At 61.6% G+C, this 55,801-nt stretch carries 51 protein-coding genes and 2 pseudogenes (1 of these 53 only partly in view); 28 read left to right on the forward strand and 25 right to left on the reverse strand.

The features are described from left to right. Positions 1 to 71: 71 nt before the first annotated feature. Positions 72 to 683, reverse strand: coding sequence for a DUF2796 domain-containing protein (locus tag HBO24_RS03680; protein ID WP_170059319.1), 612 nt, complete (start codon positions 681 to 683; stop codon positions 72 to 74). A gap of 135 nt (positions 684 to 818) precedes the next feature. Between HBO24_RS03680 and HBO24_RS03685 the strand changes: the two genes are divergently transcribed. After that, complete coding sequence (locus HBO24_RS03685) at positions 819 to 1,169, forward strand: hypothetical protein (RefSeq protein ID WP_115129107.1); 351 nt, start codon at positions 819 to 821, stop codon at positions 1,167 to 1,169. Here the strand turns inward: HBO24_RS03685 and trxA are convergent. The 4 genes from trxA to HBO24_RS03705 form a co-directional block, all read right to left on the reverse strand. Then, complete coding sequence (trxA, locus tag HBO24_RS03690) at positions 1,166 to 2,038, reverse strand: thioredoxin (RefSeq protein ID WP_057960749.1); 873 nt, start codon at positions 2,036 to 2,038, stop codon at positions 1,166 to 1,168. The two genes, HBO24_RS03685 and trxA, sit on opposite strands and share 4 nt — an antisense overlap. 72 nt (positions 2,039 to 2,110) lie before the next feature. Next, positions 2,111 to 3,112: an Abi family protein gene (locus HBO24_RS03695; protein WP_057960748.1), complete on the reverse strand. Its 1,002-nt coding sequence runs from the start codon at positions 3,110 to 3,112 to the stop codon at positions 2,111 to 2,113. 263 nt (positions 3,113 to 3,375) lie between these two features. Beyond that, positions 3,376 to 4,029: a 50S ribosomal protein L11 methyltransferase gene (locus HBO24_RS03700; protein ID WP_057960747.1), complete on the reverse strand. Its 654-nt coding sequence runs from the start codon at positions 4,027 to 4,029 to the stop codon at positions 3,376 to 3,378. Then, entirely contained in the window at positions 4,026 to 4,481 is a 456-nt protein-coding gene (locus HBO24_RS03705; protein WP_057438965.1) for a YbaY family lipoprotein, read from the reverse strand. The genes HBO24_RS03700 and HBO24_RS03705 overlap by 4 nt, the downstream gene beginning before the upstream one ends. Before the next feature lie 139 nt (positions 4,482 to 4,620). Between HBO24_RS03705 and nrdR the strand changes: the two genes are divergently transcribed. The 11 genes from nrdR to HBO24_RS03760 all read left to right on the forward strand — a co-directional run bounded on the left by nrdR (position 4,621) and on the right by HBO24_RS03760 (position 12,838). Continuing rightward, a complete protein-coding gene (gene nrdR, locus HBO24_RS03710) occupies positions 4,621 to 5,085 on the forward strand; it encodes a transcriptional regulator NrdR (RefSeq protein ID WP_057439031.1) in 465 nt (154 codons plus the stop codon). Beyond that, positions 5,082 to 6,218 carry a bifunctional diaminohydroxyphosphoribosylaminopyrimidine deaminase/5-amino-6-(5-phosphoribosylamino)uracil reductase RibD gene (ribD, locus tag HBO24_RS03715; protein WP_057438966.1) on the forward strand — a complete coding sequence of 379 codons (1,137 nt, stop codon included), beginning with the start codon at positions 5,082 to 5,084 and terminating at the stop codon, positions 6,216 to 6,218. Before nrdR ends, ribD begins: the two co-directional genes overlap by 4 nt. A gap of 47 nt (positions 6,219 to 6,265) precedes the next feature. After that, the gene (locus HBO24_RS03720) at positions 6,266 to 6,928 is read left to right on the forward strand and encodes a riboflavin synthase (protein ID WP_120734218.1); all 663 of its coding nucleotides are present in this window, start codon (positions 6,266 to 6,268) and stop codon (positions 6,926 to 6,928) included. 15 nt (positions 6,929 to 6,943) lie between these two features. Beyond that, positions 6,944 to 8,035 (forward strand): bifunctional 3,4-dihydroxy-2-butanone-4-phosphate synthase/GTP cyclohydrolase II, encoded by a 1,092-nt coding sequence (gene ribBA / locus HBO24_RS03725; protein ID WP_057438968.1) that lies wholly within the window; start codon positions 6,944 to 6,946, stop codon positions 8,033 to 8,035. Between the two features lie 90 nt (positions 8,036 to 8,125). Then, entirely contained in the window at positions 8,126 to 8,602 is a 477-nt protein-coding gene (ribE, locus tag HBO24_RS03730) for a 6,7-dimethyl-8-ribityllumazine synthase (protein WP_003176356.1), read from the forward strand. Further along, complete coding sequence (gene nusB / locus HBO24_RS03735) at positions 8,599 to 9,099, forward strand: transcription antitermination factor NusB (RefSeq protein ID WP_057438970.1); 501 nt, start codon at positions 8,599 to 8,601, stop codon at positions 9,097 to 9,099. The genes ribE and nusB overlap by 4 nt, the downstream gene beginning before the upstream one ends. An 18-nt stretch (positions 9,100 to 9,117) precedes the next feature. Further along, positions 9,118 to 10,083: a thiamine-phosphate kinase gene (thiL, locus tag HBO24_RS03740; protein ID WP_057438971.1), complete on the forward strand. Its 966-nt coding sequence runs from the start codon at positions 9,118 to 9,120 to the stop codon at positions 10,081 to 10,083. A 66-nt stretch (positions 10,084 to 10,149) separates the two neighbouring features. Beyond that, entirely contained in the window at positions 10,150 to 10,878 is a 729-nt protein-coding gene (locus HBO24_RS03745) for a transporter substrate-binding domain-containing protein (RefSeq protein ID WP_057438972.1), read from the forward strand. Between the two features lie 129 nt (positions 10,879 to 11,007). Next, positions 11,008 to 11,625 (forward strand): GTP cyclohydrolase II, encoded by a 618-nt coding sequence (ribA, locus tag HBO24_RS03750; protein WP_057438973.1) that lies wholly within the window; start codon positions 11,008 to 11,010, stop codon positions 11,623 to 11,625. Next, on the forward strand, positions 11,622 to 12,041 hold the full coding sequence (locus tag HBO24_RS03755) for a nuclear FMR1 interacting 1 family protein (RefSeq protein WP_057960742.1): 420 nt from the start codon (positions 11,622 to 11,624) through the stop codon (positions 12,039 to 12,041). The genes ribA and HBO24_RS03755 overlap by 4 nt, the downstream gene beginning before the upstream one ends. After that, complete coding sequence (locus tag HBO24_RS03760) at positions 12,041 to 12,838, forward strand: cobalamin-binding protein (protein WP_120734217.1); 798 nt, start codon at positions 12,041 to 12,043, stop codon at positions 12,836 to 12,838. Before HBO24_RS03755 ends, HBO24_RS03760 begins: the two co-directional genes overlap by 1 nt. Before the next feature lie 146 nt (positions 12,839 to 12,984). Here HBO24_RS03760 and HBO24_RS03765 read toward each other — a convergent pair whose 3' ends face one another. From HBO24_RS03765 to HBO24_RS03780, 4 genes are all read right to left on the reverse strand, one after another. Beyond that, entirely contained in the window at positions 12,985 to 14,880 is a 1,896-nt protein-coding gene (locus HBO24_RS03765; RefSeq protein WP_170059320.1) for a TonB-dependent receptor, read from the reverse strand. A 134-nt stretch (positions 14,881 to 15,014) separates the two neighbouring features. Next, positions 15,015 to 16,913 carry a 1-deoxy-D-xylulose-5-phosphate synthase gene (gene dxs, locus HBO24_RS03770; protein WP_057438974.1) on the reverse strand — a complete coding sequence of 633 codons (1,899 nt, stop codon included), beginning with the start codon at positions 16,911 to 16,913 and terminating at the stop codon, positions 15,015 to 15,017. Between the two features lie 110 nt (positions 16,914 to 17,023). Continuing rightward, the gene (gene ispA / locus HBO24_RS03775; RefSeq protein WP_057444863.1) at positions 17,024 to 17,911 is read right to left on the reverse strand and encodes a (2E,6E)-farnesyl diphosphate synthase; all 888 of its coding nucleotides are present in this window, start codon (positions 17,909 to 17,911) and stop codon (positions 17,024 to 17,026) included. Then, complete coding sequence (locus tag HBO24_RS03780) at positions 17,908 to 18,150, reverse strand: exodeoxyribonuclease VII small subunit (protein WP_170059321.1); 243 nt, start codon at positions 18,148 to 18,150, stop codon at positions 17,908 to 17,910. Before HBO24_RS03780 ends, ispA begins: the two co-directional genes overlap by 4 nt. Positions 18,151 to 18,298: 148 nt before the next feature. Here HBO24_RS03780 and HBO24_RS03785 point away from each other — a divergent pair, with 148 nt between their 5' ends. Beyond that, positions 18,299 to 18,472, forward strand: a complete 174-nt coding sequence (locus tag HBO24_RS03785) for a hypothetical protein (RefSeq protein WP_170043991.1) — start codon at positions 18,299 to 18,301, stop codon at positions 18,470 to 18,472. On the opposite strand, the gene HBO24_RS03790 is transcribed toward HBO24_RS03785, so the two are convergent. From HBO24_RS03790 to HBO24_RS03800, 3 genes and pseudogenes are all read right to left on the reverse strand, one after another. Beyond that, a complete protein-coding gene (locus HBO24_RS03790; RefSeq protein WP_057438975.1) occupies positions 18,469 to 18,867 on the reverse strand; it encodes a MerR family transcriptional regulator in 399 nt (132 codons plus the stop codon). The two genes, HBO24_RS03785 and HBO24_RS03790, sit on opposite strands and share 4 nt — an antisense overlap. Beyond that, positions 18,854 to 19,449, reverse strand: a pseudogene (locus HBO24_RS03795) (NAD(P)H-dependent oxidoreductase). Before HBO24_RS03795 ends, HBO24_RS03790 begins: the two are co-directional and overlap by 14 nt. Positions 19,450 to 19,633: 184 nt before the next feature. Continuing rightward, positions 19,634 to 20,653: an AraC family transcriptional regulator gene (locus HBO24_RS03800; protein ID WP_057960739.1), complete on the reverse strand. Its 1,020-nt coding sequence runs from the start codon at positions 20,651 to 20,653 to the stop codon at positions 19,634 to 19,636. Positions 20,654 to 20,881: 228 nt separating this feature from the next. On the opposite strand from HBO24_RS03800, the gene HBO24_RS03805 reads away from it, so the two are divergent. From HBO24_RS03805 to HBO24_RS03830, 6 genes are all read left to right on the forward strand, one after another. Further along, positions 20,882 to 22,477: an FAD-binding oxidoreductase gene (locus HBO24_RS03805; RefSeq protein ID WP_120734210.1), complete on the forward strand. Its 1,596-nt coding sequence runs from the start codon at positions 20,882 to 20,884 to the stop codon at positions 22,475 to 22,477. A gap of 4 nt (positions 22,478 to 22,481) precedes the next feature. Further along, entirely contained in the window at positions 22,482 to 24,071 is a 1,590-nt protein-coding gene (locus HBO24_RS03810; RefSeq protein ID WP_170059322.1) for a glycerol-3-phosphate dehydrogenase/oxidase, read from the forward strand. 10 nt (positions 24,072 to 24,081) lie between these two features. Beyond that, a complete protein-coding gene (locus HBO24_RS03815) occupies positions 24,082 to 25,671 on the forward strand; it encodes an FGGY-family carbohydrate kinase (protein ID WP_057438979.1) in 1,590 nt (529 codons plus the stop codon). Between the two features lie 107 nt (positions 25,672 to 25,778). After that, positions 25,779 to 27,089, forward strand: coding sequence for a phospholipase (locus tag HBO24_RS03820; RefSeq protein WP_128593456.1), 1,311 nt, complete (start codon positions 25,779 to 25,781; stop codon positions 27,087 to 27,089). Positions 27,090 to 27,143: 54 nt separating this feature from the next. Next, positions 27,144 to 29,129, forward strand: a complete 1,986-nt coding sequence (locus tag HBO24_RS03825; protein WP_081044311.1) for a DUF1302 domain-containing protein — start codon at positions 27,144 to 27,146, stop codon at positions 29,127 to 29,129. A gap of 60 nt (positions 29,130 to 29,189) precedes the next feature. Then, positions 29,190 to 30,563 carry a DUF1329 domain-containing protein gene (locus tag HBO24_RS03830; RefSeq protein WP_115129093.1) on the forward strand — a complete coding sequence of 458 codons (1,374 nt, stop codon included), beginning with the start codon at positions 29,190 to 29,192 and terminating at the stop codon, positions 30,561 to 30,563. 66 nt (positions 30,564 to 30,629) lie between these two features. Here HBO24_RS03830 and HBO24_RS03835 read toward each other — a convergent pair whose 3' ends face one another. Next, positions 30,630 to 31,517, reverse strand: coding sequence for a GntR family transcriptional regulator (locus HBO24_RS03835; RefSeq protein ID WP_170059323.1), 888 nt, complete (start codon positions 31,515 to 31,517; stop codon positions 30,630 to 30,632). Positions 31,518 to 31,724: 207 nt separating this feature from the next. On the opposite strand from HBO24_RS03835, the gene HBO24_RS03840 reads away from it, so the two are divergent. The 3 genes and pseudogenes from HBO24_RS03840 to HBO24_RS03850 all read left to right on the forward strand — a co-directional run bounded on the left by HBO24_RS03840 (position 31,725) and on the right by HBO24_RS03850 (position 36,304). Next, positions 31,725 to 34,331 (forward strand): aconitate hydratase, encoded by a 2,607-nt coding sequence (locus HBO24_RS03840; RefSeq protein ID WP_120734206.1) that lies wholly within the window; start codon positions 31,725 to 31,727, stop codon positions 34,329 to 34,331. Positions 34,332 to 34,362: 31 nt separating this feature from the next. Then, positions 34,363 to 35,499, forward strand: a pseudogene (gene prpF / locus HBO24_RS03845) (2-methylaconitate cis-trans isomerase PrpF); the annotation flags it as partial. 67 nt (positions 35,500 to 35,566) lie between these two features. Next, entirely contained in the window at positions 35,567 to 36,304 is a 738-nt protein-coding gene (locus tag HBO24_RS03850) for a transporter substrate-binding domain-containing protein (RefSeq protein ID WP_170059325.1), read from the forward strand. A 330-nt stretch (positions 36,305 to 36,634) separates the two neighbouring features. Here HBO24_RS03850 and HBO24_RS03855 read toward each other — a convergent pair whose 3' ends face one another. The 9 genes from HBO24_RS03855 to HBO24_RS03895 all read right to left on the reverse strand — a co-directional run bounded on the left by HBO24_RS03855 (position 36,635) and on the right by HBO24_RS03895 (position 45,975). Further along, positions 36,635 to 37,393 carry an XRE family transcriptional regulator gene (locus tag HBO24_RS03855; RefSeq protein ID WP_057960717.1) on the reverse strand — a complete coding sequence of 253 codons (759 nt, stop codon included), beginning with the start codon at positions 37,391 to 37,393 and terminating at the stop codon, positions 36,635 to 36,637. A 224-nt stretch (positions 37,394 to 37,617) separates the two neighbouring features. Next, entirely contained in the window at positions 37,618 to 38,145 is a 528-nt protein-coding gene (ppa, locus tag HBO24_RS03860; RefSeq protein ID WP_003176323.1) for an inorganic diphosphatase, read from the reverse strand. 111 nt (positions 38,146 to 38,256) lie between these two features. Further along, positions 38,257 to 39,069, reverse strand: coding sequence for a zinc-dependent peptidase (locus HBO24_RS03865; RefSeq protein WP_057438989.1), 813 nt, complete (start codon positions 39,067 to 39,069; stop codon positions 38,257 to 38,259). A 6-nt stretch (positions 39,070 to 39,075) separates the two neighbouring features. Then, positions 39,076 to 39,732, reverse strand: coding sequence for a DedA family protein (locus HBO24_RS03870; protein WP_038443607.1), 657 nt, complete (start codon positions 39,730 to 39,732; stop codon positions 39,076 to 39,078). Positions 39,733 to 40,031: 299 nt separating this feature from the next. Further along, positions 40,032 to 40,490, reverse strand: coding sequence for a GNAT family N-acetyltransferase (locus HBO24_RS03875; protein ID WP_057438990.1), 459 nt, complete (start codon positions 40,488 to 40,490; stop codon positions 40,032 to 40,034). Positions 40,491 to 40,595: 105 nt separating this feature from the next. Next, positions 40,596 to 41,435: an ethanolamine ammonia-lyase subunit EutC gene (gene eutC / locus HBO24_RS03880; protein WP_057438991.1), complete on the reverse strand. Its 840-nt coding sequence runs from the start codon at positions 41,433 to 41,435 to the stop codon at positions 40,596 to 40,598. Further along, complete coding sequence (locus HBO24_RS03885) at positions 41,432 to 42,826, reverse strand: ethanolamine ammonia-lyase subunit EutB (RefSeq protein ID WP_057960716.1); 1,395 nt, start codon at positions 42,824 to 42,826, stop codon at positions 41,432 to 41,434. Before HBO24_RS03885 ends, eutC begins: the two co-directional genes overlap by 4 nt. A 51-nt stretch (positions 42,827 to 42,877) precedes the next feature. Next, a complete protein-coding gene (gene eat, locus HBO24_RS03890; protein WP_170059326.1) occupies positions 42,878 to 44,311 on the reverse strand; it encodes an ethanolamine permease in 1,434 nt (477 codons plus the stop codon). A 143-nt stretch (positions 44,312 to 44,454) separates the two neighbouring features. After that, positions 44,455 to 45,975: an aldehyde dehydrogenase family protein gene (locus HBO24_RS03895; protein ID WP_169959817.1), complete on the reverse strand. Its 1,521-nt coding sequence runs from the start codon at positions 45,973 to 45,975 to the stop codon at positions 44,455 to 44,457. A gap of 291 nt (positions 45,976 to 46,266) precedes the next feature. Between HBO24_RS03895 and HBO24_RS03900 the strand changes: the two genes are divergently transcribed. The 5 genes from HBO24_RS03900 (at position 46,267) to HBO24_RS03920 (ending at position 52,225) form a co-directional block, all read left to right on the forward strand. After that, the gene (locus tag HBO24_RS03900) at positions 46,267 to 48,180 is read left to right on the forward strand and encodes a sigma-54-dependent Fis family transcriptional regulator (RefSeq protein WP_170059327.1); all 1,914 of its coding nucleotides are present in this window, start codon (positions 46,267 to 46,269) and stop codon (positions 48,178 to 48,180) included. 402 nt (positions 48,181 to 48,582) lie between these two features. Beyond that, a complete protein-coding gene (locus tag HBO24_RS03905) occupies positions 48,583 to 49,704 on the forward strand; it encodes a hypothetical protein (RefSeq protein ID WP_170059328.1) in 1,122 nt (373 codons plus the stop codon). A gap of 268 nt (positions 49,705 to 49,972) precedes the next feature. Then, on the forward strand, positions 49,973 to 51,322 hold the full coding sequence (gene mpl / locus HBO24_RS03910) for a UDP-N-acetylmuramate:L-alanyl-gamma-D-glutamyl-meso-diaminopimelate ligase (RefSeq protein ID WP_057960713.1): 1,350 nt from the start codon (positions 49,973 to 49,975) through the stop codon (positions 51,320 to 51,322). Then, entirely contained in the window at positions 51,319 to 51,948 is a 630-nt protein-coding gene (gene ubiX / locus HBO24_RS03915; RefSeq protein ID WP_038443595.1) for a flavin prenyltransferase UbiX, read from the forward strand. The genes mpl and ubiX overlap by 4 nt, the downstream gene beginning before the upstream one ends. Next, positions 51,941 to 52,225: a YceK/YidQ family lipoprotein gene (locus HBO24_RS03920; protein ID WP_170059329.1), complete on the forward strand. Its 285-nt coding sequence runs from the start codon at positions 51,941 to 51,943 to the stop codon at positions 52,223 to 52,225. Before ubiX ends, HBO24_RS03920 begins: the two co-directional genes overlap by 8 nt. 127 nt (positions 52,226 to 52,352) lie before the next feature. Here HBO24_RS03920 and HBO24_RS03925 read toward each other — a convergent pair whose 3' ends face one another. From HBO24_RS03925 to HBO24_RS03935, 3 genes are all read right to left on the reverse strand, one after another. Next, the gene (locus HBO24_RS03925) at positions 52,353 to 52,994 is read right to left on the reverse strand and encodes an oxidoreductase (protein WP_170059330.1); all 642 of its coding nucleotides are present in this window, start codon (positions 52,992 to 52,994) and stop codon (positions 52,353 to 52,355) included. 29 nt (positions 52,995 to 53,023) lie between these two features. After that, the gene (locus HBO24_RS03930; RefSeq protein WP_170059331.1) at positions 53,024 to 54,742 is read right to left on the reverse strand and encodes a C13 family peptidase; all 1,719 of its coding nucleotides are present in this window, start codon (positions 54,740 to 54,742) and stop codon (positions 53,024 to 53,026) included. Between the two features lie 138 nt (positions 54,743 to 54,880). Further along, positions 54,881 to 55,336 carry a MaoC family dehydratase gene (locus tag HBO24_RS03935; RefSeq protein WP_029292272.1) on the reverse strand — a complete coding sequence of 152 codons (456 nt, stop codon included), beginning with the start codon at positions 55,334 to 55,336 and terminating at the stop codon, positions 54,881 to 54,883. A 207-nt stretch (positions 55,337 to 55,543) separates the two neighbouring features. On the opposite strand from HBO24_RS03935, the gene HBO24_RS03940 reads away from it, so the two are divergent. Continuing rightward, on the forward strand, positions 55,544 to 55,801 hold the 5' portion of the coding sequence (locus HBO24_RS03940; protein ID WP_057438999.1) for a CidA/LrgA family protein. It continues 105 nt past the right edge of the window; 258 of the gene's 363 nt are visible here — the first part of the coding sequence; its start codon is at positions 55,544 to 55,546; its stop codon lies off the right edge, out of view.

Here is a 55,801-nt window from a genome sequence, read left to right on the forward strand (position 1 = left end):
GACGCGGTGTCACTGATCCACCGCGTCGTCTGCATCGCAGGCAAGCCCGCTCCTACATCAACCGTGTGGAGTCAGAATTTCAGGGTCGCGGCCTGAGGCGTCGCTTCAACACCCTGCTGGCCGCTCGGGCCGATCAGTTGTACCTGAATTTTCTGGGTGGCGGGGAAGGTCTTGAAGATGTTCGCCAGATCGAGGTTTTTCAGCGCCGCGGGGCTGGCGCAGGTGAACTGGTAGTGGGCGTGGATTTCGCTGTGATCATGGTCATGGTCATGGTCATGGTCATGGGCGGCCGCGCCTTTGCCATCAGTGGCGTGGTCATGATCATCGTCTGGCTTGTCGCCAAACAGCGGGCTTTCCAACTCCTGGCTACTGACCACGCAACCGGCGGCCTTGGGCAGGCTGAACAGCACTAGTGGTTGTTCCAACTGCTTGCGGGCGGCGGCGAGCTTGGCTTTGTCGGCGTCGGTGGTGGCCAGGTGCTCGAAGCCCACCAGATTCATCGCCGGGCTTTCCAGCTCCAGTTCCAGCGCCTTGCCGTCCAGCACCGCGTTCAGGCGGCCAACACCGTGCTCGTGGGCGTCCAGGCTGCCATGTTCATGGTCATGATCGTGGTTATGTTCGTCAGCGGCCTGGGCGGCCAGTGGCAACAGGGCAAACGGCAAAGCGAGCAACAGGCGGCGCATAGCGAGACTCCAGGGCGTGAATGAAGATTTTGTTATGTGATCTTATAACAAAAGAGTCGAGAGTTTGACCGCCTGCTTGGCGTTGCGCAAGGCACATGGGAGCATGCTCGTCAGAAAAGTGCTGGAGGACGAGCAATGATGCGAATTCGTGGAACCATCGGCGAGCTGCCTGTGGATTTGACCCTGGAACTGGACGACAGCGATTGGGCGCGGCTGGGCATGCACCTGCAGACGGCCACGCCGGTGACGGGCGAAGTACCGGCTGCCCCGGCGCCGGTCAACCAGGACGAGAGCCTGTGGCAGGCCGCCCAGGACCTGCTGCGTGAGGCCGGGCAACTCAGCGGGTTGGAGTTGTCGGATCGCCTCGAAGGGCTGGCCGGCAGCGCCCCGGCGGGCAAGCGCCTGTTGGTGCGCCTGCGCCATAGCGCCAAGGTGAAGGTGTCCAGCGGCGGGGATACGCCGCAGTACAGTTGGATCGCTGATTAGTACAGCGCGGCGAACAACTTGCGGCGATACACCGTGACCAGCGGGTGGTCGTTGCCCAGCAACTCGAACACTTGCAGCAGCGTCTTGTGCGGCAGGCCTTCGTTGTAGCTGCGGTTGCGGATAAACAACTTGAGCAAGCCTTCCAGCGCCGCGTCGTATTGCTGGCGAGCCAATTGCTGCACGGCCAGTTGATACGCCGCTTCATCGTCCTGCGGGTTTTGCGCCAGGCGGGCCTTGAGGTCAGCGGTATCCGGCAGGTCGGCAGCCTGGCGCAGGAACGTGATCTGCGCCTTGGCGCCGGCGAGGGCGGCCTTGTGAGCATCGCTCTTGACCGCATCCAGCACGGCCTGCGCCTCGCCCAGTTCACCGCGTTCGGCCAGGCAGCGGGCGTAGAGGATCAGCGCGGCGGCGTTGGTGTTGTCTTCACCGAGCAAGGCCACCAGCACCGCCTCGGCCTCACTGATGCGGCCTTCGGCAAACAGCGCCTGGGCCTGTTCCAGCGGGTCCGCCTCAGCCGGTGGCGGCATCTGCACATGGGGCTCCAGCAGCGCGCGAATCTCAGACTCCGGCTTCGCCCCGGCAAACCCATCCACCGGCTGGCCGTCCTTGAACAGCACCACGGTCGGCAGGCTGCGAATGCCAAAGCGCGCGACAACATCCTGCTCGGCTTCGCAATCGACCTTGGCCAGCAGCAACTCGCCCTGATAACTCTCGGCAATCTGCGCCAGCAGCGGCATCAACGCCTTGCACGGCGCACACCACTCGGCCCAGAAATCCACCAGCACGGGTTTGTGGAACGAATTTTCGATGACAGCCTGATCGAAGGTGGCGGTGGTGACATCGAAAATGTACGGCGTGGGCTCACTCATGGAGGTTCTCAATGACGCGTGGGATGGGGCAACTATAAAGACTGGCGGGCTCTATCGGAAGCAGCGCAAGGATCAAGCACGAGATACGTGCCAAAAAGGGTCCTGATACCAGTCACGAGGGAACCCCATCGCTTTTAGGTTGAGGTGGGGGAAGTCGCTGATCAGGTGATAAAGGTGCTGGTCCCAGTGAGTGTGGGGGCTTATCTGATGCATCAAATGGTTAAGCATGCAAAGTGTCGAAAAAATGCGGGTATGGGGCCCTGGCTGGAGCAGATGGTTTGGCCACGGGAAGTTGGCTTTCCTGGGTAATTCAGGACGAATACCCAGTTGCCGATTCCACATTCTTGAGTGATGGGCGCACATGTTTCGCACAGTGGTCAAGGTGTGAAGCCAGGACTGCAGCAGTGGCGCGGGGAGCCCCAGTCGCCTGGCAACGGCTTTTTTATCCGCGTCCTTGGCCAGGCCCTTGTAGAGATGGGAGAGGTCGCCCAGCGTCAACTCTTCCAGCATGGCCCAACCCGGCATGAGAGAGGGGTGGTCATAGGTATTTGGATAGTGGCGCGCGTAGCTTTCTTTGGCTCTTTGACGCTTGAGATGGTCTTTTCGATTGTCGTCTGTGTGTAGTCGGTCGACGCGCAAACATTCGCGTTCATAGTCACGGGTCGCCACAGACTGTCTGGTGTGTAGCGTTGCAAGCAGGCGCTGGTGGTCAAATGTCGGGTGAAAAGCCTGGCTGTCGATGTACCAATGGCTGCCGTAGGTGGGGCCCATGTGATTACTGATGACTGCACGGGAGGCGATCTCGACCCGCTCAATGGCATCCATGGTCAATAGGCGCAGGCGACGGTCAAAATCGTAGAGTCGTGCCAACTGGTGAAAATGGGTGCCGGCATGGAAGTGGTGGTCGATATCTTCCGACTGTTGGAAAGGCCGCATATAGGGGCTTAATCGAAAGAAACTGACCGATTGCAGGAAGCGCCGGGCGCCTGTTTCATCTTCAATGATCAAGCCCCGAGACTTGAGCAGCTCCAACTGGGCCGGGACATCAAGGGCTGGTTTGTCGAACGCCCTCATGCTGGAAAACCAGCAGGCATAAAAAACCCGCACAATTTGTGCTTGGTTGCTGGCGCAACCAGAGGCATGGCGGGTGTATTGCCAAGCAGATTATGCAACTGCCCAGGTTTTTGCAACGCCCTTGGAGGGGCGCTGAGCGGCGAAAAAACGGGGAAATGCATGCAGGTCGATCGTCCAGGCCGCGTGCGGGAGAACGCTATTTTCCATGTCCTGCCGGGCGCTGTCTTAGCCACTCTATTGCTGAAAATTTGTAACTGAGAGGCCTAGCGTCGTGAATGGTACAGACTCACCCTGCGAAACTCCCAAGGCTCCGCCAGGTCCGGCAGGGTCAGCGCCTCGAGGATGCCCAGCCGCTGATAATCCGCATGCTGGAAATCCCGTACCCGCGAGTCGGCGACCAGCGCTTCGCGCCCGCGGGTGAGGAATTGATCCAGCAGCGGCAGGTTCGCCCGGTCGTACAGCACGTCGGCCACCAGGATCAGGTCGAAACGATCGGCTTCGGCAAAGAAGTCCGCCGAATAGCCCAAGGTCACGCCATTGAGTTCAGCATTCGCACGGCAGGCGCCGAGCGCCAGTGGGTCCAGGTCACAGGCCACCACTTCCAGGGCACCGGCTTTCACTGCGGCAATTCCCGCCACGCCGGAGCCGGCGCCAAAATCCAGGACGCGCTTGCCCGCCACCCACTCGGGGTTGGCGGCCAGGTAGCGGGCCAATGCCAGGCCGCTGGCCCAGCAGAAGCTCCAGTAGGGCGGCTCATGCAGGATGCGCCGGGTTTCCTCGGGGCTGAAGGCGCGGTCCATGTTGTCGGCGTCCAGCAGCCACAACGACAGGTCGGTGCCGGGCAACGGGCAGGGCAGCAGTTGCGCGTCGCCGATCAGTTCGCTCAAGGCCCGTTGCAGGTGCAGCGGTGGCGTCATGGGGCGCGCACGAGTTGCAGGGGCCCGGTGGTCTGGGTGATAGCTTGCTCGATACGCACCGCCGGCAGGTGCAGGATCAACTGCCCGGACTGGCTGGCGCGGCCACGCAGTTCAACGCGGGCGCCGGCGGGAAACGCTTGCGGGTTGAAGCGCAGGCGGAAGGCCAATGGTTTGTTGTTGCCAATCAGCACGCTGCTGGCCAGCAGTTGTTGCGGGCGGCTGCGCTCGTCGATCACCAGCAGTGCCAGCTCCACTTCAGCGCCGGCGGGCACACCCGTGAGGGTGCCGCTCACTTCACGCTGGTAGGCCGGCAATGGCCCCAGCGGTTCCTGGCCGGGGATTTTTTTCTCTTGCTGCGGCGTGGGTTGCGGGGCGGCTGGTTTTGGCGCTTCGCTGCTGCAGGCGACCAGAAAACTGAACATTGTGAGTAAAACCAGCGGTCGTAACGGCATGTACGGCTCCAAAAAGGGCAAAAATCCGTGAACTGAACATAAGAAACATAATAGTCAGCCTATATACCGTAAAGGCTATGGCTTGTCTTGCCACGGGGATGCGCTACCATGGCCCTCCCTTTTTTTGTTGCCTGCCACCATGCACTGTCCCTTCTGCGGTGCCAACGACACCAAGGTCATCGACTCGCGTCTGGTCGCCGAGGGCGACCAAGTGCGTCGCCGGCGCGAATGCCTGGCCTGCGGTGAGCGTTTCACCACCTTTGAAACCGCCGAACTGGTACTGCCCCGTCTGATCAAGTCCGACGGCAGCCGCCAGCCCTTCGACGAAGATAAACTGCGCGCCGGTATGCAGCGCGCCCTGGAAAAACGCCCGGTCAGTGTCGAGCGGCTGGAAGCGGCGCTGGCGCATATCAAGCACAAGCTGCGGGCGACCGGTGAGCGCGAGGTCAAGAGCCTGGTGGTTGGAGAACTGGTAATGGGCGAGCTGCAAAAGCTCGACGAAGTTGCCTACATTCGTTTCGCCTCGGTGTATCGACGCTTCCAGGATCTCAATGAGTTCCGTGAAGAGATCGACCGCCTGGCCCGTGAGCCGGTCAAAGAATGAACCCTCCTTCTGCAGAACAGGCCGTGCTCGACGCCCATTACATGGCCCGTGCCCTCGAACTGGCGCGCAAGGGCCTGTACACCACCCATCCCAACCCTCGGGTCGGCTGCGTGATTGTGCGCGACGGGCAGATTGTCGGTGAAGGCTGGCATGAACGCACCGGCGAACCCCATGCCGAGCCCAACGCCTTGCGCGCCGCAGGCGATAAAGCCCGTGGCGCCACGGTATATGTGACGCTCGAGCCGTGCAGCCATTATGGCCACACGCCGCCCTGCGCCGATGCGCTGGTGACCGCCGGCGTGGCACGGGTGGTCGCGGGTATGCAGGATCCGAATCCGGAAGTGGCAGGGCGTGGCATGCAGCGTCTGGCCCAGGCCGGCATCGAGGTGCTCAGCGGCGTACTGGAAAGCCAGGCACGCGCCCTGAACCCCGGCTTCCTCAAGCGCATGGAGCATGGCCTGCCGTTTGTGCGGGTCAAGCTGGCGATGAGCCTGGACGGGCGCACCGCGATGGCCAGTGGCGAGAGCCAGTGGATCACCGGCCCCGCCGCCCGCGCCGCCGTGCAGCGCCTGCGGGCCGAGGCCAGTGTGGTGCTGACCGGCGCCGATACTGTGCTGGCCGATGGCGCGCGCCTGACCGTGCGTGCCGCCGAACTGGGCCTGGATCCGCAAACCACCGCCCTGGCCATGTCGCGCCCACCGTTGCGCGTGCTGATCGACGGCCGCCTGCGGGTGCCGCTCAACGCGCCGTTCTTCAAGGCCGGGCCGGCCCTGGTCATCACCTGTGTGACTGCGGAAAACCAGTTCCCCCGTGGCCCCGAATGCCTGGTGGTGCCGGGTGTCGACGGCCAGGTCGACCTGCGCTCGGCGCTGGTGGCACTGGCGGCCCGTGGCGTCAACGAGGTGCTGGTGGAAGCCGGGCCAAGCCTGGCCGGCGCGTTTGCCCAGCAAGGCCTGGTGGACGAGTACGTGATTTTCGTTGCCGGTAAATTCCTCGGTTCCGCTGCCCGCCCCTTGCTGGACTGGCCGCTTGAGAAACTGGTCGACGCCCCCCAACTCAAGATCATTGAAATGCGCGCTGTAGGCGACGACTGGCGAGTCACTGCCATTCCGCTCCCCCCAGCGAGCGTATAATTGCGACCGGTCGCCCCGGCGCCCGCACTGTTTTCCAGGAGAAGGCCATGTTCACCGGCATTATCGAATCCATCGGCAGCATCCGCGCCATGACCCCCAAAGGTGGCGACGTGCGCCTGCTGGTTGAAACCGGCAAGCTGGACCTCGGCGACGTCAAGCTGGGCGACAGCATCGCCGTCAGCGGCGTATGCCTGACGGTCGTCGAACTGCCGGGCAATGGCTTTGCCGCCGATGTCAGCCGGGAAACCCTGGACTGCACCGCGATGAATGACCTCAAGGCCGGCAGCCCGGTCAACCTGGAGAAAGCCCTGACCCCGACCACCCGTCTGGGCGGCCACCTGGTCAGTGGCCATGTCGACGGCGTCGGCGAAGTGGTGGCACGCAGCGAAAACGCGCGGGCCGTGGAATTCCGCATCCGTGCGCCGAAAGAACTGGCCAAGTACATCGCCCACAAAGGCTCGATCACCGTCGATGGCACCAGCCTGACCGTGAACGCCGTAAATGGCGCCGAATTCGAACTGACCATCATTCCCCACACCCTAAGCGAAACCATCATGGCCTCGTACCAGCCGGGTCGCCGGGTGAACCTGGAAGTGGACTTGCTTGCCCGTTACCTGGAGCGCCTGCTGCTGGGCGAAAAGGCCGCAGAGCCTGCAGCCGGTAACATCACCGAAAGTTTTCTGGCCGCTAACGGCTACCTGAAATCCTGACCAAGGGGGTGCCGCGTGGCGCTCAATAGCATCGAAGAACTGGTTGACGATATCCGCCAAGGCAAGATGGTCATCCTGATGGATGACGAAGACCGCGAGAACGAAGGCGACCTGATCATGGCCGCCGAGTTGTGCCAACCTGAGCACATCAACTTCATGGCCAAGCACGCCCGTGGCCTGATCTGCATGCCCATGAGCCGCGAGCGCTGCGAACTGCTCAAGCTGCCGCTGATGTCTCCGCGCAATGGCTCGGGGTTTGGCACCAAGTTCACCGTTTCGATTGAAGCGACCACCGGCGTGACCACCGGCATCTCTGCCGCTGACCGCGCCCGCACCGTGCAGGCCGCTGCCGCGAAAGATGCCAAGGCCGAAGACATTGTCAGCCCTGGTCATATCTTCCCGCTGATGGCCCAGCCGGGTGGCACCCTGGCCCGTGCCGGCCACACCGAAGCCGCCTGCGACCTGGCGCGCATGGCCGGGTTCGAGCCGAGCGGGGTGATCTGCGAAGTGATGAACGACGACGGCACCATGGCCCGTCGCGCTGAACTGGAAGCCTTTGCCGCCGAACACAACATCAAGATCGGCACCATCGCCGACCTGATTCACTACCGGATGATCCACGAACGTACCGTTCAGCGGATTGCCGAGCAGCCGCTGGACAGCGAACTGGGGCATTTCAACCTGGTGACCTACCGTGATTCGGTGGAAGGCGACGTGCATATGGCCCTGACCCTGGGCAACATCTGCGCCGAAGAGCCGACCCTGGTGCGGGTGCACAACATGGACCCGTTGCGCGACCTGTTGATGGTCAAGCAGCCGGGCCGGTGGAGCCTGCGAGCCGCCATGGCTGCGGTTTCCGCGGCGGGCAGCGGTGTCGTGCTGTTGCTGGGCAATCCGGTGGATGGCGATGTGCTGCTGGCGCATATCCGCGAAAGCGCTGACCAGGTGCCGGTGAAAAAACCGACCACCTACAGCATCGTCGGCGCCGGCTCGCAGATCCTGCGTGACCTGGGCGTGCGTAAAATGCGCCTGATGAGCGCGCCCATGAAATTTAATGCGATATCCGGTTTCGACCTGGAAGTAGTAGAATACGTGCCCTCCGAATAAAGGCCGGCGATTATCGCTCCTTGTTCGCGGTTCAAATATCACTAAGGGGCGCGTCATATACGCGTCCCGGCTCTTTAAGAGATTTGTCGAATGACCCTGAAGACCATCGAAGGTACCTTCATCGCCCCCAAAGGCCGCTACGCCCTGGTGGTTGGCCGCTTCAACAGCTTCGTGGTTGAAAGCCTGGTAAGCGGTGCCGTGGACGCCCTGGTTCGCCACGGTGTGAGCGAAAGCGATATCACGATTATCCGTGCCCCTGGCGCCTTCGAAATTCCACTGGTTGCGCAGAAAGTTGCCCAACAAGGCGAATACGCAGCAATCATCGCCCTGGGCGCGGTCATTCGTGGCGGCACCCCGCACTTCGAATACGTGGCTGGCGAGTGCACCAAGGGCCTGGCCCAGGTGTCCATGGAGTTCGGCGTGCCAGTGGCCTTCGGCGTACTGACTGTTGATTCCATCGAGCAAGCCATCGAGCGCTCCGGCACCAAGGCCGGTAACAAAGGCGCTGAAGCTGCCCTGTCTGCCCTGGAAATGGTCAGCCTGCTGTCGCAGTTGGAGGCCAAGTGATTTCCGACGAGAGCGATCGTTTCAACCCGCGCGACCCCCGTCCTGCAGACGCCGGCAAGCCATCGAAGAACGAAAAGCGCCGTGCTGCCCGTCAGTTGGCGACCCAGGCGCTGTATCAGCGTCAGATGGCGGGTACTTCGTTGAACGAAATCGAAGCACAGTTTCGCGTCGACAACGATTTTACCTTCGCCGACCTGCCGTACTTCCACGACATCCTGCACGGCGTGCATGCCAACCTGACCGAGATCGACACGGCCCTGGCACCTTGCCTGGACCTGACCCTCGAAGAGCTGGACCCGGTTGAACTGTGCGTGATGCGCCTGTCCACCTGGGAACTGCTCAAGCGCGTTGACGTGCCGTACCGCGTAGTGATCAACGAAGGTATCGAACTGGCGAAAGTCTACGGTTCGACCGACGGTCACAAGTTCGTCAACGGCGTGCTCGACAAGCTGGCCCCGCGCCTGCGTGAAGCCGAAGTGAAGGCGTACAAGCGCTAACCTGCGCTTGACTCCCTGATGGGCGAGTTCGAGCTGATCCGCACCTACTTCGCCGCCGCGCCCTGTGCGCAAGGCGGCGAGGGCATTGCCCTGGGGATCGGCGACGACTGCGCCTTGCTGGCAGTTCCCCCTGGGGAACAGCTGGCGATTTCAACCGATACCCTGGTGGCCGGCGTGCACTTTGCCGACCCCTGCGACCCGTTTTTGCTCGGCCAGCGTTCGCTGGCGGTGGCAGTCAGCGATTTGGCGGCCATGGGCGCCCATCCCCTCGCATTTACCCTTGCGCTCACTACACCGACGGTCGCGGCCGATTGGTTGCAGCGCTATGCCCAGGGTTTGAATGCCATGGCCCAGCGCTGTGGTGTGGGCCTGGTGGGCGGCGATACCACCCGTGGGCCGCTGAGCCTGACCGTCACCGTGTTCGGCCGTGTCCCGGCGGGGCTGGCGTTGACCCGCAGTGGCGCGCAGCCCGGCGACCTGCTGTGTGTCGGCGGCGAGCTGGGCAATGCGGCCGGGGCCTTGCCGTTGGTGTTGGGGCAGCGTAGCGCTGCTGCGCAGATCGCCGAGCCGCTGCTGGGCCATTACTGGTCGCCGCAGCCGCAACTGGCCCTGGGCATGGCGTTGCGTGGCAAGGCTACGTCTGCGTTGGATATTTCCGACGGTCTGCTGGCAGATTGTGGGCATATCGCGAAGGCTTCAGCCGTAAGCCTGGTGATCGAGCGGCACCGTTTGCCGCTGTCGGCGGCGTTGCTGGCCTTTCTGGGGGATGATCAAGCACGCTCCGCAGCCTTGAGCGGTGGCGACGATTACGTCCTGGCGTTCACCTTGCCGCCCGCTGAGCTGGCGCCATTGCTGGCCGACGGTTGGCCGGTGCATATTGTCGGGCGCGTAGAGGCGGGGGCCGGCGTGCGACTGCTGGATGCCGGTGGCCATGACATCACCCCGGCCGTGCGCGGTTATCAACATTTTCGCGAGACGCCGTGACCCGCCGGGCTGCGCTACCCTTTACCGCGTTGTAGAAACGATCGCTTTACCATGGAGGGCGTCATCATGGGGCTACGACGCTGGTTGCTGATTCTGCTGTGTGTGGTCGCGTCTCCCGTGTGGGCCGATGACACCCCCGAAGTGCCCGGCCAGATCCGTCTGGCCAGTGAAACCTGGAATGACTACACCAACGCCGATGGCAGCGGCCTGGCCTGGGATGTGTTGCGAGAAGTCTTCGAGCCGGCCGGGGTCAAGGTCAAGATCCGCAGCGTGCCCTACACCCGTTCGGTCGGTCTGGCCCGGCGGGGCGAAGTGGATGCCTGGGTCGGCTCCTATCATGATGAGACCGAGGGCGTGCTGTACGCCCGCTGGCACTACGACTCCGACCACATCTACGCCCTGGGCCTGGCGGGCAGCCCGGCGCCGACCCTGGTGACCCTGGGCTCTTACCGCCTGACCTGGGTACGTGGCTACAAGTACGAGGAATACCTGCCCAATATTCATCGTTTCAACCAGATCGAACGACGTAGCGGGATTTTGCCGATGCTCCAGCATGGGCGGGCCGACTTCTACATTGATGCCCTGGCCGAACTGCAGTACATCCTCGGCCAGGCTGACGACCCATCGGCGTTCAAACTCACGCACATTGCCGAATTGCCGTTGTTCCTGGGGTTTACCGACAGTGAGCGAGGGCGGTCATTGCGGGGGGTATTTGACCGGCGCATGGAGTTGTTGGTGAAAAGCGGCGAGTTGAAACCGATTTTCCAGCGCTGGAACCAACCGTATCCGTTTTGACGCCCATAGAACCAAGGCAAAGGCCAATCGAACCTATTGATCTTTATCAGCGATAATTCAGCTTAAGCGTCTGTAGGAACGTGCTGTTACAATGCCCGCCTCTGTGAAATCTGAAATCAGGAGCACACGGTGCCCGTCGTTTTCGTCGCTGCTTCCAAGCTGCCTACCCCTTTTGCCACGTTCACCATGCATGGCTTTCTTGAAAAAGCCTCCGGGCGCGAGCACGTCGTGCTCAGCCTGGGCGATGTGGCCGATGGCGCCCCGGTCCTGGGCCGCTTGCACTCTGAGTGCCTGACCGGTGACGCACTGTTCAGCCAGCGCTGCGACTGCGGCTCGCAACTGGAAGCCGCCATGCAAGCCATTGCCCGTGAAGGCCGTGGCGTGCTGCTGTATCTGCGTCAGGAAGGCCGTGGCATTGGCCTGCTGAACAAGATCCGCGCCTACGAACTGCAAGACGGTGGCGCCGATACCGTCGAGGCCAACGAGCGCCTGGGTTTCGCCGCCGATCAGCGCGATTACGCCATCTGCCTGCCGATGCTTGAGCACCTGGGCATCCAGTCCCTGCGCCTGATGACCAACAACCCGCGCAAGGTCAAGGCCTTGACCGAGATGGGCATCACCGTCGCCGAGCGTGTGCCGCTGCACACCGGGCATAACCCGCACAACAAACTCTACCTGGCGACCAAGGCCAGCAAGCTCGACCATATGATGGGCAACGAGCATCAGGGCGAGGCAGACCGGGCGTGACGCGCGGCCAGGTCAAGCGGCGCCTGTCCTTCAGTTGGTGGCAGTACCTGGCGCTGGCGTTGTTGCCGTTATTCGTGATCAATCTGGTATTTGGCCAGGGCGAGCCGTTGTTGCCGGTGCTGGCAATGCCATTCTTTATCGCCGGCGTTGCCTCGATGTTTGCCAGCCTGCGTTACTTCCATGCCTATAAACATGCACTGATCGCCACCTCCAAGGCCCTCGATACGCCTGAAGAGCCGGCCGCGTGGATCACCCTCGCGGCCCGTCGGCGTACGGCGCTGCTGGTCGCGGCGTTTCCCGCCTGGATCGGTGCACTGGCAGTGTTCGTCGGCCTGGAAGCGGTGCCGCTGTTTCTGCTGGCATTGTCGACCCTGGTGCTGTTCTACCTCTATCGCATCCCGCGTCAACTCGGCTGATGCGCCTCTGGCTGGCGGGTCTGCTGCTGGCCGCCAGTGCGTCGGCGATGGCGGTCGAGCGGGTGGTCAGCCTCGCGCCTTCCTTATCTGAAATCGTCGTTGAACTGGGCGCCAGCGATCTGCTGGTGGGCGTACTCGACGGTGGTGAACGGCCTGAAGCGCTGCGTAGCCTGCCCTCGGTGGGGCGTTATGGGCAGTTGGATCTGGAACGACTGCTCAGCCTGCAGCCTGACTTGCTGCTGCTCTGGCCCGGCAGCGTCGGCCCGGCCCAGCGCGAGCAGCTCAAGCGTTTGAACATCCCTGTTTACGTCGCCGAACCCCATAGCCTTGAACAACTGAGCAGCCAGGTCGAAGCCATCGCCCGACAGCTAGGCCGCGCTGATGAAGGTCGCCAATTGGCTGCCCGCTTGCGTCAACGCTTGGCCGAGTTGCGCCAGCGCTATCAGCGCAGCCAGCCGTTGCGGGTGTTCTATCAGGTGTGGAACCAGCCGCTGTACACCGTGGGCGGTGGGCAGATCATCAGCGATGCGCTTAGCGTGTGTGGCGCGCGCAATGTGTTTGATGACCTCAAGCTGCCAGCCCCGCAGGTCAGTATCGAATCGGTGTTGCAGCGTGATCCCGAAGTGATCCTCGCGGCGGATCAAGCGCAACTGGACGATTGGAAGGCCTGGCCCCAGGTGGCGGCGGTGGCTCAGGGGCGTTTGCTGATCGTGCCGGATAAAGGGCTGGAGCGGCCCAGTGGGCAGATGGTGGAGGCGGTGGGCCGGCTGTGTCAGGTGATTGCGCCGAACCGTTGAGAGCGCTATCGCAGGCAAGCCAGCTCCCACATTTGACTGTATTCACACATCAAAAAGTGGGCGCTCGGCAGTGCAGAATATTTTGGCCACACCACAGAACACATGTGGGAGCTGGCTTGCCTGCGATGGCGTCGGCCCGGACAACCTCAGAGCTGCGGCGTCCACGTCACCCCAAGCATCCACGTCCGGCCTTCTTCGCGGTACGGCTGGTTGTTCTCGAAGTTTGGATCGTCATAGCTGTACCAGGCCCGCGTATAGCGGCGATCCAGCAGGTTATCGACCTTCAGCGACAGCGCCACTTCCCGATTCAGCGCCCAACCGCTGCGCAACCCCAGCAGGTAATAGCCCGAGAGGCGGTGCTTGTTGTCTTCGGCATCGTAGCTGCTGCTGATGGCCTGCCAACTGGCGCCCAGGCTCAATTGTTCGAACTGCCGATCCAGGTCCAGGTTCAGGGTGCGCCTGGCACGACGGGCCAGGGTGTGGCCGCTGTTGCGGTCGCGTGGGTCGATGATCGACAGGCCGAGGTTGCCTTGCCAGCCGAAGAACTCTTGCTTGAGGGCGGCTTCGAAGCCGTTGATGCGGGCGTTGGCGACGTTGTACGGAATGTAGTTATTCTGCTGCTGCGCGATGATGGCGTCCTTGAGGTCAGTGCGATACAGAGAGGTTTCCAGGCGTGTGGTGTCGGTCAGCTGGCTGCGCCATTGCAACTCATAGCTTTTCGAGTGCTCGGGCTTGAGGTTGGGGTTGCTGCCGCCGGGGTAGTACAGATCGTTGAAGCTCGGCGCACGAAAGCCTTCGCTGTAACTCAGTAGTAAGTCGTTATCGCTATTGACCGGCAAGGTCAGCGTACCGCTCCAACTGTTCTGCCCGCCAAATTGCTGGTTCTGGTCGCGGCGTAGCCCCAGTTCGGTGGAAAACCACTCCCCCTTGAAACGATGCTGAATAAACGCGGCACGGTTCCACCGGCTGTTTTCGTTGTACGGTTTGTCGCTGTGAATGCGGTCCTCATACCAATCGCCGCCCAGGATCAGGCTGTTTTGCTGGTTGAGCGTCAGGTCGTTCTGCCAGTTAATCGAGTCGCGATAGGTGCTGAACACACTGAAGTCAGTGCTGAGCTTGTCGCGCTTGGTGTCGCGGTTTTCACTGTGGCCCAGTTCCACACGGGTCTGCCATGCCTCGTTGAGTTGGGCGTCGATATAAGCGCTGGCACTGCTGACGGTGTAGTCGGTATAGGGTTTTTGGCCGAAAGTTTGTTTGCTGACGTCGTCGTAGCGCCCAGCGCTGTTATCAAATTCCGACTTGCCCCGGCTATCCAGCAGGTTGAAACCCACCTCCAGCTCATCGCTGAACTCATGGCTCAGGTTCAAGCTCAGCGACTTATTGCGATAGGCATCATGGTCGCGGTCGCTGGGGAAGGAGGTGTGGCTCCAGTCGATACCGGCGGTGTCATCCAGGCTCGCGCCCAGGTTGAAGCGCGTTCGTTCATCGCCGCCCGACAGGCCCAGGCTGCGTTCCCAGGTGTTGTGGCTGCCAAAGCCCAGCTTCAAGCGCGGCTGCAGGCCTGGTCCGGCATTGCGGCGGGTAAATACCTGGATCACCCCGCCAATCGCATCGCTGCCGTAAATCACCGAGCGCGACCCGCGCAGCACTTCCACCCGCTCAATCTGATCAATATTCAGGTATTGCAGGCCGCTGTCGCCGGAAGTGCTATTGGCAATCCGCTGGCCATCCACCAGCACCAGGCTTTGCGCGGACTTGGTGCCACGTATGAAAATCCCCGGCAAGCTGCCCCGGCCACCGGTGCGCGCCACTTGCACGCCGGGCACGCGGCTGAGCAGGTCGGTCAGGCTGGAGGGTTGCAGGCGGTCGATATCGTCCCGGGTGAACACGGTGTTGGCAGCACTGCTGTCATTGCGTGCCTGCACCTGGCGGTTGGCACTGATCACCACATCGGGGAGCTTCAGGGCGGCGTCGCGGGTGTCGGCGAGCAGGTCCGCAGTGGGCAAGAGCAGGAGTGGCAGGGCAAGTCGAAGGTGCTTCATGGGCCGTCCATGGATTCCAAGGCAATACAAAACAAATGTGGGAGCTGGCTGGCCTGCGATCGCATCACCCGGTCTCTCTGAAAGACCGAGGTGTTTGCATCGCAGGCCAGCCAGCTCCCACAGTTTGGTCCGGTTTACAGGCCGAGCAAAGCCATGCGATGGCGAACCGCAGCCTCGATCCCCGCTTCATCCAGCCCACACTCAGCCAGCATCTGCGCGGGTTTGGCGTGCTCCACATAAATGTCCGGCAAGCCCAGGTGCAGCACCGACTTGAGGATGTTCTCCCGCGCCAGGAATTCGCTGACGGCCGCACCGGCGCCGCCCATGATGGCGTTTTCTTCAACGGTCACCAGCAATTCATGGCTGCCGGCGATCTCGCGCACCAGGGCTTCGTCGAGGGGTTTGACAAAGCGCATGTCGATCACGGTGGCGTCGATTTTCTCCGCCACTTTCAGGGCTTCGGCCAGTTGCACGCCAAACACCAGGAACGCGGTCTTGCTGCCCTGGCGCCGCACGATGCCCTTGCCGATCTCGATCGGTTCCAGGTCTTTCTCGATCACCGCATTCGGGCCGTTGCCACGGGGGTAACGTACCGCTGCCGGGCCGTTGTACAGGTGGCCGGTGCTGAGCATCTTGCGCAGCTCGTTCTCGTCGCTCGGGGTCATCACCAGCATGCCGGGGATGCAGCGCAAGTACGACAGATCGTAGCTGCCGGCGTGGGTCGGGCCGTCTTCGCCCACCAAGCCGGCGCGGTCGATGGCGAACAGCACGTCGAGGTTCTGCACCGCTACATCGTGAATAAGCTGGTCATAACCGCGTTGCAGGAAGGTGGAGTAGATCGCCACCACCGGTTTGGCGCCTTCGCAGGCCATGCCGGCGGCAAAGGTCACCGCATGTTGCTCGGCAATCGCCACATCGAAGTAACGCAGCGGGAAACGCTCGCTGAACGCCACCAGGTCCGAGCCTTCCTTCATCGCTGGGGTAATGCCCACCAGGCGCGGGTCGGCAGCGGCCATGTCGCACAGCCATTCGCCAAATACACCGGAGTACTTCGGCCCGCTGGCCTTTTTTGGCGCCGCCACGGGCGCGTCCAGCGGCTCGAGCTTGGTGATGGCGTGGTAACCAATCGGGTCGACTTCCGCCGGGGCGAAGCCTTTGCCTTTCTTGGTGACGATATGCAGGAACTGCGGGCCCTTGAGGTCGCGCATATTGCGCAGGGTGGCGATCAGGGTCGGCAGGTCGTGCCCGTCGATCGGGCCGATATAGTTCCAGCCCAGCTCTTCGAACAGGGTGCCGGGGACCAGCATGCCCTTGGCGTATTCTTCGGTGCGGCGGGCAATTTCCCACGCGCCGGGCAGGCGTGACAGCACTTTTTTGCTGCCTTCGCGCATGCTGGCGTAGGTGCGGCTGGACAGAATCTTTGCCAGGTAATTGGACAAACCACCGACATTGCGCGAGATCGACATGTCGTTGTCGTTGAGGATCACCAGCATATTGGCGTCCACTTCCGGTGCATGGTTCAACGCTTCAAACGCCATGCCGGCTGTCAGCGCGCCATCACCGATCACGGCAATTGCCTTGCGATCGCTGTTTTGCAGACGGGCGGCAATCGCCATGCCCAGGGCTGCGCTGATCGAGGTGCTGGAGTGGCCGACGCCAAAGGTGTCGTATTCGCTCTCGGAGCGGCGCGGGAAGGCGGCGATGCCGTCCTTCTGGCGCAAGGTAGCCATGCGCTCGCGGCGTCCGGTGAGGATTTTGTGCGGATACGCCTGGTGACCCACGTCCCACACCAGCCGGTCGTCCGGGGTGTCGAATACGTAATGCAGCGCGATGGTCAGCTCGATGACGCCCAGGCCTGCACCAAAATGCCCACCGGTCTGGCCGACCGTGTAGAGCAATTCCAGGCGCAACTCATCGGCCAGGGTTTCCAGCTCGGCTTCACCCAGACGGCGCAAGCCGGCCGGCGTGTTGGCACGGTCCAGCAGCGGCGTGGTCGGGCGCTTGCGGGGAATCTCTTGAAACGTCGTGGGCATCAGGCGAATCGTTATAGGTATAGAAGAGGCGGCAGTTTACCTCAAGCATCGCAAACTGCCCACGCAGAGCACCGAACTTGGCCGATATGCGGCGGTAATCGCCGCCGTAATCAGTGACGGCGTTCGACGATATACCGCGCCAGGTCACGCAGCGGCTCGGCTGCCGCGTCGAATGGTCGCAGGGCGGCCAGGGCCTGGTCGCGCAGCTCCAGGGCATAGGCCTTGGCGGCATCCAGCCCTAACAGCGACGGATAAGTCGGCTTGTCACGGGCAATATCGGCGCCCTGGCGCTTGCCGAGGGTCGCGGTATCGCTTTCCACGTCGAGAATATCGTCCTGCACCTGGAACGCCAGGCCGATGGCCCGGGCATAGATCTGCAAAGCGGCCAACTGCGCCGCTTCGGCGCGACCACTGGCCAGGGCGCCGAGGTGCACGGCAGCCTCGATCAGCGCCCCGGTCTTGTGCCGGTGCATATACTCCAGGGCTTGCTGGTCCAGCTTGAGGCCGACCGAGCCGAGGTCAATTGCCTGGCCCCCGACCATACCGGCCGGGCCTGCGGCGGCGGCCAACGCAGTGACCATGCGCAGGCGGATCTCGGCATTCACGCCGCTCAAACGCGGGTCGAGCAGGGCACTGAACGCCAGGCTTTGCAGGCCGTCGCCGGCGAGGATCGCACAGGCTTCGTCAAAAGCCTTATGGGTAGTGGGCTGGCCGCGACGCAGATCGTCATCGTCCATGGCTGGCAAATCGTCATGCACCAGCGAATAGGCATGAATCAATTCCACCGCACACGCCGCGCCATTGGCTTGCGCGGCATCCACGCCCAGCGCTTCACAGGCCGCATAGGCGAGCAAAGGCCGTACGCGCTTGCCGCCGTTCATCACGCTATAACGCATGGCCTCATACAGCCTGGCCAACTCCGGGCTTGGCGCCACAAACAGCGGTTCCAGCGCAGCATTGACCCGGGCCTGACTGCTGGCCTGATAAACGTCGATCATTGCGCTTGTTCCGAGTCGAAAGGTTCTTCGGCCAACTCCCCATCCCGTTCCAGCAACACCTGGACCTTCTGCTCCGCCTGCGCCAGAGCGCTCTGGCAATCGCGGGTCAGGCCGATACCTTGCTCAAACGCCGTCAACGAGTCTTCCAGCGACAACTCGCCGTTCTCCAGACGCTCGACCAGGGTTTGCAGATCGGCGAGGGATTGTTCGAAATCGAGTGCAACTTTTTTGCGGGCCATGGCGGCTATTCCGGTTGACGGTAAACGGGCGCGACACTAGCAGATAGGGGGGGTAGGGGCAAATGAGGGGCGCTTGAGCACACCAGGGTTTTTCAGTCATACAGCCAAGGCTTCAGCTCCTAAGCAGCTCAATGAAATGGTCAGGAAGATGCTGGATGAGCATAAGGACGTGGCCAAACCCGGCGACTTTGAGCTCGATGACATCATGCTGCTGCTGCGTGAAGCCAATGGGTTTGCCCAGCAATGGGTTGACAGCATGACGCGGGAAATCCTGGCAGAAGAGCGCGCCCTGCAAAACAAATGGGGCGATCTGCTGAACTAGCCGTTGCGCGCAGTGCCGGTTTCCACCAGACGTGCAAACTGGCATTGACCCTGGGCCTGCTCCAGGCTGCCCTCAAACGCCACCAGCCCTGCATGCACCTGTTGCAGGGCTTGGATCTGCGTCATCAACTCGAGCTTTTTTTGCGCGATCGCCTGGTTGGCGCGCTGCCACGGCAGCTCATCGCCACGGTGCCCGTGGAGAATTCCCTGCAACTCCTTGAGCTTGAAGCCCAACTGCTGCGCGCACTTGATAAACGTCAGCAGCTCAACGCTCTGCGCCGAGTAAACCCGATACCGCCCCTCGCGTTGCGGCGGTGGCAGCAAGCCGATGTCCTCATAGTGACGAATCGCCTTGATCGTCGTGCCTGACAACTGCGCGGCTTTACCGATGTACATGCAGATCCATTCCTAAAAGAGTGTGCCAGCCTTTTTCAGCCACTTGTCGCGCTGCGCCGCAGTAGAGCCCAGCACAGGCCCGAACATGATTGTCTTGATCGGCTTGATACCACACAACTCAAGGGTGGTCTTGCGCATCTGGTGCAGGCCGGGCATGTGGTAGAACCAGCGGTAATACCACGGCGGTGTATCCAGGGCCACCAGCAGATGGGCGGTACGGCCCTTCAAGAGCTTGTCGGGGAATGCTTTGCCCTTGCGGTATTTGAAGGCGAAACCGGGCAGGAACACGCGGTCGATGAAGCCTTTCATCAATGCTGGAATTCCCCCCCACCAGATAGGGAAAATAAACGTCAGATGATCGGCCCAAAGGATGTCGGATTGCGCCATGAGCAAGTCCGGCTCCAAGGCTTGTACCTGAGCGTAACCGTGGTGCAGGACAGGATCGAAGCTCAACTCGCCCAGATACAAGGTGCGCACTTCGTGGCCGGCGCGGCTGGCTGATTCGCGATAGGCAGAGGCTAAGGCGTAGCAGAAACTGGTGCTGGCGGGGTGGCCAAGAATGAGCAGGATGCGGCGGGTCATGGGTGGGGAGTCCTGAGGTCGGGGCCCGCAGGATGGCGTGTGACCCTAGGGGGAGAGTCAAGTACCCAGGAATGGCCTGATCGGGCGCTATCGCAGGCAAGCCAGCTCCCATATTTGATCTTCGTTGTGTTGAATACCGGGTTCACTCTGTTTGGTCAGGACCTGAAATGCAGTCCCCCAAACCCTAACTGCCCCGATGGGTCTGCCGATACTCGCCCGGCGGCACACCGGTGCGGCTCTTGAAGGTGCGGTGGAACGACCGCGGTTCGGTGAAACCCAGGTATTGGGCGATGTCCTGGATCGGCAGGTCGCTGTGCAGCAGGTAGTGCTCGGCCAGTTCCTGGCGCAGGTCGTCGAGGATCTGCTGGTAGGACGTGCCGGCCTGCTGCAGTTGGCGTTGCAGGGTGCGCACCGACATGGCGAACTGTTCGGCCACCTGTTCTTTGCGCGGCAGGCCTTCCTTGAGCAACTGGCGCAGGGCGTTTTTCACCCGCAGCGCCAGGCTTGAATCGTCCAGCGAGGCCATCAGGGCCAGGGCATGTTCTTCCAGGGTGCGCAGCAACTGCGCATCGGCCTGGCGCAGGGGTGTCTGCAGGTAACTCAAGGGCGCCACCAGGGCCGAGCAGGGTTGCTCGAACAGCACCGGGCAACCGAAGAAGTCCTCGTATTGGCTGAGCTGCGCGCCGTCCGGCAACGGGTGCTCGAGCAACACCTGGCTTGGCGACAGTTCGGTGTCGGCGATCCAGCGGGCATACACCAGCCAGGACGCCAGCACGTTCTCCACCATATGCCGGCGGATGCGCGGCTGCTGGTGGCGGCAGTTCCAGATCAGGCGGACTTGGTCATGGACCATTTCGGCGCGGCTGGTGCCCATGTCGCCCACCAGTTTTTCGAACGGCATGATGCGGTTCATTGCCTCGCCCAGGGTCGCGCAGTTCATGGTGATGTAGCCGAGCACGCTCCACGAGTTGGGCAACACGAAGCGCGCTGAATTGAGCCCGAACAGCAGGTCCCCGGAATGTTCGCAGAAATACTCCAACAGGCGTTCGTGGGCTTCCACAGGCAGGCGCAGGCTGTTGTCGTCCAGTTGGCCGGCAGTGATCCCGGCCGCCTCCAGTGCAGGGGCGGTTGCCATGCCGAGCTGTTCGGCATGGCGCAGGTACTTCAGCAGAGGAGGGACGGAGGTAGAGCCGAGTGTCTGCATGATCGGGTTCCTGGCGGGGTGTTGCCGGCGGCAGTGCCTTGCGCGCGTCGATGGCACGCAAGGTAATTTGAAATCGTGACTAAAGTAAATGCTCCCGTGGATACATCCGGTAATACAGCGAGTGACCCAATTGGCTACTCCATCTGTCCCGATGCGACCGTGACAGCCCGCGCCGGCTGTTTAGTATGGGAGCACTGAAAATCACAAGATCTGCTGGGAGAAACAGGCATGCGACGCTGGAACGGCTGGGGCGAAGAAACCACGCAGATGGAGATGCCCGCCCATGGCGCAGCGTTTCTGCGCGAGCGATTGGGCGACGGGCACACCCTGCCGGACGCCAGCCTGGACAGTGCCCTGGCCGCAGTGCCCGCGTCGCGGCTGGCGCCCCACGCGCTTTACAGCATCGAGCCCCGGGACCGTCTGATGCATGCCCGCGGTCAGAGCCTGCCGGACTGGCTGGCCCTGCGTGAAGGTGCCCTGGGTCGGTACCCGGATGCTGTGGCCCTGCCGGAAACTGTCGAACAGATCCGCCAGCTGCTGGCCCTGGCCGACAGTGCCGACCTGTGCCTGATTCCCTATGGCGGTGGCACGTCCGTGGCCGGACATATCAACCCGCCGGCGTCCACGCGCCCGGTGCTGACGGTGTCCCTGGCCCACATGAACCGCCTGCTCGACCTCGACGAACAAAGCCTGATCGCCACGTTCGGCCCCGGTGCCAGTGGCCCCCAGGTGGAGAGCCAGTTGCGTGCCAAAGGCTACACCCTGGGGCACTTCCCGCAGTCCTGGGAGTTGTCGACCCTGGGCGGCTGGGTGGCCAGCCGCTCGAGCGGCCAGCAATCGCTGCGCTATGGGCGGATCGAGCAACTGTTCGCCGGCGGCACCCTGGAAACGTTCGCCGGGCCCCTGGAAATCCCGAGCTTCCCGGCCTCGGCCGCCGGCCCTGACCTGCGGGAAGTGGTGTTGGGCAGCGAAGGGCGCTTCGGCATCATTTCCACGGTCAAGGTCCGGGTTAGCGCGCTGCCCGAGGACGAGCGCTTCTATGGCGTGTTCCTGCCCGACTGGCCCCAGGCCCTGCAGGCGATCCGCCGACTGGTGCAGGCACGGGTGCCGCTGTCGATGCTGCGTCTGTCGAATGCCATGGAAACCCAGACCCAACTGGCGCTGGCTGGCCATCCCCATCAAATCGCCTGGCTGGAGCGCTACCTGGCACTGCGCGGGGCTGGCGAGGGCAAATGCCTGCTGACTTTCGGCGTCACCGGCAATCGTCGGCAGAATGCCTTGTCGTTGCGCCAGGCGCGCCAGCACCTCAAGGCTTTTGGCGGGGTGTTCACCGGCACCCTGCTGGGCAAGAAATGGCAACAGAACCGCTTTCGCTTCCCCTACCTGCGGGAGAATCTCTGGAATGCCGGCTACGTGGTCGACACCCTGGAGACCGCGACCGACTGGTGCCATGTCGACGCCTTGTTGCACGCGATCGAGGCCAGTCTGCGTGACTGCCTGGCGGCCGAGGGCGAGCGGGTCCATGTGTTTACCCACCTGTCCCATGTCTATGGCGAAGGTTCGAGCATTTACACCAGCTACGTGTTCCGCCCGGCGGCGGACTACCCGGCCACCCTGGAGCGCTGGAAGGCCCTGAAGCAGGCGGCCAGCCGCACCATCGTCGACAACCACGGCACCATCAGCCACCAGCATGGCGTGGGCAAGGACCACGCGCCCTACCTGCCGAGGGAGAAGGGCGAACTGGCGATGGCTGCGCTGCACAGCCTGAGCCGGCATTTCGATCCGGCCGGGCGTCTGAACCCCGGCACCCTGCTGGAAGACTAGGCCCATGAGCGATGAGTGGAATGCCCAGTGGCGCGCGGCCGTGCTGCCGCAACTGGCGAATGAAACCTGGGACTTGATCGTGATTGGCGGCGGTATCAGCGGCGCCGGGATCCTGCGCGAGGCGGCTCGGCGCGGTTGGCGCTGCCTGCTGTTGGAGCAACGGGATTTTGCCTGGGGCACCTCCAGCCGCTCGTCGAAAATGGTCCATGGCGGCCTGCGCTACATCGCCAAGGGCCAGTGGCGCCTGGCCCGTGATTCGGTACGCGAGCGCCAGCGCCTGATGGGCGAAGCACCGGGGTTGGTGGAGCCAATGAGTTTCCTGATGCCGCACTATCGCGGCGGGTTCCCCGGACCGCGGGTCTTCGGCGGCTTGCTGCGCCTGTATGACGCCCTGGCCGGTTGTCGCAGCCGCCAGTTTCATAAACCTGCGCAACTGCGCTACCTGGCGCCGGGGTTGATGGAGCCGGGGCTGCTGGGGGCGTCGCAGTTTCGCGATGCCCTGACCGACGATGCGCGCCTGGTCATGCGTGTGTTGGCCGAGGCCCGCGCCGATGGCGCCTGGGCGCTGAACGGCCTGCGGGTGCGCCAGTTGCTGCGCGAGGGCGGGCGGGTGTGTGGGGTCGAGGTCGAGGACACGCAAGGCGCTGCCGTTATGCAAGTGCGTTGCGCGGTGCTGGCAGTGGCCACCGGCGCCTGGGCTGAACGCCTGCAACCGGATGGTGGGCAGCGGCAGTTGCGGCCCTTGCGAGGCAGCCACTTGTTGTTGCCGGGCTGGCGCTTGCCGGTGGCCCACGCCTTCAGTTTCATGCATCGGCGCGACGGTCGCCCGGTATTCGTCTTTCCCTGGGAAGGGGCCACTGTGGTGGGCACCACCGACCTGGATCATCGCGAGGACCTGGACCTCGGGGCGAGCATTACCCGCGAAGAACTCGACTACCTGCTGGAGGCCTGCGCCCAGCCATTTCCCCAGGCCGAGGTAACGGCGGCGGACGTGCTGTGCACCTGGTCCGGGGTGCGTCCGGTAGTGGGCGCCGCTGACTCCCAGGCCAAGCCCTCCAATGAAACCCGCGAGCATGTGCTGTGGCAGGAGCCGGGCTGCGTGACGTTGGCGGGGGGCAAGCTGACCACCTTCAGGCCCCAGGCCATCGAGGTGTTGCGGGCCTGTGCCGGGATGCTCGGGAAGACCCTGGAGGATGACGGCGCGCCAGTGTTCCAGGCCGTGCCACTGCAGGCGATTCCTGGGCTGAGCGCCGCCGGCCTGAGGCGTCTGGCCGGGCGCCATGGCCGTGACCTGCCACGTTTGGCCCGGCTGATACGCAGCCTGGGCAGCGAGTGTGTCGGCGCCAGCGATACCTTGTGGGCGGAGCTGGCGTTTGCCGCCGAGGCCGAGATGGTCCTGCACCTGGACGACCTGTTGTTGCGGCGCACCCGTCTGGGGTTGCTACTGCCCGACGGCGCCGCTCACTACCTGCCAGACATCCGCCGGCTATGTCAGCCGCGCCTGGGCTGGGACGACACGCGCTGGGAACAGGAACAGCAGCGCTACCTGCAACTCTGGCAACGCCATCACAGCGTCCCGTCCGCCTCGATCTGAAGAGCGCGTCATGAATAAAGAGAGCTTCGTGGATAACAATTCCCCCGACAAACACTATGTGCTGGCGATCGACAACGGCACCCAGAGTGTCCGCGCGCTGTTGTTCGACTTGCAGGGCAATCTGCTGGGCAAAGGCAAGGTCGAGTTGCAGGCCTACTACTCCACGCAGCCCGGCTGGGCCGAGCAGGATCCGGATTACTACTGGCGCAAACTGGGCGAAGCCTGCCAGCAGTTGTGGGCGCAGACCGGCATCGACCGCAGCCTGATCCGTGGCGTGTCCCTGACCACCCAGCGCGGCACCTTGATCAATGTCGATGCCCAGGGCCAGGCCTTGCGCCCGGCGATCCTCTGGCTCGACCAGCGTCAGTGCGAGCCCGAGGGCGGGATCAAGGGCCCGTGGGGCTGGCTGTTCAAGTTGATCGGCGCCGAGGCCACGGTGGACTATTTTCGCGCCCAGGCCGAGGCCAACTGGATCGCCCAGCATCAGCCGGATATCTGGGCCGCCACCGACAAGTTCCTGCTGCTCTCGGGCTTTCTCAGCCATCGCCTGACCGGGCGTTTTGTCGACTCGGTGGGGTGCTGCGTGGGCTACTTGCCCTTCGACTTCAAGCACCTGCGCTGGGCCGCGCCCCGGGACTGGAAATGGCAGGCCCTGGCGGTGCGTGCGCAGCAGCTGCCGCGCCTGTATAAGCCAGGAGAAGAACTGGGCCGCATCACCGCCGAGGCCAGCCGCCACACCGGGATCCCCGAGGGCCTGCCACTGATTGCCGCCGGCTCCGACAAGGCCTGCGAGGTGCTCGGTTCCGGCGTGGTGGAGGCGACGACCGCGTGCCTGTCCTACGGCACCACGGCGACCATCACCACTACCCGCTCGCGCTACCTGGAGATAGTGCCGCTGATCCCGCCGTATCCGGCGGCGATCCCCGATCACTACAACTGCGAAGTGATGATCTATCGCGGCTACTGGATGGTCAGCTGGTTCAAGAACGAGTTCGGCCTGCGGGAAATGCAGCAGGCCCGGGAGCAGGGCCTGGAACCGGAGCAACTGTTCGATGCGCTGGTCAACGCGGTGCCGCCCGGCTCCATGGGCCTGACCCTGCAACCCTACTGGTCGCCGGGCATCCGCGAGCCGGGTGTAGAGGCCAAGGGCGCGATGATCGGCTTTGGCGACGTGCACACCCGTGCCCATATCTACCGGGCGATCCTCGAGGGGCTGGCCTATGCCTTGCGCCAGGGCAAGGAGCGTATCGAGCGCCGGTCGAAACTGTCGATCAAGCGCTTGCGCGTGGCCGGTGGCGGTTCCCAGAGCGACGCGGCGATGCAACTGACCGCCGATATCTTCGGCCTGCCCGCCGAGCGTCCGCATGTCTACGAGGCGTCTGGGCTGGGGGCGGCGATTGCCTGTGCGGTGGGGCTTGGGCTGTACCCGGACTTCGATACCGCCATCGCCGCCATGACCCGCACCGCCGAGGTGTTCATGCCCCAGCCCGAGGCGCAACAGATGTACGACCGCTTGTACCGCGAGGTCTACCTGCACATGTATCGCCAGCTCAAGCCGCTGTACCAGAGCATCCGCGAGATTACCGGCTACCCGGCGTAGGCCCAGGCTGTATGGCGCTATTGGAGAGTCGTTTTGGCAAGATCGGACAGTGTCGGGGGATACCCGGATTGTTAGGCTGAACGCATCTACAAAAAGAGCGTAAAGCCATGAAGTTGCCGTCGTTGCTGCTGTGCCTGGGGCTGTGCAGTCTGTCGCCTGGGGCCGGTGCATGGTCCAATCACAGCGTGGGCAGCTACCTGGCCCTGCGGGATTTGCCCGCGTTGCGCGAGGCGCCCGAGGTGGCGGTCGAGTCCCTTGAGCAGTTTGTGTCCGAGCAGTACCCAGGGCTGGTGGCCTTGCTGGACGAGCAGGAAAACTTCGCCCGCAAGCACTTTCCCGACTACCCGCCGCGCCCCGACAACCTGCGTCTGGCGCCGCAGCCTGGGGCCGATCTGCGCCGGGACTTGCTCATGGCCCTGCGGGTCAACCCACAGATCCACCTGGCCCAGGTGATCCAGCCCATGCCCGGCGAGGACCTGGCTGGGCGCCCGCAGCTCAAGGCCACCGAAGTGATGGTCGAACAGACCCTCTCGCCGTGGAATCGCCAGCGCTTTATCCAACTGCAGCCGGGGCAGACGGTCGCGCCGCTGGCCGTGCTGGCAACCGCCGCGGACGAGCCGGACTACGGCCACGATATCAACCTGTTCAGCGATAACCCAGGGGCGGTCGGCGCACTCTATGGCTTCGGTGTGCAGTCGTTTGGCGACGCGCGCTTCCAGTACAGCTCCCAGGCGCCGTTTCATATGGGCTTCTTTCACGAGAGCGCGGTGGTCTATGTCGCCGCGCCTTTCCTGTTGCGCAACTGGCCGGACTGGCGGGCCTACCAGTACTTCGGTCTGGCGCGTTTTGCCTTCGCCAATGGCCATCCCTACTGGGGCTATCGCTTCCTCGGATGGGGCATGCACTACCTGCAGGACCTGACCCAGCCGTATCACGCCACCACTCTGCCGGGCGATGACTTGACCAGCATGCTGCTGATGGAAGGCAAGGCCCTGGCCGGCTACGACAGCGACAAGCGGGCGGCGATCGAACGTGTCGCCACGCGCCACAACGAGGTGGAGCGCTACCAGTTCGCCTGGCTGCGCCACCTGCTGCTGACGGGGGCGGATAACCCGATGCTGACGGCCTATGCCGACGCCACTCAGGACGCCGATTACCCGGCTTACTCGACGGACTACCTGCGCCAAGTGGTCAGTGCCCAGGCGGATGCCCAGGCCGTGGCGTTCGACGAGGCCATCGGCCAGTGGCTGACCACGCCCGGGGCGACCCAGAGCTTCAGTGCCGGCAACCAGTTGCCCGCCGAACGCTACGACCATGCCCGGCTCAACGAACAGTTGGTGCAGTTGCTACGCCACTTTGGCGCCCACAGTCGCAACTACGTCAGGGCTGGTCTCGACCGCCCGGCGCCGGCGCAGTAACAACAGACAACGCAGTGCAATAACAACAAAAAAGGTTGCAGGGGAGAGACGGTAATGAGCACCACAGTGCGCGCGCAAGGCTCGGGATCCGAGGGTAAATGGTCCATCACATCCACTGGGGCGGGCGTCGGCCTGGTGGGCCTGTTGCAACTGTGCAGCGGCGGGACCGTGCAGGCCATGGAGTTCAGCGTGCTGGACAACCAGGTCACCGGCTCGTTCGACAGCACCCTGTCTTATGGGCGTCTGTGGCGGGTGCAGGGGCGTGACAAGGGCAACGACGACGTCAACACCAACGACGGCAATCGCAACTTCGATACCGGGCTGGTTTCCGAGGTGTACAAGATCACTTCGGAGCTGGAAGCCAACTATCAGAACTACGGGCTGTTCGTGCGTGGCACGGGGTTCTATGACACCCAGATCATGGACAAGCGCAACGACTACTACCGCAACAACAGCCCGTCGCAACCCAGCCAGAGCCATCCCCAGGATGACCACTTCACCGACCAGACCCGCGACATTGCCGGTAGCCGTGTGGAAATTCTCGACTCCTACATCTATGGCAACTGGGACGTTGGCCAGATGCCTCTGACCGCGCGCCTGGGGCGCCAGGTGTTCAACTGGGGCGAGGGCATTTTCTATCGCGGCGGGGTCAATACCACCAACCCGGTGGACGCGGCCAAGTACCGCCTGCCGGGCGCCGAGGTCAAGGAAGTGCTGATGCCGGTGGAAGCCATCAGCTTCAATATCGGCTTGAGCGACAACCTGTCGATGGAGAGCTTCTATCAGTGGAACTGGAAGGAGACCCGCATCGACCCGGTCGGCACCTTCTATTCCCAGAGCGACCTGTTCGCCGATGGCGGCCGCACGGGGTACAACAACTTCACCGGCAGCGCCCTCGACACCCCGACGCCCATCGGCGGCAACGTCATCGGGTTATACGACGCCCTGGGCAACAACCCGATGTTCGGTGGCATGCTGCGCAGTACCGGGCTGTATGCCAACGGCATGACCCCGGCCTACGGCAACACCCTCAAGGTGGCGTCCATCGGCAAGGACTACAACGCGCGCAACGATGGCCAGTACGGCTTTGCCTTCCGCTACATCGCCGAGGAACTCAACAGCACCGAGTTCGGCCTGTACCTGGTCAACTACCACGCCAAGGAGCCGACCATCGCCGCAGACCTGGCGGGCTACAAGGGCATCGACATGGCGGCGCTGACCAGCATGCTGTCGTCGGTGGCCGGCAGCCAGGCCGCGGCCTTGGCCAATGGCCTGGCGACGGTGGATGTAATGGGCAATATCCAGGCGCACCGGCGTTATGCCGAAGACATCCGCATGTATGGCTTCAGCTTCAACACCACCCTGGGCAAGGCCTCGGTGTTTGGCGAGCTGGCCTACCGGCCGAACCTGCCGATTGGTATCGCCGCGACCAACGACCTGATCGGCGACCTGGCCAATGGCGCCGGCGCGGCGGCGGGCGGGCAGTTCATCAATGTCGGCGGGCAGATGGTCAACCTCAACAGCCAGATCGACAACTCCGAGCGCGTCGAGGCCTTCAACACCTCGCTGGGCAGCATCTACAACTTCGGCCCGGGCCTGAGCTTCGACTCGCTGTTCGGCGTGTTCGAACTGGCCTCCGAGCACCTGCGTGGCAGCAGCCTGAAGTACCAGGCCTACGATGGCAGCACCCGCTACTACGCGGGCAGCGGCAACACCTCTTATGTGTCTGGTGGTGAGCGTGATGACCAGGTCAGCCGTGATTCCTACAGCTATACGGTGATGTTCAACGGCACCTGGAACGACGTGTTCGCCGGGGTCAACCTGTCGCCCTACGCGGTCTACAAGGACGACTTCAAGGGCAACTCCTATCAGGCCGGCAACTACATCGAGGGACGCAAGGCTTACACCCTGGGGCTCAAGGCCAACTACCAGAACAAGCTGGAAGCCGAGCTGCAATACACCGAGTTCTTTGGTGGCGGCCAGAACAACGTGATCCGCGACCGCGACAACATCGGTTTCAACCTCAAGTACTTCCTGTAAGCCGCTGCCGTGCTGCGGCGCGAGGGCGGCTGCCCGCCCTCGTTTTTTTGGAGATTCGCCATGTTCCACACACCTCGAATACTCACCGCCAGCCTGGCCCTGGCCCTCGGCCTGGCCGCCGGCAACGCGCTTGCTGCGCTCTCGCCCCAGGATGCGCAACAGCTCAAGGCCCAGCTCACACCGCTCGGCGCCGAGCGCGCGGGCAATGCCGCCGGCACCATCCCGACCTGGGAGGGTGGGATCACCCAGGCCCCCAAGGGCTATGAAAAGGGTAAACACCATGTCGACCCTTTTGCCGGCGACAAGCCGCTGTTCACCATCACCAAGGCTAACCTGGAACAGTACAAGGCCAACCTGACGGCGGGCGAGATCGCCTTGTTCAACAGCTACCCCGACACCTTCCAGATGCCCATCTACCCAAGCCGGCGTTCTGGCTCGGCGCCCCAGTGGGTGTATGACAACACCTTCAAGAACGCCACCAGCGCCAAGCTGCTGGACGGCGGCACCGGCTTCGCCGACGCCTTTGGCGGCGTGCCATTCCCCATTCCGCAAAACGGTGTGGAAGCACTGTGGAACCACATCACCCGCTATCGCGGCACCTACGTGGTCCGCCGTGCTTCGGAAGCTCCCGTGCAGCGCAATGGCAGCTTCGCCCTGGTCACGTCGCAGCAGGAAGGGTTGTTTAACTATTACCGGCAGGGCGGGCAGTACGCCGACCTGAAGAACATCCTGTTCTACTACCTGACCTTCGTAAAAAGCCCGGCCCGCCTGGCCGGTGGCGCGACCCTGGTACACGAGACTCTCGACCAGATCAAAGACGCGCGCCAAGCCTGGATCTACGACGCCGGCCAACGCCGCGTACGCCGCGCGCCGAACCTGGCGTACGACACGCCGATCTCGTCCTCCGATGGCCTGCGCACGGCAGATGACACCGACATGTTCAACGGCTCGCCGGATCGCTACGACTGGAAACTGCTGGGCAAGAAGGAAATCTACATCCCCTACAACAACTACAAAGTCGCCAGCGCCGACGTGAAATACGCCGACCTGCTCAAGGTCGGACACCTCAACCCGCAATACACGCGCTACGAGCTGCACCGTGTGTGGGTTGTCGAAGGCACCCTGAAACCGACGGCGCGTCACCTGTACTCCAAACGCGTGCTGTACCTCGATGAAGACAGCTGGGGCGCAGCGGTGGTTGACCAGTACGACGGTCGTGGCGAACTGTGGCGGGTGTCGATGGCCTACCTGAAGAACTTCTACGACCTGCCCACGACCTGGAGTGCATTGGATGTGTTCCATGACCTGCAGGCGCGGCGTTATTACGTGCAGAACCTGGATAACGAAGAGCCGCAGACGGTGGATTTTGGCCAGGCGATTCCTGAGGATTCTTACTTTATGCCGTCGGCGTTGCGCTTGCGGGGCACGCGGTAGGTCTATCGGGATTTGAGAGAGCTGCGCAGGCGAGCGCAGCTCTGTGAGGGACCGTCCAGGCCGGGGCTATTCGAACAGCGCTGGATCTACTTTCTTGCGCCGAGCCTGTTCCAGGTGTTTGCGCATTTGGTCGGCTGCTGCAAGGCGGTCTCCTCGTTCGAGGCAATCGAGAATGGCCAGATGCTCCTGGGCCTGGCCTTTGCGTGGCGCTCGCGTGCTGGCTTGGCGGTATTCCACAAGCCTACGCAATTGGTTTAAACGGCGGACGGTTTGCTGCAGGAAGCGATTGCCGGAACACCCCGCCAGTATCTCGTGAAACTGGGCGTTCGCTTCGAACAACTCCTGAGGCGTCATGCTCAAGTACCCACCGCCGGCAATGAACTCTTGCTGCTTGCGACAGGCCGCCAGCGTTTCACCATCGATCAGGAATGTGGGGGAGAGCAGGCCGGATGGCTCGATGGTCGCGCGCAAAGCATAGCTTTCTTCATACGCCTCCACTGAGTCGATCATGGGGAGAAAACGCCATCCTTGGCCGGCACGCTGTTCAATCCATCCTTCCTGTTGGATGCGTGATAGAACGGCCCTCAGCGCCGCCCGTGACACATCGAACTGACGCATGAATTCAATCTCGGTGAACAGCTCCGGGAGCTGCCTGCCCAGACGCAATTCGGCAAATTTCAGGTACAGCGGATCGTCACTGCCTTCCATGACTTGCGAGGCCAGATCGACGAGATCCTCGCTGGACCTGGCCAGGAAAAAGCCGCGATTGCGGTCGTAAGTGAGCATGCCTTTTTCGACCAAATGGCCCATCGCAAACTTTACCGGCGTGCGCGAGACGTTCAGCGCCGCCGCCAACTGCGACTCAACCAGGTGATGTCCGATAGCAAAGCGTTCACGACGCACGAGAGAAACAATGTCACGCGCAATGCGTGCTTGCAGCGGGCTTAGGGGCATCGGATCGAGACCAAGTAGAGCTGACCATGGAAGCCCCATTCTAGCGTGCCGGTAAGCTTAACCACACCGTAGAAATCGTGGGCGTGGGTGGGCGCCCGATTTGACCGGTACGATGAAGCGGATAAAACTTGGATTGATCTATATCGCGATAAAGTTCAATATGCGCCTCACAAAAACATTGCCCGTGCAGCCTGTGAGGATTAGCCAATGCCTATGTCAAAGCGTCGAACCGTTAGCGCCAACGGAGTCGAGTACCGTGTCAGCGATATCCGTGGGGTTGTAACTGATCTGGGGGGTGATTACGCAACGCTGCCCTACAGCTTGCGAATCCTGGCCGAGAACGTTTTGCGTGGCGAGACTGATCCTGAAGCCGCACTGAAAGTGATTTGTGCACGCTCCAAAGAATTCGACATTCCGTTTCGACCGGCCAGGGTTGTGCTGCAGGATTTGTTGGGCACGCCGGCACTGGTCGACCTTGCCGGGTTGAGAGATGCCGTCGCCGAGAAAGGTGGCAACCCGCGCCTGGTGAACCCTGTCACCCCCACTCACCTTGTTGTGGATCACTCACTCAATGTCGAGCGTTGGGGCGATGCCAGCGCGCTGGCCGATAACGAGGCCATCGAGCGCGTACGCAATGCCGAGCGTTTCCAGTTCCTGGACTGGTGCAACAAGGCGTTCAGCAATCTTTCGATCATTCCCTCGGGCAAAGGCATCCTGCACCAGATCAACCTTGAGCGCCTGACCACCGTCGTGGGTACTCAGCGCCGTGGCAATGAGCTGTGGGCTTTCCCGGATACGCTGGTAGGCACCGACAGCCATACAACGATGATTAACGCCATTGGCGTGTTGGGTTGGGGGGTTGGGGGGATCGAAGCCGAAGCTGCGATGCTGGGCAAATCGCTGATGCTGCGATTGCCGGACATTGTCGGGGTACGCCTGGAGGGCAACTTGCCTGGGGGCTATCTTGCGACCGACATCGCGCTGGCGTTGACTGAGCAACTTCGTAAAGCGGGGGTTATCGGTGCTTTCCTGGAGTTCTTCGGCCCGGGTGTCGCGCAACTGTCGCTGGCAGACCGGGGAACCTTATCGAACATGGCGCCGGAATTCGGTGCGACAGCGGCAATGTTCGCAATTGATGATCGCACGCTTCACTACCTTCGTATGACCGGGCGTGGCGGTGAGATTTCCGGCCTCACCGAGGCGTATGCGCGTGCACAGGGTCTGTGGCATGACAGTCTCGCGGGCGTTGAATACAACCGGGTCGTGACCCTTGATCTCAGCACCGTCGCGCGCTCGATTGCCGGGCCGAAGCAGCCTCACCAGCGTATTGTCCTGGGGCAAAAGGCGCCTGCTACCCAACTGCCTGGCGGCCTGGACAATGGCTCTGTGGTGCTCGCCGCCATCACCAGTTGTACCAATACGTCCAACCCCCGTGGAGTGATTGCTGCTGGGCTGGTTGCACGTAACGCCCGCAAGCGCGGACTGAAAAGAGCGCCTTGGGTAAAGACATCCTTCGCCCCGGGTTCGAGGGTGGTGTCGGACTATCTTGAGCGGTCTGGCTTGAATGAGGACCTGGATGCGTTAGGTTTCAACCTGGTCGGCTATGGCTGCACGACCTGCAACGGTATGTCCGGCCCGTTGCTCAGTACCGAAATCGAAGACGAAATTCGGGCTCGCAAGCTGGAAACCGTGGCCGCTACTTCCGGCAACCGTAACTTTGAAGGGCGTGTTCACCCGTTGGCCCGCGAAGTCTTCATCATGTCTGCGCCGCTGATCGTTGCGTACGCGATTGCAGGTACCTACCTGATCGACCCGGAAAAAGATGCATTGGGTCTCGACGACGATGGCGTGCCGGTCTATCTCCACGAATTGTGGCCGAGCGATGAGGAACTGACGCAAATCGAAGCCGATAATCTGACTGCCGATTTGTTCGACAAGGCCTACGAAGATGTTCCCCGTGAAGCGGGCTTGATTGCCAGCGACCTGCGCGCCGGCGTCAGCGATCAGTATCCCTGGCAGGCCAACAGCACCTACATCCGCAAACCTCCCTACTGGAGTGATGCGGTGAGTGCGACAGACACCACCCAGGACCTCAGCAACATGCGTGTGCTGGCCATGCTCTCGGACAACATCACCACCGATCACATCTCGCCCTCTGGCGCGATTCTTCCAGAAAGCGATGCGGGTCAATACTTGCAATCCCACGGCATCGCGGTACAGGACTTCAACTCATATGGCACTCGCCGTGGCAACCATGAGGCCGCGCAGCGTGCGACCTTCGCAAGCCCCCGTCTGAAAAACGAACTGCTTGAAGATGGCCGTGAAGGCCCGTGGACATTGCTTCTGCCCGAGAAAAAAGTCACCACGATTTTCCAGGCCGCGCAGATTTACGCGCAACGCAAGCAGCCGCTGATCGTTGTGGCCGGCAAAGAGTACGGCAGCGGTTCTTCCCGTGACTGGGCGGCAAAGGGCCCGCGCCTGTTAGGCGTGCGGGTGGTCGTGGCCGAAAGCTTCGAACGCATTCACCGCACCAACCTGGCGGGTCTCGGCATTTTGCCTTTGCAGTTTGAAGACGGTGTTTCTCGCCAGAGCCTGGGCTTGAACGGACGCGAATTATTCAGCGTTGAAGGCATCACCCAAGACTTCCAGCCGGGCGCAACAATCACCCTGGTGATCGAGCGTGAGAATGGCGAGAAAGAGCGGGTGTCGGTCTTGAGCCGCCTGGACACCTTCGAAGACGTTCGCTACTTGCGCAGCGGTGGTTTGCTGCCGCAGCTGCTGATTGAAAGTATGCAGAGCGCCTCCCTCAACTGATGCAACGCTGATTCGCTGGAGTAAAACTAGAATGACCCAAAGACGTATTCCTGCCGTTTACATGCGTGGTGGCTCGAGCAAGGGCGTTTTCTTTCTTGAGGAGCACCTGCCGCCCGCAGGTGCTGAGCGGGATGCCATCCTTCTGCGGGTGATCGGCAGCCCCGACGTGTATGGCAAGCAGATAGATGGCATGGGCGGCGCCACTTCCAGTACCAGTAAGGTGGTGATCATCGGTCAATCCAGGCGTGACGACTGTGATGTCGACTATCTGTTTGGTGCACCCGCCGTCGAGACGGCGGTCATCGACTGGTCTGGTAACTGTGGAAATCTGAGTGCGGCGGTTGGCCCCTACGCGATATCCCAAGGTCTCGTCGAGGCACCGCTTGATGGCATGGCCGTTGTTCGTATCTGGCAGGCCAACATCCAGAAAAGAATCATTGCTTATGTTCCGATGCGCGACGGCGAAGTCCAGGAAGAGGGCGACTTCATGCTCGACGGCGTGGCATTTCCGGCAGCGGAAGTCGTTCTGGAGTTTCTCAACCCCGGTGGTGCAGACGGCAGCCTTCTTCCAACGGGGAATGCCGTCGACGAACTGCACGTACCTGGCCTTGGTAAGCTTGCAGTGACATTGCTGAATGCCGGCAACCCGACAATCTTTATAGACGCGCAGCAGGTGGGCTTGAAGGGAACCGAGACACAAGACCAGGTCAACGGTGATGCGCAGCTACTTGCCCGGCTGGAGACCATTCGCGCGCATTGCACTGTAGCCATGGGCTTGGCCGCGAGTGCTGACGAAGCAACGCGGTGGCGTCCTCATACGCCGAAGCTTTGCCTGGTTGCCAGGCCGCAACCCTACAAAGCCGCCGGGGGTAAGCAGGTTGAGCCTGGGGACATCGATGTGATTGCGCGAATACTTTCAATGGGCAAGCTTCACCATGCGATCACTGGCACAGGAGCGGTTGCCGTGGCAGTTGCCGCAGCGCTTGATGGCACCTTGGTCAATCGCATCGTCGGCAATACCGGCGATCGCCAGGTGCGCATGGGGCATACCGCCGGCAGCGTCGCGGTCGGCGCGAAAACCGTCCTGGAAGATGGCGCCTGGGTGGTTGAAAAAGCAGTGATGAGCCGGAGTGCACGCCGACTGATGGAAGGCTGGGTATGCCTCCCCGAACTCCTTGTTGACCCTATGCATCGACGTGCTCAGCCATGTTCCATGGCGGCTAAGGCGAGCAACCATGAACGTTGATATGGCTGCAGTACGAAATGATTTAGCGCCAAGTGGTGAACTGCAAGTGGCGATCAACTTGGGTAATCCCGTTTTGGCCCAGCGCGATGCGGTCACTGGCCGATTGGGAGGCGTCTCGGTTGCACTCGCGAACGAGTTGGCGAAGGAGTTGGGGATTGCAGTCAACCTGATGCCATACGACGCGGCTGGGAAAGTGTTCGCGGTCTTGGAGGAGGGGATTTGGGATTTGGCGTTTCTGGCTATCGAGCCTGTACGAGCGCAAAAGATCTGCTTCTCCAGTCCCTATGTGAGCATCGATGGCACCTACCTCGTTCATGCAGCAAGCCCTTTCGAACGTGCATCTGATTTGGATATGCAAGGCCACAGAATTTCTGTCGGCCGAGGTGCTGCGTATGACCTGTACCTGTCACGCACCCTGCAACATGCTGAGCTTGTTCGAGCGGACACCTCTGCAAGTGCCGTCGACCTCTTTTTACAGCAGGGGCTGGAAGCAGCGGCCGGGGTCAGACAGCCTTTGGAGCGGTTTGCAAACTCAACCACAGGGGTCAGGGTACTGAAAGACAACTTCACGGAAATTCGCCAGGCGATGGCTGTTCCGAAAGCACGCAGAATTGCGGCTGAATACATCGAAGACTTCATCTGCCGTCTTGTGAGGGGTGGTTTTGTGGCCAAGTTGTTAGCTGATAGTGGGCAAGGCGATGTACGTGTTGTGGTGCCGACTATTTGAACTGTGGCTAGTTAGCGAGGGCATCTTTGTTGGCGCCAAGGGGGTGGGCAAATCGAGGTTTGGGGGGAGGCTGAATGTCTCGGAGGAGGGGATAGGTTTATTTTGGGCAATTAAAAAGCCGGCTTGTGGCCGGCTTCTCGGGGACTGGTTAAGTCTATTTTTGGTAAACCTCACCAGCCTTCAATCGTTCACTCAAGCGCTCGCCCAAGTGATAGAGGGGGGCATCAGCGGGAACTCCTCCGCATCGCCGGGCAGGGTGTGCTGGCTTCACGCCAACCCCTGCCAAATGTGCCGCGCATGATACTCACATTCCCCGCAGTTTCCCAGCGTCTAGTCTGATTTAGAGCCGTCGTAGCCTGTCAAGTGTTCGTCCAGCGGGACCGGTGGGCGGCGGTTGTTGAGGGTGGACCACCAGAATACCCAGCCCAGGATGTGTACGTTTTGCTCGAAGCGCTGGTCGTAGGTCAGGAATTCGTCGGGGTGTTCGCTGTTGTTGTGGCTGCGCATGCGCAGGCCGCCGCCGGGGCGGTTGTAGAGGTATTTGATGCGTAGCATGCCGTGGTGTTCGAGGGCGTAGATTTCGCCGTCGATGATTTGGGTGCGGCCGCGGTCGATGGCGAGGATGGCGCCATCCTGGATGATGTCGATCATGCTGTTGCCGACCATGTAGGCCCCCAGGGCGCGGTCGGCGGTGACGTTGAGTTGTTCCAGGGTGCGCAGGGAGAGGCGCAGGCTTTCCTGGGAGTTGAATGAGGCGTGGAGGGGGATCTCCACGTCGATCTTTTCCGGGCCGCTGTTGGGGCCGCAGAGGTAATGGCCGCAGTCTTCACGGGCGGCAGCGCTGTTTCCGTGGTTGGGGCCTTCCAGCTGGAGGTTGGTCGGCGGGTGTTTAGGGCCTTCGCCGGTACGTAGCCAGCGGCTGGTGACACACAGCAGTTCTGCTATTTCGTCGAGCCGGGCCAAGGGCACGCCGCGCTTGAACCAGTTGTTCACATGCTGGGGCGTGACGTCGCGATTCTTGGCGAAGTCGGATGCGGAAAGATGAACTTCCCGAAGTAACATTCTTAAGCGATCACCTGATGTATTCATAAACGCAGAGTTTACTGTCCGGAAAACAAGATCAAATAAACCATGCGTTGAGTTGGTGTATGTAGGTGTTTCCTTATTGCAAGTAAAATCTTGGCTAGATTCTGTCTAGTTAAACGTTAGTTGTTGTTTTGTTTATTTAATTGAACTTGTTGTTTATTTTTTCCCACAAAAAAGCCCCGAGTGATCGGGGCTTTTTTAGATTGCCGTGGCAATGAGTAGCGGTATCAGCCTTTGTAGGCAGCTACCGACTTCATGATCTCGGCACGGGCGGCGTCTGCGTTGCCCCAACCGTCGATCTTCACCCATTTGCCTTTTTCGAGGTCTTTGTAGTTCTCGAAGAAGTGCTTGATCTGCTCCAGCAACAGCGGCGGCAGGTCGGTGTATTCCTTCACATCGACGTACAGTTGGGACAGCTTGTCGTGTGGCACTGCGATGACTTTGGCATCGCCGCCGCCGTCGTCGGTCATGTTCAGGATGCCAACCGGGCGGGCGCGGATGACCGAGCCTGGGGTGACCGGGTACGGGGTCACGACCAGCACGTCGAGGGGGTCGCCGTCGTCAGCCAGGGTGTTGGGGATAAAACCGTAGTTGGCCGGGTAGAACATCGGGGTGGCCATGAAACGGTCAACGAACAGGCAGTCGCTGTCTTTGTCGATTTCGTACTTGATCGGCGCATGGTTGGCCGGAATCTCGATGGCGACGTAGATGTCGTTCGGCAGGTCTTTGCCAGCCGGAATCTTGCTGTAGCTCATTGGGCGTTGCCCCCGTAGTTGGCCAAGTAAATTGGCCGGATTGGCCTAAAAGTGGCGGCGATTATAGGCATATTCCTGCGCCGATGCCACGCGCCAGACGTCGTACGGTACTTAGCCTTCAGTCTGATAGCGCGGGTCGCTGGCTTGCAGATGTTTCAGGCGTGCCAGTGGATCCTGGCGGTAAAACTGGCTCAGTTGCCCGTAGACCTGTGGATAACTGTCCACCAGCAAATCCGGGGCGCTGAAAAAATATTCGCTGGTGACCGCAAAAAACTCTGCCGGGTTTTCCGCAGCATATGGGTCGATGGCAGTTTCTGCGTCGGGGTTGTGGTCGAGCTGGCGGTTGAGGTCATCAAACGCGCTCTGCATCACGCTGGCCCACTCCTGGACGCGCATGTCGCTGTGCAGCGGCGGCAGGCCGTTGGCGTCGCCATTGAGCATGTCGAGCTTATGCGCCAGTTCGTGGATCACCAGGTTGTAGCCTTCCCAATTGCCGCTGGCCAGTACGCCCGGCCAGGCGAGGATCACCGGGCCTTGCTGCCAGGCTTCGCCGCTGTGCTCGCCATCCCATTCATGTTCCACGCCGCTGGCGTCGCGATGGCGCTGGGGGCTGCGAAAGTCATCGGGGTAGAGAATGATTTCATGGAAGCCCTGGTACCACTCCAACTCGCCCAGGTTCATCAGCGGCAGTTGGGCCTGGGCGGCGAGCAGCAGGCGTTGTTCCTGGTGCAGATCGACGCCGGGCAGGGCAGTCAGGTGTTTTTCGGCGAGGAACAGCACGCTGGCCTCACGTAACCATTGGTCCTGTTCGGCGCTGATGCCGTCGAGGAAGGTCAGGTGATGGCGCACCCGTTGCCACGTTTCATCGGCAACCGGGTGCTTGGCCAGGAGGCGCCGGCGACGCCAGGCGCTGAGGGACCACATGGCCGATCAGTGCGGCTTGGCTTCGGAGGAGGTGCGGCCAAAGCGGCTGCGGGCCACGCCAATGATCATCGGCACCAGCGACAGCAGAATGATGAACACCACCAGCAGCGACAGGTTTTTCTTGATGAACGGTACGTTACCGAAGAAGTAGCCGAGGGTGACCAGGCCACCGACCCAGAGGATGGTGCCCAGCACGCTGAAGCCGAAAAAGCGCGGATACGGCATTTTGGCGACACCGGCGACGAACGGCGCGAAGGTGCGCAGGATCGGCAGGAAGCGCGCCAGGGTCACGGTTTTGCCGCCGTGCTTGTCGTAGAAGTCGTGGGTCTTTTGCAGGTAGTCGCGGCGGAAGATTTTCGAATTGGGGTTGCTGAACAAGCGTTCCCCGGCGGTGCGGCCGATCACATAGTTGGTGCTGTCACCGAGGATCGCCGCCAGCATCAGCAGGCCGCCCAGCAGGACCGGGTCCATGCCGCCACCGGCAGCGACGGCGCCGGCAATAAACAGCAGGGAATCGCCGGGCAGGAACGGCATGACCACCAGGCCGGTTTCGCAAAAAATCACCAGGAACAGGATGGCGTAGATCCACGGACCGTAATTGGTTACCAGCAAGTCGAGGTACACGTCGAGATGCAGGATAAGGTCGAGCGGGTTGAAATCCATGGATGGCACCTGTGTGAATGGCCCGACTCAGCGGGCCCGTGCGGAGGCTTCGGGCAATAAGGCTACGTGTGTATGCCGTTTTTCCTACAACCCTAAAACGTCGGCATTATACGGACTGAGTGATGAAAAGCGTGCTGGTTTTGTAGCGGGGGATGTCGCGGCTATTCTGGCTAGCACTGATCCAAATGTGGGAGCGGGCTTGCTCGCGATAACGGTGGGTCAGTTAAAAATACATCAACTGAACCACCGCTATCGCGAGCAAGCCCGCACACATTTTTTGGGTGTTTGGGTGAATGGCTTCAGTCTTCGCTGATCGGCAATGTGTAGTTCTTGAACTCGGTATCTTCGCGAAAGCCCATGGATTCATAGGTCTTCTGCGCCACCGCGTTATTACTGCTGGTGGACACGCGCAAACGCACGGCATTGGTTTCCTTGGCCATTTTTTTCGCGGCGCGCATCAGGTTGTCGGCCACCAGTTGGCGGCGGGCGTCCTCGGCGACGTAGATGTCATTGAGGATCCACACCCGTTTCAACGACAGCGAAGAAAAGCTCGGATACAGCTGGCAGAAGCCCAGCAGCTTGCTGTCGTCGTCATCCGGCAGCGCCAGGTAGATTACCGACTCCTTGCGCCGCAGACGCTTCTCCAGAAACGCCCGGGAGGAGTCCGGAAAGGGCAGCGCGCCATAGAACTCGCGGTATTTGACGAATAATGGGGTCAACAGGTCCAGGTGTTCCAGAGTCGCTTGAGTAATCCGCATGCTAGGCCTCAACTTCTATAGGAATACAACGGCAAACGGTCCATTACTCGGGCGCCCGCTGCTTGATGCTGCCTAAAGCGGTGAAAAATCGCAATCGTGCCGGCATCAGTCCTTGGTTGGGCTGAGCAGGAAATTGCCTTTCATCAGGTCCGGATCATCCGATTCCAGGGTCTGAACCTGCGCCTCATCCTTGAGATTGACCCCCGACAACTGCCGCCGACAGGCCTCGCGCATCAGGTACAGCAGGCGGTGCGCGGCCATGCCGTAGCTCAGACCCTCCAGGCGCACATTGGAAATACAGTTGCGGTAGGCGTCGGTCAGGCCGACCTTGGGGTTATAGGTGAAGTACAGCCCCAGGCTGTCCGGCGAGCTGAGCCCTGGCCGCTCGCCGATCAGGATCACCACCATTTTTGCCCCAAGTAACTGGCCGATCTCATCGGCCACCGCCACCCGGCCTTGTTCCACCAGGATCACCGGCGACAAGGACCAGCCTTCGGCGTGGGTCTGTTCTTCCATGCGTGTGAGAAACGGCACGGTGTGTTTATGCACCGCCAGCGCCGATAAACCATCGGCCACTACCACCGCCAGGTCCACACCGCCCGGGTTGGCCTGGGCGTAGTCGCGCAGGGTCTGGGCCGACTCATCGCTCAGGCGCCGCCCCAGGTCCGGGCGTTGCAGGTAGCTGTGGCGGTCGGGCGCGGCGCTGTGCAGCAACAGGCTATCGCGGCCGCGCTCGGCCATCTGGCTGCTCAGGCCGGTATGGTCAAACGGTAGGTGTACCGCGTCGCGGGCCTGGGCATGGGCGAACTGGAAGTCCAGTTGCGCGCCGGTGGGAATACTGGTGCCGGTGCGGCCCAGGGCGATTCGCGCCGGGGTCAGGCGCCGCAGCTCCAGCCAGGGGTTATCGCTTTCAGGTGTGTCGATTTGCACTGGAGGCTCCTTCATCCCAATTGCGCCAAGGCGTGGCGGAAGGCTGGTGGCAGGTTGTTACCAAACCGCACCTTGCCATCGGCTTGCGTGAAGATGCCCATTTTCGCCAGCCACTGCTCAAACTCCGGCGCGGGCTTTAAACCCAGGGTTTGCCTGGCGTACAGCGCGTCGTGGAAGGATGTGGTCTGGTAGTTGAGCATGATGTCGTCGGAACCCGGGATGCCCATGATGAAGTTGATCCCGGCTACGCCCAGCAAGGTCAGCAGGGTGTCCATATCGTCCTGGTCGGCTTCGGCATGGTTGGTGTAGCAGATGTCGCAACCCATGGGCACGCCGAGCAGCTTGCCGCAGAAATGGTCTTCGAGGCCGGCGCGGATGATTTGCTTGCCGTTGTACAGGTACTCGGGGCCGATAAAACCGACCACTGTGTTGACCAAAAATGGCTTGAAGTGCCGCGCCACTGCATAGGCACGGGTTTCGCAGGTTTGTTGATCAATCCCGAAATGCGCGTTGGCCGACAGGGCGCTGCCCTGGCCCGTCTCGAAATACATCAGGTTTTGCCCCAGGGTCCCGCGATTCAGGCTCAGGCCTGCGTCGTAGCCTTCCTGCAGCACATTCAGGTTGATCCCGAAGCTGGCGTTGGCCGCCTCGGTGCCGGCGATCGACTGGAACACCAGGTCCAGCGGCACGCCGCGGTTGATCGCTTCGATGGAGGTGGTGACGTGGGTCAGCACACAGGCCTGGGTCGGGATCTCGTAGCGCTGGATGATCGCGTCGAGCATTTCCAGCATGGCGCAAATCGAGGCGATGCTGTCGGTGGCCGGGTTGATGCCGATCATGGCGTCGCCGTTGCCGTACAGCAGCCCATCGAGGATGCTCGCGGCGATGCCCGCCGGCTCATCCGTCGGATGGTTAGGTTGCAGGCGCGTGGACAAGCGCCCGCGCAGGCCCATGGTGCCGCGAAACTGGGTGACGACGCGGATCTTCTGCGCTACCAGCACCAGGTCCTGCACACGCATGATCTTCGACACGGCGGCGGCCATTTCCGGGGTCAACCCCGGCGCCAGTGCACGCAGGCTGTGTTCGTCGGCCGCGTCACTGAGTAGCCAGTCCCGCAGGCCGCCGACGGTCAGGTGGCTGACCACGGCAAAGGCCTGCTGGTCGTGGGTGTCGATGATCAGCCGGGTGACTTCGTCGCTTTCGTAGGGGATCAGCGCCTCTTCCAGGAAGTGCTTCAACGGGATATTGGCCAGGGCCATTTGCGCCGCCACACGTTCGCCGTCGTTCTGTGCGGCGACGCCGGCGAGAAAATCCCCGGAGCGGGCGGGACTGGCCTTGGCCATCACGTCCTTGAGGCTGTCGAAACGGTAGGTCAATGCACCGACCGAGTGGGAAAAACTTGCCATACAGACTCTCCATGACGACGCGGGCGGTGGCCCGCGCCGTGGTTTACGGCGTTAGTGCAAGGCGGCCTCTGCGGCCTGGATCGCCGCGAACTCTTCTTCCGGCGTGCCTGCTACCAAGTGATGCCGACTGTAGAAAGCGAAGTAAGCAATTAATACTCCATAGATGATCGCCGCGCCAATCACCACGCGCGGATCCACCAGGAAGCCCGCCACCACGGCGATGCAGGCCAGTATCAGGGCCAGGCCCGAGGTGAAGATGCCGCCCGGCGTGCGGTATGGGCGCTCCATTTTGGGGCGACGGATGCGCAGGGTGATGTGCGCGGCCATCATCAGCACGTAGGAAATGGTCGCGCCAAACACCGCCACTAGGATCAGCAGGTCGCCCTGGCCGGTCAGTGACAGGCCAAAACCGATGATCCCGGGAATGACCAGGGCCAGCACCGGTGCCTTGCTTTTATTGGTTTGCGACAGTTTGCGCGGCAGGTAGCCAGCGCGGGACAGGGCGAAAATCTGCCGGGAGTAGGCATAGATGATCGAGAAGAAGCTCGCGATCAGTCCGGCCAGGCCCACCAGGTTGACGAAGCTGCCCATCCAGGTCGAGCCACCGTAGGCCAGGGCCAGGGATTCCACCAACGGGTTGCCGGACTTGATCAGCGCCAGGGTGCCGGCGCCGCCGGGGGCAATCACCAGGATCAGCAGGGCAAAGCTGGTGAGCACCACAATCGCGCCGATCAGGCCGCGGGGCAGGTCGCGCTTGGGGTTCTTGGTTTCTTCGGCGGCCAGGGGCACGCCTTCGACGGCGAGGAAGAACCAGATCGCATAAGGAATCGCGGCCCACACGCCGACATAGCCGAGCGGCAGGAAACTGCTGGCGCCCTTGGCTTCGGTCACGGGAATGTCCAGCAGATTGGCGACGTTGAAGTGCGGCACCATCGCCACCAGGAACACGCCCAGGGCAATTGCGGCGACGGCGGTAATCACAAACATCAACTTCAGCGCTTCACCGACGCCAAAGATATGGATGCCGATAAAGATGATGTAGAACGCCAGGTAGATCATCCAGCCGCCAATGCCGAACAGTGATTCGCAATAGGCACCGATAAACACCGCGATGGCGGCGGGGGCGATGGCGTATTCGATCAGGATCGCCGTGCCGGTGAGAAATCCTCCCCAGGGGCCGAAGGCGCTGCGGGCAAAACCATAGCCGCCACCGGCGGTAGGGATCATGGAGGACAGTTCGGCCAGGGAGAAACACATGCACAAGTACATGGTGGCCATCAGGAGTGTGGCGAGGAACATCCCGCCCCAGCCGCCTTGGGCCAGGCCGAAGTTCCAGCCGGCGTAGTCGCCGGAAATGACATAGGCAACGCCGAGGCCGACTAATAGCACCCAGCCGGCGGCGCCTTTTTTCAATTCTCGTTGTTGGAAGTATTCGGAGCCGACTTTTTCGAAGTCGACGGAGGATCCTGTCGGTTCGCTAGGCATGGGAAAGTACCTTGTTTTTATTGTTTTAACTCGGCGGATGTCTGCCGAATGCACGTCGCAACTATTGATGAAGATCCAAGTGTGGGAGCGAGCAAGCCCGCTCCCACATTTAATTGCATTTCAAGTGTGGGAGCGGGGGAGGGTTAGAAGAAACCCAGTGGGTTGATGTCGTAGCTCACCAGCAGGTTCTTGGTCTGCTGATAGTGATCCAACATCATCTTGTGCGTCTCACGGCCCACACCGGACTTCTTGTAACCACCAAACGCGGCATGCGCCGGGTACAGGTGGTAGCAGTTGGTCCACACACGCCCGGCCTTGATCGCCCGGCCCATGCGGTAGGCGCGGTTGATGTCGCGGGTCCACAAGCCGGCACCCAGGCCAAACTCGGTGTCGTTGGCGATCGCCAGGGCTTCGGCTTCGTCCTTGAAGGTGGTGATGCTCACCACCGGGCCAAAGATTTCTTCCTGGAACACACGCATCTTGTTGGTGCCCTTGAGCAGGGTCGGCTGGATGTAATAGCCGGTTGCCAGGTCGCCGGTCAGTTTCTCCACTTTGCCGCCCGTCAGCAGCTCGGCGCCTTCGCCCTTGGCGATTTCCAGGTACGACAGGATCTTGTCGAACTGTTGCTCGGACGCCTGGGCACCCACCATGGTGTCGGTGTCCAGTGGGTCGCCACGCTTGATCGACTCGACCTTCTTCATCACCACCTTCATGAAGTCGTCGTAGATCGACTCTTCCACCAGCGCGCGGGATGGGCAGGTGCACACTTCGCCCTGGTTGAAGAACGCCAGCACCAGGCCTTCGGCGGCCTTTTCGATAAATTGCGGTTCGGCTTTCATGATGTCGGCGAAGAAGATGTTCGGCGACTTGCCGCCCAGCTCAACGGTGGACGGAATAATGTTTTCGGCCGCGCAATGCATGATGTGCGAACCCACCGGCGTGGAGCCGGTAAAGGCGATCTTGGCGATGCGCTTGCTGGTCGCCAGGGCTTCGCCCGCTTCCTTGCCGAAACCGTGCACCACGTTCAGCACGCCCGGTGGCAGCAGGTCGCCGATCACTTCCATCAGCACGTTGATGCCCAGCGGGGTCTGCTCGGCAGGCTTGAGTACCACGCAGTTACCGGCGGCCAGGGCGGGTGCGAGTTTCCAGGCGGCCATCAGCAGTGGGAAGTTCCACGGGATAATCTGCCCGACCACACCCAGGGGTTCGTGGAAGTGATAGGCGGCGGTGTGTTCGTTGATCTCGGCGCTGCTGCCTTCCTGGGCGCGGATGCAGCCGGCGAAGTAGCGGAAGTGGTCAGCGGCCAGGGGGATATCGGCGTTGAGGGTTTCGCGTACGGCCTTGCCGTTGTCCCAGGTTTCGGTGATGGCCAGCAGTTCGAGGTTCTGTTCGATGCGGTCGGCGATTTTCAGCAGCACCAGCGAGCGGTCCTGGGCCGAGGTCTTGCCCCAGGCATCAGCGGCGGCGTGGGCGGCGTCCAGTGCCTTGTCGATATCTTTGGCAGTGGAGCGTGGGAATTCGGCGATGGGCTTGCCGTTTACCGGCGAAGTATTGGTGAAGTAGTTGCCATCTATCGGGGCCACAAATTCGCCGCCGATGTAGTTACCGTACCTGGCCTTGAACGAAACGATAGCGCCTTCAGTACCGGGGTGTGCATAACGCATGGTGGGTATCTCCTGACTTCTTATGTTTATTGGAGTGCAGCGTGGCTGCGCTTGATAAAGCGTAGAGCAAAGGTCGGGCCAGTGCCTTGCAGGCCAGGTAAATCAAGGCTTTAGGGTTTGTTGCAAGGCGTTGCTGTGACAGCTTTGGGACATTCGGGGTGACAGTTTGTGCCGCCGGCGATACAACCTGTGACCCATGGGTCGCCCCGGGATTGCAATGCGCCAAGGCGTGGAGGATGCTGGGCGTCCCGGTCCGCGGTGTGTCCCACGCAACAGGAGAACAATAAGAAGATGCAAAACGATCATTTCAGCCGCCATGCCCGGCAAGTCCTGACGGTCACCCGTGGGCAAGACCCGCTGCACGGTCCCGGCAGCGATCCCTCGATTGCCCGTTCCTGGCTGCGCTGCCTGGAGGACTATCACCTCGACCCGGCACTGACCATTGCCCCCACGGTGCTGGAGCACGATCGCCTGCTGGAAAGCCGCGAGCGCCTGCAGCAGGTGCTGCACATCGCCGGCACCGAAATGAACAATTTGCATCAACAGCTTTCCGGCACCGGGCACGCGGTGCTGTTGACCGATGCGCGTGGGGTGATCCTCAACTGCGTCACCGCGCCTAGCGAGCGCAAGGTGTTCGAGCATGCCGGCCTATGGCTCGGCGCTGACTGGAGCGAGGCCTGCGAAGGCACCAACGGCATCGGCACCTGCCTGGTGGAGCGCCAGGCCCTGACCATTCATCGCGACGAACACTTTCGTGGGCGCCACACCGGCCTGACCTGTTCCGCCAGCCCGGTATTCGACCCCCATGGCGACCTGCTGGCAGTGTTGGATGTGTCCTCGGCCCGTGAGGCGGTATCGCGTCAGAGCCAGTTCCATACCATGGCGCTGGTCAATCTGTCGGCGAAGATGATCGAGAGCTGCTACTTCCTGCGCCACTTTGAAAACCACTGGTTGCTGCGTTTCCACCTGCAGGCCGAATCCGTGGGCCTGTTCAGCGAAGGGCTGCTGGCGTTCGACGGTGAAGGGCGGATCTGTGCGCTCAACCAAAGCGCGCAGAACCTGCTGGGGCTGCCACGCGGGCGTTTGCTGGGCCTGCCGGTGGAGATGTTTTTCGACTGCCGCCTGGATGACTTGCTCGGCCGCGCCAGTGCCAACGCCAGCGCCAGTTGGCCCCTGCGCACCCGCGATGGGCGCAGCCTGTTCGCGGTGTTGCGCGGCGAGGCCCGGCGGGCGCCCGGCCCACGGGTTCCGGCGCCGGCCAAGGTCGAGCGGCCGCGCGTGCCGGGCATCTGCCTGGGCGATGAGGCGCTGCAGAATGACTTTCGCAAGGCCCTGCGGGTCTTTGAACGCGACGTGCCGCTGCTGATCAATGGCGAAACGGGCTCCGGCAAGGAGGCATTCGCCAAAGCCGTGCACCATGCCAGCCAGCGTGCCGACAAACCCTTCGTCGCCCTGAACTGCGCGGCCATCCCAGAGAGCCTGATCGAGAGCGAATTGTTCGGTTATCGCGGTGGCAGTTTCACCGGCTCCCGCAAGGAAGGCATGCGCGGCAAGCTGCAACAGGCCGATGGCGGTACCTTGTTCCTCGATGAAATCGGCGATATGCCGCTGGCGTTGCAGACCCGGTTGCTAAGAGTGTTGGAAGACCGGCTGGTGGTGCCCATTGGGGGTGAGCCGCAAGCGGTGGACGTGCGGGTGATCAGCGCGACGCACCGCAACTTGCAGGAACGTGTGCGTGACGCCAGTTTCCGCGAGGACTTGTATTACCGGCTCAATGGCCTGGAAATCGCTTTGCCGCCGTTGCGCGAGCGCACTGACAAGTCGCAGTTGCTGGACTTTCTCCTGGCGCAGGAAGCGCAGGGGCAGACAATCGTACTTGATGACGATGCGCGTCAGGCACTGTTGGACTTCTCGTGGCCGGGTAACGTGCGACAGATGCGTACGGTGTTGCGTACGTTGGCTGCACTCTGCGAGGGCGCACGGGTCGGGTTGAGCGATTTGCCTGCGATAATTGGCCGGGTGCCTGTCCAGGCGCGAACTGTCGTCAAGCAGCCGTTGGAAGATGCCGAGCGGCTGGCATTGCTGAACATGCTGGAGCAGCAGCGCTGGCATATGACCCTTGCTGCAGAGCAGTTGGGCATTAGCCGCAATACGCTGTACCGCAAGCTGCGCAAGCATGGAATTGCGTTGCGTTCTGCGGGCTGAGCGAGGGTAAAGACCGCTCCTGTGCTTTGACGCCTGTGCTGATCAACTCGCCCTCATGATCTCTGTTCAATGGGCATGGGTGTAATAGGGGTTAATATATTTGTTGTGAAGTTGTGTGTGTTTGCTAGCGTGCTGGTTGCGACTTGGTGGGGTGATTATTTAATGTATTTATTGTTTTTAGGTGTTGGCATGATTCGTTGGTGTGAAAAGTGTTGCGGTTGAAGTGCGATGCTATTGGTTGTAATGGTTAATTTAATTTGTGTGTTGTGTGGAACTGAAGTCTGCCTATCTCATACTCAAGTGGAAAGGATGGTTCATCGTTTATGATGTTTTGACACTAGGGATGAATAAAATTGATAGTAATCACGTCGTTGACGTGTTTTTTACTATATAGGTGGCAATATGAATATTTCAGGTTTTCCTGTTTCGGTTCCGTTGCATGTGAATGATCCCGTGGATGGCTTGCCCCGGCAACAGGCATCAGCCGTTACGAAAAGTGCGTCCTACTTTGATGAAACGGCGCAAACTCCGGACACCCAGGCGTCCAGCGAGGCGAACAGTACGGGTGAAAATTCGGGTGAAGGCGCCGTGCGAGTCAGACGCGGGTTTGGATCCCCTCGCCTTCCTCGACCGTTTTCCAGCGCAGGATCAAAGGCCCTTAAAGTCCCCTCTAACGGGATCGCCGGTAAATTTGTACAAACAGCGTCAGTAAAGCCCAATGTGGCTCCCCGTCCGACTGCAGGGGCCTCGAACAGCAAGGGGATAGCTAACTTCAGGGACATTGTGTTCAAAACGCAGCACCCTGGCGCCTCACTGCCCGTTGGGCCCAAGCCCGTGGTTGCGCAACCCAAGACATTTGGCGATGTTGCCACCAATCTGATTGCGGCTGATCGCCTGGTCAAGGCCGGTGTGTTTAAAACCGATACACCTTTGAAAACTGTAGCTCGCGATGCTTTTGTGAATGCGTCCGTAAATGGCCTGGTTAGTACTCCGTTGAGTATTGGTACTTATGCCGGATCGGTTTGGAGCGGTGAAACCATCAAGGGTAGCTTTAGCGCCACTACCCCATTATTGCCCCCGGCCCACCAGCCGGCTCCGAGTCAGCAATCCAATGGCGTTACGCCAGCGGCGGGCGGTACAGGAGAGCAAGACGCCACAATGATTAAGTTGCGGTTGGATAATGCCGAGACAAAGTTGCTGTACGCGGTTAACACTATTCAACTGCTGGCTGAGGGAGGGGATGGTGAGGCTCTTACGAAAGATCCGAACTGGCCAACCGAGACAAATGCGCGTATCAAAAAAATTGAGGAGTTGTACAGCGCAGCAGAGAAAAATATGGAGCTGACGGCTGCGGAAAACGGTTTTATTTTCAAGCCGTATAAAGAAGAATCAGTGGTCGAGCCTAAAACTGTTACCAGTCGCCTGGATGTACTTGATAAAAGGAACGAGACAATCAATAACTTCATTGCAAGGATGGTTGCCATTCGGGAAGTGGAAACAAAAGGCAAGAAAGAGATAGTTTGATAGTGGTCTGTCTGCTTTTGGTTCGGTGGTTTGAGTTCGGTTGTATGTTTTACTAAGTAGCAGCTGTCAGGCCCGGTATTTTGCGGGAGTTCCTAAATGCCGGGCTTGATTCCAGTGTACTGAATTGCAAAAAAGAGTAGAAAAGTCCCTCGACTGTTTATCAGTGAGCGCCACGCTCAGTGGCGGAAAAGATCGCACGCTAATCGCTAAAAGAGTGCGAATTTTCCCACCCTACGCTAACCTGCCTCGATGTTTTACGAGGTCGACTATGCACATTCATATTCTCGGTATTTGCGGCACCTTCATGGGCTCAATGGCGGTCCTGGCCAAAGAGCTGGGGCATCACGTCACCGGCTCCGATGCCAATGTCTATCCGCCCATGAGCACGCAGTTGCAGGCCCAGGGCATTGAGCTGACCCAGGGTTACGACCCGGCGCAATTCGATCCGGTCCCGGACCTGGTGGTGATCGGCAATGCCATGTCCCGTGGCAACCCTGCCGTGGAGTACGTGCTGAACAAAGGCCTGCCCTATGTGTCCGGCCCGCAATGGCTGGCCGATCACGTGCTGCAGGGCCGTTGGGTGCTGGCGGTAGCCGGTACCCATGGCAAGACCACCACCAGCAGCATGCTGGCCTGGGTGTTGGAACATGCAGGCATGAGCCCCGGCTTCCTGATCGGCGGCGTGCCACAGAATTTCTCGGTGTCGGCGCGTTTGGGCGATACACCGTTTTTTGTGATCGAGGCCGATGAATACGACAGCGCCTTCTTCGACAAACGCTCCAAGTTCGTTCACTACCGCCCGCGCACGGCGATTTTGAACAACCTGGAGTTCGATCATGCGGACATCTTCCCTGATCTGCCGGCCATCGAGCGGCAATTCCACCATCTGGTACGCACCATTCCCAGCGAAGGCCTGGTGATTCACCCCACCACCGAGCCGGCTTTGCAGCGCGTGATCGAGATGGGCTGCTGGACGCCGGTACAAACCACTGGCGCCGGCGGGCAGTGGCAGGTCAAGTTGTTGAGCGAGGATGGTAGCCAATTCGAAGTGCTGTTTGAGGGCGAGGCCCAAGGCATCGTCGATTGGGACATGACCGGCCAGCATAACGTCGCCAACGCCCTGGTGACCCTGGCTGCAGCCCGGCATGTCGGCGTGGTACCGGCCATGGGCATTGCCGCGCTGAGCGCGTTCAAGAGCGTCAAGCGGCGTATGGAAAAGGTCGCCGAAGTGAACGGGATTACCATCTACGACGACTTCGCCCACCACCCCACGGCGATCGCCACCACCCTCGACGGCCTGCGCAAGCGCGTTGGCGATGCGCCGGTGATTGCGATTATCGAGCCGCGGTCCAACTCCATGAAGCTGGGCGCGCACCGTGATGGCCTGCCGGAAAGCGTCAACGATGCCGACCAGGTGGTGTGGTACGCGCCAGCCAACCTGGGTTGGGACCTGGCAGCCGTGGCCAGGCTTTGCACGGTGCCATCGATTGTCAGCGACTCCCTGGAAGGCATCATCGAACGGGTCAAAAGCCAGGCCAAGCCCGGTACCCACGTGGTGATCATGAGCAATGGCGGCTTTGGCGGCCTGCACGGCAAACTCGCCGAGGCGCTGCAATGAGCGGGCCGGAGCGCATCACGCTGGCGATGACCGGCGCGTCCGGCGCGCCCTATGGCTTGCGTTTGCTCGATTGCCTGGTGCGCGAAGACCGCGAGGTGCATTTCCTGATTTCCAAGGCCGCGCAATTGGTGATGGCCACCGAGACTGACGTCTCGCTGCCGCCCAAGGTGCAGATGATGCAGGCCTTCCTGACCGAATACACCGGTGCGGCGGCGGGGCAGATCAAGGTCTATGGCAAGGAAGACTGGATGTCGCCCGTGGCCTCCGGCTCCGGTGCGCCGGCGGCAATGGTGGTGGTGCCGTGTTCCACCGGCACCCTGTCGGCGATCGCCACCGGTGCCTGCAACAATCTGATCGAGCGCGCGGCGGACGTGACCTTGAAGGAGCGCCGCCAGTTGATCCTGGTGCCGCGCGAGGCGCCGTATTCGAGCATTCACCTGGAGCACATGCTCAAACTGTCGAATATGGGCGTGACCATCCTGCCGGCGTCGCCGGGCTTTTATCACCAGCCGCAGACCATTGATGACCTGGTGGATTTCGTGGTGGCACGGATTCTCAACTTGCTGAATATCCCCCAGGACATGTTGCCGCGCTGGGGTGAGCATCATTTGAGCAGCGATGAATAAAGTCCTGCTGATCGTGCTGGCCCTGCAACTGGCAGGCTGCGCCACCGTACGCACCCTGGATGCGGCGAAACCCGGTGCGCCAGTGGTGTATGCGGGCACGCGCCTGGATCTGTATGCGCTGCAGGGTGGTTGCTGTGCCATGGACCGTTTTGGCGCCGAAGCGCCGAGCTACCCGGGCCTCGACCTGCCGGCCAGCGCGCTGCTCGACACACTGCTGTTGCCGCTGTCGGCGTTGACGGTATTGGGGGTTGGGTTTAATGCGACGGGTGGGTTGTAGCCTGTAGCGATGGTTGTGGTCTGGGCGGGCCCCATCGCAGGCAAGCCAGCTCCCCCATTTGATCGGTGAATGCATTCATGTGGGAGCCGGGCTTGCCCGCGATGAGGCCCGCCCGGTCACCGCAGATTCACTTGCCGAGCTTACGCAACTCATCCGACTCGACAATCCGCATCCCGTCCTGCTCCTCCAGTGCCAGGCGCCACATGGCCCGGGCCAGCTCACACACTTCGATGCCACGATACTTGCCGGGAATCAGCCGCGACAACGGCCCTGCGAGTTTCTCCGCCAGGCGTGTCTCCAGGCGCTCGCCCAGTAGCAGCGAGGGCCGCACGATGGTCAGTTGCGGCCAACCCTGAGCCTGCAAGGCCTGCTCCATCTCACCCTTGACCCGGTTATAGAACACCGAGGATTTGGGGTCGGCGCCTATCGCGCTGATCACGATCAGGTGTCGTGCGCCCATCTCCCGGGCGCGCTTGCCGAACGCCACCACCAGGTCCAGGTCTACGGCGCGGAACGCCTGCTCGGAACCTGCCTGCTTAAGCGTGGTGCCCAGGCAGCAGAAGGCCAGGTCGACCCGGCCGCTCAGTTGTGGCAGCAATGTGCTGGGGTCGCCGACCGGGTTTTCCAGGTGCGGATGTTCGGCCAGTGGCCGGCGGCTGGGCGCCAATACGCGGGTGACGGTAGGCTCGTTGAGCAGGCGGTCCAGCAGATGTTCCCCGGTCAAGCCCGAGGCTCCGGCAAGCAATATATGCTGAGGCGTCAAGTACATAGTGTTTCCCCCCTTGATACAGTTTCAGCTTAGTTGCTCTTTGCTTCCTTGCTATTGATAGAGACGCTTTCCAGCGCCTTTCGTGCCTGCTGTTTACGTAATTGTTGCCAACGGGCGATCACGCTCTTGGGGGCCCAGATCTGTGGTTCGGAGGCTTCGAAGTTGTCCGCCATTTCCCGTTCGGTCACATGCCGTTGGGCCAGCTTGAAGGCGTGCTGCAAATCGTCGGTCTGGGTCAGGGCCTGGGCGAACAGGGCGTCGCCAAAGTAGGTGAAGTCGGCTTCTTCCGAGCAGCCAAACGACACGCGGTCGGCGCGGGAGGCGGTCATGATCAGGGTGTGTTCATCCTTGAGCGCCGGGATGAAACCGCCGGAGTAGCAGGCGGAGATCACGATGACCTTGTCGCGGTTTTTCAGCGGCGCCATCACCGCCGCCAGTTCGTCGCTCGGCAGGTCGGCCAGCTCCATGCGCGGTTGGTCGAGCACCAGTTGGTGTTCGTGGGTGCCGTGGCTGGTCAGGTAGATAAACACCAGGTCTTCAGGCCCGGTGCGCTCGGCCAGGGTCTGCACGGCGCGGCGCAGGCTTTCGCGGGTCGCCATCGGGCGGTCGGCGATATGGTCGCGGTGGTTGACCAGGCGGATCTGCCCGCGGGCGCCGAAACGGCTGCTCAGTAGGTTGCTGACGTAGTCGGCCTCGCGCAGGAATACGCTTTGCTTGCCGTCACCGGCCACCACCAGGCTGTACAACTCGACAGCCGGGGTGGATGCCGGCACGGCGGCGAGGGCGTCGTCGAGCAAGCGGCCCTGGGCCAGTACCCCGACTTCCAGGGTGTCGGGCAACAGCTTGCCGTCGGCATCGCGTACGCGCAGGCCGTTGGCCCAGGTCCCGGCTTGCACCGTGCCATCGGTGAGTACCAGGGTGCCTTGGCCGTGATAGCTGTCGTTGTCGAAGCCGCCGATGTAGAAGCTGCCATCGCTGAGGTTCAGGCGCCCCTCACCGGTAAAGCGCCAGTCACTGAAGTACCCGATGTAATGGCTGCCGTCCACGCCGGTCAGCTCACCCTTGCCGCTCAGGGCGCCTTCGCGGAACTCACCGGTCCACACGTCGCCGTCGGCGTTTTCGTAACGACCCTTGCCGTTGAGTTGGTTCTGCTTGAAGTGGCCGACGTACATGTCGCCTTCGGCGCTGTTGAAGGTACCGTTGCCTTCCAGTTGGCCATTGACGAAGCGTCCGCTGAACTGGTTGCCGCTGTCGTCGTTGCGCTGGCCTTCGCCGTTGGGCTTGCCGTGGGCAAATTGGCCCTGGTACTGGCTGCCGTCGGGCAGTTCCAGGCGGCCGAGGCCGGAGTATTGGTCGTCTTTGAATTCGCCGCGATAGGTCATTTGCCCCTCTTTGAGGGTGCCTTCGCCGTTGCGCCGGCCTTGCTTGAAACCGCCGACGTAGGTGTTGGCCGCCGTGGTCAGGGTGCCCTGGCCATCGAACAGGCCCTGCTGGAACTGGCCTTTATAGACCTCGCCATTGCTGCCATGCCATTCGCCCTGGCCGTGCCATTGGCCTTTGTCGAATTGCCCGGCGTACCAACTGCCGTTGGGATAATCCACCCGGCCCTGGCCTTGCAGCAGCCCATCGACTACATCCCCGCGATAACGCCCACCGTCCGGCAGCCGGGCATCGGGCGGCAACAGGGATTCGCCGTCGCCGCAAGCGGTGAGCAACAAGGCGAGAGCAAGGGGGACGAGTGGGCGCATAGCGGGATCCGGGTAATTGAGCGCCGAGTATGCCGCAGCGGGGGAAGCTATACCTAGTGGTCTGTGTGCGAATAAGGACTTGTCGGCGATGGCGCGGCTGCTGGCGCTATCGCCGGCAGGCCGGCTCCTACAGGTGTGTCAGACGAAGCACAGTGACAGCGACTCGGCGATGTAGGCCGGTTTTTCCTGGCCGTCGATTTCCAGGGTGCAGGTGGCCTTGAGCAGCCACTGGCCAGGCTTTTTCTCCGTGGCGTCGGTGAGGGTCACCGCCAGGCGTACCTTGGAGTTGACTTTCACCGGCTGGATAAAGCGCACGCTGTCCAGGCCGTAGTTGACCGCCATCTTCAAACCCTCGGGCATGATCAGGATGTCTTCGATCAATTTGGGGATCAGCGACAGCGACAGAAAGCCATGGGCGATGGTGCTGCCAAACGGAGTCTGGGCGGCTTTTACCGGGTCAACGTGGATGAACTGAAAATCGCCGGTCGCTTCCGCGAACAGGTTGATACGCTCCTGGTCGATGGTGAGCCATGCGGAACGTCCCAGTTCCTTGCCGACATATTCATTGAGTTGCGCTACAGGTACAAAGGGCATTGCGACTCTCCTTGGTTCATCTATCTCTCCCTGGCGGCACGGGCACGCTGGCGCCGGCAGGGGGTTGTTGTTTTAGGTGGTTTGCAGAGAACCAATGTAGATCATCATGGGCAAATGGCCCGGTCAACCCACCATGCTTTTGGCGAATGCCTGTTCATAGGAGCGGCGTGCTTATAATGCCCACGGGCTTTTGGGGGAGAAAAACCCATGTTGTTACGCGGTTTGACATGGCTGGTGTTGTTTCAATTGCTGGGCACGGCAATCAATCACTTGTTCCTGCCGGTTTTGCCGGGGCCGATTGTCGGCCTGCTGTTGCTGCTGGCGTATCTGGTGTGGCGCGGCGAGGTCGGTGAGCCACTGAGCCTGGCGGCCGGCAGCCTGTTGCGTTACCTGCCGTTGCTGCTGGTGCCGCCGGCAGTGGGAGTGATGGTGTATGCCAAGGACATTGCCGCCGACTTCTGGGCC

It is taken from the genome of Pseudomonas sp. WS 5410 (assembly GCF_012985645.1).
GTDB classification, from domain to species: domain Bacteria; phylum Pseudomonadota; class Gammaproteobacteria; order Pseudomonadales; family Pseudomonadaceae; genus Aquipseudomonas; species Aquipseudomonas shahriarae.

What these genes read in the sequence shown, in the direction of transcription:
- HBO24_RS03680 (WP_170059319.1), bottom strand. Translation starts at nt 683, where the DNA reads ATGCGCCGCCTGTTGCTCGCTTTGCCGTTTGCCCTGTTGCCACTGGCC.
- HBO24_RS03685 (WP_115129107.1), top strand. Translation starts at nt 819, where the DNA reads ATGATGCGAATTCGTGGAACCATCGGCGAGCTGCCTGTGGATTTGACC.
- trxA (WP_057960749.1), bottom strand. Translation starts at nt 2,038, where the DNA reads ATGAGTGAGCCCACGCCGTACATTTTCGATGTCACCACCGCCACCTTC.
- HBO24_RS03695 (WP_057960748.1), bottom strand. Translation starts at nt 3,112, where the DNA reads ATGAGGGCGTTCGACAAACCAGCCCTTGATGTCCCGGCCCAGTTGGAG.
- HBO24_RS03700 (WP_057960747.1), bottom strand. Translation starts at nt 4,029, where the DNA reads ATGACGCCACCGCTGCACCTGCAACGGGCCTTGAGCGAACTGATCGGC.
- HBO24_RS03705 (WP_057438965.1), bottom strand. Translation starts at nt 4,481, where the DNA reads ATGCCGTTACGACCGCTGGTTTTACTCACAATGTTCAGTTTTCTGGTC.
- nrdR (WP_057439031.1), top strand. Translation starts at nt 4,621, where the DNA reads ATGCACTGTCCCTTCTGCGGTGCCAACGACACCAAGGTCATCGACTCG.
- ribD (WP_057438966.1), top strand. Translation starts at nt 5,082, where the DNA reads ATGAACCCTCCTTCTGCAGAACAGGCCGTGCTCGACGCCCATTACATG.
- HBO24_RS03720 (WP_120734218.1), top strand. Translation starts at nt 6,266, where the DNA reads ATGTTCACCGGCATTATCGAATCCATCGGCAGCATCCGCGCCATGACC.
- ribE (WP_003176356.1), top strand. Translation starts at nt 8,126, where the DNA reads ATGACCCTGAAGACCATCGAAGGTACCTTCATCGCCCCCAAAGGCCGC.
- thiL (WP_057438971.1), top strand. Translation starts at nt 9,118, where the DNA reads ATGGGCGAGTTCGAGCTGATCCGCACCTACTTCGCCGCCGCGCCCTGT.
- HBO24_RS03745 (WP_057438972.1), top strand. Translation starts at nt 10,150, where the DNA reads ATGGGGCTACGACGCTGGTTGCTGATTCTGCTGTGTGTGGTCGCGTCT.
- HBO24_RS03760 (WP_120734217.1), top strand. Translation starts at nt 12,041, where the DNA reads ATGCGCCTCTGGCTGGCGGGTCTGCTGCTGGCCGCCAGTGCGTCGGCG.
- HBO24_RS03765 (WP_170059320.1), bottom strand. Translation starts at nt 14,880, where the DNA reads ATGAAGCACCTTCGACTTGCCCTGCCACTCCTGCTCTTGCCCACTGCG.
- dxs (WP_057438974.1), bottom strand. Translation starts at nt 16,913, where the DNA reads ATGCCCACGACGTTTCAAGAGATTCCCCGCAAGCGCCCGACCACGCCG.
- ispA (WP_057444863.1), bottom strand. Translation starts at nt 17,911, where the DNA reads ATGATCGACGTTTATCAGGCCAGCAGTCAGGCCCGGGTCAATGCTGCG.
- HBO24_RS03780 (WP_170059321.1), bottom strand. Translation starts at nt 18,150, where the DNA reads ATGGCCCGCAAAAAAGTTGCACTCGATTTCGAACAATCCCTCGCCGAT.
- HBO24_RS03785 (WP_170043991.1), top strand. Translation starts at nt 18,299, where the DNA reads ATGCTGGATGAGCATAAGGACGTGGCCAAACCCGGCGACTTTGAGCTC.
- HBO24_RS03790 (WP_057438975.1), bottom strand. Translation starts at nt 18,867, where the DNA reads ATGTACATCGGTAAAGCCGCGCAGTTGTCAGGCACGACGATCAAGGCG.
- HBO24_RS03800 (WP_057960739.1), bottom strand. Translation starts at nt 20,653, where the DNA reads ATGCAGACACTCGGCTCTACCTCCGTCCCTCCTCTGCTGAAGTACCTG.
- HBO24_RS03805 (WP_120734210.1), top strand. Translation starts at nt 20,882, where the DNA reads ATGCGACGCTGGAACGGCTGGGGCGAAGAAACCACGCAGATGGAGATG.
- HBO24_RS03810 (WP_170059322.1), top strand. Translation starts at nt 22,482, where the DNA reads ATGAGCGATGAGTGGAATGCCCAGTGGCGCGCGGCCGTGCTGCCGCAA.
- HBO24_RS03815 (WP_057438979.1), top strand. Translation starts at nt 24,082, where the DNA reads ATGAATAAAGAGAGCTTCGTGGATAACAATTCCCCCGACAAACACTAT.
- HBO24_RS03820 (WP_128593456.1), top strand. Translation starts at nt 25,779, where the DNA reads ATGAAGTTGCCGTCGTTGCTGCTGTGCCTGGGGCTGTGCAGTCTGTCG.
- HBO24_RS03825 (WP_081044311.1), top strand. Translation starts at nt 27,144, where the DNA reads ATGAGCACCACAGTGCGCGCGCAAGGCTCGGGATCCGAGGGTAAATGG.
- HBO24_RS03830 (WP_115129093.1), top strand. Translation starts at nt 29,190, where the DNA reads ATGTTCCACACACCTCGAATACTCACCGCCAGCCTGGCCCTGGCCCTC.
- HBO24_RS03835 (WP_170059323.1), bottom strand. Translation starts at nt 31,517, where the DNA reads ATGCCCCTAAGCCCGCTGCAAGCACGCATTGCGCGTGACATTGTTTCT.
- HBO24_RS03840 (WP_120734206.1), top strand. Translation starts at nt 31,725, where the DNA reads ATGCCTATGTCAAAGCGTCGAACCGTTAGCGCCAACGGAGTCGAGTAC.
- HBO24_RS03850 (WP_170059325.1), top strand. Translation starts at nt 35,567, where the DNA reads ATGAACGTTGATATGGCTGCAGTACGAAATGATTTAGCGCCAAGTGGT.
- HBO24_RS03855 (WP_057960717.1), bottom strand. Translation starts at nt 37,393, where the DNA reads ATGAATACATCAGGTGATCGCTTAAGAATGTTACTTCGGGAAGTTCAT.
- ppa (WP_003176323.1), bottom strand. Translation starts at nt 38,145, where the DNA reads ATGAGCTACAGCAAGATTCCGGCTGGCAAAGACCTGCCGAACGACATC.
- HBO24_RS03865 (WP_057438989.1), bottom strand. Translation starts at nt 39,069, where the DNA reads ATGTGGTCCCTCAGCGCCTGGCGTCGCCGGCGCCTCCTGGCCAAGCAC.
- HBO24_RS03870 (WP_038443607.1), bottom strand. Translation starts at nt 39,732, where the DNA reads ATGGATTTCAACCCGCTCGACCTTATCCTGCATCTCGACGTGTACCTC.
- HBO24_RS03875 (WP_057438990.1), bottom strand. Translation starts at nt 40,490, where the DNA reads ATGCGGATTACTCAAGCGACTCTGGAACACCTGGACCTGTTGACCCCA.
- eutC (WP_057438991.1), bottom strand. Translation starts at nt 41,435, where the DNA reads ATGAAGGAGCCTCCAGTGCAAATCGACACACCTGAAAGCGATAACCCC.
- HBO24_RS03885 (WP_057960716.1), bottom strand. Translation starts at nt 42,826, where the DNA reads ATGGCAAGTTTTTCCCACTCGGTCGGTGCATTGACCTACCGTTTCGAC.
- eat (WP_170059326.1), bottom strand. Translation starts at nt 44,311, where the DNA reads ATGCCTAGCGAACCGACAGGATCCTCCGTCGACTTCGAAAAAGTCGGC.
- HBO24_RS03895 (WP_169959817.1), bottom strand. Translation starts at nt 45,975, where the DNA reads ATGCGTTATGCACACCCCGGTACTGAAGGCGCTATCGTTTCGTTCAAG.
- HBO24_RS03900 (WP_170059327.1), top strand. Translation starts at nt 46,267, where the DNA reads ATGCAAAACGATCATTTCAGCCGCCATGCCCGGCAAGTCCTGACGGTC.
- HBO24_RS03905 (WP_170059328.1), top strand. Translation starts at nt 48,583, where the DNA reads ATGAATATTTCAGGTTTTCCTGTTTCGGTTCCGTTGCATGTGAATGAT.
- mpl (WP_057960713.1), top strand. Translation starts at nt 49,973, where the DNA reads ATGCACATTCATATTCTCGGTATTTGCGGCACCTTCATGGGCTCAATG.
- ubiX (WP_038443595.1), top strand. Translation starts at nt 51,319, where the DNA reads ATGAGCGGGCCGGAGCGCATCACGCTGGCGATGACCGGCGCGTCCGGC.
- HBO24_RS03920 (WP_170059329.1), top strand. Translation starts at nt 51,941, where the DNA reads ATGAATAAAGTCCTGCTGATCGTGCTGGCCCTGCAACTGGCAGGCTGC.
- HBO24_RS03925 (WP_170059330.1), bottom strand. Translation starts at nt 52,994, where the DNA reads ATGTACTTGACGCCTCAGCATATATTGCTTGCCGGAGCCTCGGGCTTG.
- HBO24_RS03930 (WP_170059331.1), bottom strand. Translation starts at nt 54,742, where the DNA reads ATGCGCCCACTCGTCCCCCTTGCTCTCGCCTTGTTGCTCACCGCTTGC.
- HBO24_RS03935 (WP_029292272.1), bottom strand. Translation starts at nt 55,336, where the DNA reads ATGCCCTTTGTACCTGTAGCGCAACTCAATGAATATGTCGGCAAGGAA.